Raw genomic sequence first — 47011 nt, 5'->3', positions numbered from 1 at the left:
TCGCTGTTGCGGTGCTGCGTACCTTCGATGTTTTCGTGCAGGATAGCAGGCTCGGTTATTTCGTTACCGCCTTCATCGGCGCAAGCCTGTTGCTGTTCGTGGCTAAGCTCGTGCGGCGCTGACAAGGCTTCGTGACCGGAAGGGGCTTACGCTTTTTCTGGAATTGTTCTAAAGCATCGCACCAAAGATGTCTGGATCGCCAAGGGCGATGGAAGCAGGTTTTTATGGTCACTATTCTCGACAGGACGTCGTCTGACGAAAAGCGTATCCGCCACCCGGAAAAGGCGCACAAGCCTGATACCGAGGTAATGCGCAAGCCCGAATGGATCCGCGTCAAGGCGCCGACCTCCAAGGGTTACCACGAGACGCGCGAACTGGTGCGCAGCCACAAGCTGGTGACCGTGTGCGAGGAAGCCGGCTGTCCAAATATCGGCGAGTGCTGGGACAAGAAGCACGCGACCTTCATGATCATGGGTGAAATATGCACCCGTGCCTGCGCCTTCTGCAACGTCGCGACCGGCAAGCCCAATCCGCTCGACATGAATGAGCCGGAAAATGTCGCCAAGGCCGTCAAGCAGATGGGACTTTCCCACGTCGTCATCACCTCCGTCGACCGTGATGATCTCGCCGATGGCGGTGCTGAACATTTCGAAAAGGTGATCTGGGCGATCCGCGCAGCCTCTCCGACGACCACAATCGAAATCCTCACGCCCGACTTCCTGAAGAAGCCCGGCGCGCTGGAACGTGTCGTTGCCGCAAAGCCCGACGTCTTCAACCATAATCTGGAAACGGTTCCGGGCAACTACCTCACGGTCCGCCCGGGTGCGCGCTATTTCCACTCGGTGCGCCTTCTGCAACGGGTGAAGGAACTCGATCCCACCATGTTCACCAAGTCGGGCATCATGGTTGGCCTCGGTGAAGAGCGCAATGAAGTGCTGCAGCTGATGGACGATCTGCGCAGCGCTGACGTCGACTTCCTGACCATCGGCCAGTACCTGCAGCCCACCCGCAAGCACCACAAGGTCGAGGCTTTCGTGACGCCGGAGGAATTCAAGTCCTACGAGACGGTGGCTTACACCAAGGGCTTCCTGATGGTTTCGTCAAGCCCGCTGACCCGTTCTTCCCACCACGCCGGTGACGATTTCGAACGCCTGCGTGCGGCACGCGAAAAGAAGCTGCTGGCGGCTGCGGAATAAGCGACGCAAGGTTCGCCAATACGGCGTTGAGATTTGAAGTCTTCATGTTATCACCATCGTCATGCTCGGGCCTGCCCCGAGCATCTGCAACCTATGGAAATGACAATGGGTGACTAGATCCTTGGGAAAGGCCCGAGGATGATGGTGCGTGAGACGCGGCGCCTGCGGATCAATGCAATCGTCTGTTTTTGGCCTTCAGGCCGATCACGCCGCAACCTTTTCAGGCCTGTGCGCCCGCATGCAGAGCACGACGCTCAGCACGACCGAGCAGATCGCCAGGACCTCGACCAGCGTCGGGCCACGCCCTTCCCAGAGAAAACCGTAAAGCAGCGCAAACAGCGTTTCAAACAGGATCATCTGCCCAACCATGGTAAGCGGCAGCATGCGGCTCATACGGTTCCAGAAGGCATTGCCGAGGATGGACGCGGTGAAGCCGAGCCCGGCGGCGATGGCGGCGAAATACAGCCAGTCGCCCGTGCTGTGGCTTTCTCCACCCAGTGCGAAGGCGGGGATGGCGAGCGCCAGCGCAAGCCCGCCGGTCACTACACCCGTCATCATGTTCCAGTCATCGGCGCTCACATCGTGAAGGCGCGACAGCCAGCGGGCATTGCCTACGGCGAAAGCCGTCCATGAAGCCAGCGCCCCGAGCGCGCAGGCGAGGCCGATGACACGAGAAATATCCAGACCCGCATCGTTTTCCGTCAGCGACTGCCATGAGATGCCGAGAATGCCTATCGCGCCGAAGGCAAGCGACGGCCACAGCCGCTTCAGCGATACGGCGCCGTGGTCGCGACTGCCGATGATGGTAACGGCAACAGGCAGGAAGCCGATGATGATTGAGGTGAAGGCGACGCCGCTCAATTTCACCGCGGTCGAGATGAAAACATAGTAGGCGATGTTGCCGATCATGCTCAGCCAGCCGAGCGCCAACCATTCGCGCGCGCCAAACCGCGCCGACACTTGTTTGAGGCGTGGCCCGATGATGACCAGCGAAATCAGCCCATAGGTCAGGTAGCGCGCCGTGGAAAGCTGCAGGGCGGAAAAATCCGGCACGAGTTTCGGAGCGAGAAATATCCCGCCCCAGAGCGCACCCGCCATTATGCCGTAAAAAACACCGAGACCAGTCCTGTTCATGTCCATCACATCCGCATTCACATTTGTCAGCGATGTGCCACAGGCGGTTGCGGCTGTCTTGACAAAAACTCCTGACGAATGTGAGCGGTTCTAATGAATGCCGTGGCGGCGGCGATACGCGGCGGGGGTCTCTCCCACCGCGAGGCGCATGGCCCGTGTCAGCGCCGTCTGGTCGGAAAAACCGGCGCTGAGCGCGATTTCGGAAATCGGCATGACGGAGTTGCTGAGCAGGGCGCACACCTTCTCCATGCGCAACCCGGAAAGCCACCGATGCGGGGGAAGACCGAATTCTTCGAGAAACAGCGCATGCAGGCGGCTGTCGCTGAGCGTCATGCAAGAGGTCAGCATCTCGATCGTCCACGGAAAGAAGGGCTCGGCCCTCACGACTTCGCTCAGCTTTCGCAGGCGCCGGCGCATATCGCGCTTGTTGTTGGCAAGGCTGTCAACCAGCAGCGGCGCCCAAATGGCGGCAATATCGTCGCGGCGTCCATCCGTTCGAACCAAGCTGCGCATATAGGCTATCAATTGACGTGTCTCAGGCCCAATATCGAGGAAGGGCGCGTGAGCGAATTTTTCAAGCGTCTGTTCGGGAATCACGCATTCATCGATATCCACCACCAGCGAATGATTGATGGCCGTGGCTTCCTGGGTATGCGGAAGATCGCGGTGGATAAAGACGCCGCGCCCGATGGACAACTCATCTTGCCGTCCTGCCACATCGATACGCAGGCAGCCGGAGACCGGCAGAACGATCTGAACGAATGCGTGTCGCTCCTTCGGTCTTTCCTGTCTGTAGGTTCTGATGTCGGCTGATGCGGCTGTCATGACGCTGTCGTTTCCATTGGGCAAAGAAACGGCCGCCTGGAAAAGCGGCCGGTTTCATTGGTGATTATGACATTGTCTTGAAGATTGGGCCAGCCGGCTTTATCGGTCGGCCAGACGCCGGCAATTAACAGTCTTCCTTGGCGGTCGATTCGCCGCGCTTGCGCTTGCGCAGAACCGGCTTGTTTTCTCTCGCCTCGCATTTGGCGACGTCGATCAGATAGGCGAGCACAGGCATGCCGTTCATCGATGCAAGCTGTTTGGCGGATTCGAGAAGGTTGATGATGTTGGAAAAATCGTCCATCGGCTCACTCAGTGGCTCAAAGCGGTTATGTATCGGGTCTGAACCCAAGGATGAATAGGCTGGGCGAAATAGGGAGCTTCCAGCGCCGTTGCATCCAATGGGTGTAATATTAGTCGCAAATAAATAGCAATCCCCCGCAAGGGGTTGCAATAGTCAATTTTCCGTAACTGCCATGCGCCACCCGGATATCGATTGAAAGCAATCGCCAGATGGGAGAGGGGCGCGCAGCGCTCGAATGGGGCTCAGAATATGCCGAACTACCTCGAAAAGGCGGATGATGCGGCCGCCATCATCGCTGGCGCGCGCCGCATCATGATCGTCGGCTGTTCCGGCGGTGGCAAGTCCACGCTCTCGCGCAAGCTCGTGCGGCGCTTTGGACTGGAATATATCTCGATGGACCGGGAGATCTTCTGGCTGCCGGGCTGGCAACTGCGCCCGCGTGCGGAACAGCGTGAAAGGATCGCGGACTTCGTTGCCGGCGAGCGGTGGTTGATGGATGGCAGCAATCCCTCGTCGTTTGATCTGCGTCTGCCGAGAACCGATATCGTGATCTGGGTTCGCATGCCGCGCTGGCTCTGTCTCTGGGGTGCCACCAGCCGAATCGTGAAAGGCTACGGCAAGGCGCGACCGGAAATGGCGCAGGGCTGCCCTGAGCGACTGGACCGCGAATTCCTGCGTTACATCTGGAATTTCGAGCGGCGACACGCACCACTTTTCGAGCAGAATTTCGACCTCTATGGGCCGGATGTGCCGGTATGGCAGCTGAAAAGCCGAAAACAACTCCGCCGCCTTCTTGATCTTCTGCACATCGAGGATTAACTGCCGCTCATGCCCAAGTTCGAAACGCATCGTTTTGTAAAACACTCGCCGGACCGCATGTACGACCTCGTCGCCGATGTGGAGAAGTATCCGCAGTTCCTGCCCTTATGCGAAGCACTTACCGTGCGCTCCCGCAAGGAGCGCGATGGCAAGACGCTGCTGGTGGCGGATATGACCGTGGGTTACAAGGCCATTCGCGAGACCTTCACCACGCAGGTTCTGCTCAATCCCGCGGAACGGGCCATCGACGTCAAATATATCGACGGGCCGTTCAAATATCTCGACAATCGCTGGCGTTTCGATGCTGCCGAGGGCGGCTCCAACGTGCATTTCTTCATCGAATACGAGTTCAAGAACCGCCTCTTGGGCGCAGTCATGGGGTCCATGTTCGACCGTGCCTTCCGCATGTTCGCAGAAGCTTTCGAGACCCGCGCCGACAAGATCTACACCAATCCCGCCTGACGGAGGGCGATCAGCATCTCGAGCGCCGTCCTGACCGTTGCAAGACGGATGTCCGTGCGGCCGATCTCGCCATAATGCATTTCCTGATGCAGGCTCCGGCCGTGACGGGCCTTGGCGGCCAGATGAACGAGACCCACCGGCTTTTCAGCGGATCCACCCCCCGGACCGGCAATGCCGGTAACGGCAACCGCGAAATCGGCGCGTGACCGGAACAGGGCGCCGTGCGCCATCTGCAGTGCGGTTTGCCGCGAGACCGCGCCAAAGCCCGTCAGCGTTTCAGCGCCAACGCCAAGCATGTCCATCTTGGCCTCGTTCGTATAGGTGACAAAACCGCGGTCGACCACCGCCGAGGAGCCCGAAATCTCCGTCAACGCACCCGCGATCAGGCCGCCCGTGCAGCTTTCCGCGGTCGAGACCATGAGACCGTCTGCTGCAAAATCAGCAATGATCTGCCGTGCGAGCCCTTCAATATCCGCTGGAAACAGGCTCATAGCGGTCTGCCCCTGTAAACGACCGTGGCGGTGGCGATTGCTGCAATCCCCTCCCTGCGACCAACGAAGCCGATGGTTTCATTGGTCGTCGCCTTCACCGAGCAACGCTCCAGCGAGATGCCGAGCATGTCGGAGAGCGCTTCCCGCATGGCCTGCCGATGCGGCCCGATGCGCGGCGCTTCGGCGATCAGCGAGACATCGGCATTCATGATCGTGCCGCCATTGTCGCGCACCACTTTCGCCGCGTGCTCCAGAAATATGCGGGAAGGAGCTCCTTTCCATTGCGGATCGGAAGGAGGGAAATGGTCACCGATGTCGCCAGCGCCGCAGGTCGCCAGCAAGGCATCCGTCAGCGCATGCAGCGCAACATCCGCATCCGAATGACCTTTGAGCTTCTGATCATGCTCGATGAATATGCCGCACAGCGTCACGCCTTCGCCGGCCTCCAGCTGGTGTACGTCGTAGCCGTTCCCGGTGCGCACATCCGGCATTGCATGAGAGAGCTTTTCATCGGCCATGGCGATATCCCGCTTGAGAGTGAGTTTCACATTATCGACCGAACCTTCGGTCAATGTTACTGCCAGACCCGCCCATTCGGCAATCGACGCGTCATCGGTAAAATCCGATTTTCCCGAGGCGGCAGCAGCGCGATGCGCGGCGAGGATGTCGTCATAGTCGAAACTCTGTGGGGTCTGTGCGGCATAAAGGCCCTGTCTCGAAACCGTGTCGGTGACACGATTGCCCGCGCCGCGTTTCAGCGTGTCAGTGACGGGCAGGGCGGGTAGAACACCGCCCGCACCCTCCCGGTGCAGGGCGACAATACGTTCAAGCATATCGACGGAAACGAAAGGCCGCACCGCGTCGTGGATCATTGCATGGCTCAGGCCATGGCGGGAAAGCGCCTCCAGCCCGGCAAGAACAGACTGCTGCCGTGTCACGCCGCCAATAACCGTGGTGACGCGCTCCCCGGCATCAAGTCGCTGGAGAACCGGAGTGAGCAGCGCCGTATCGTCCGCATGGCGCACGACGACGATATGGGAAGCGTTCTTCCACTGGAGGAACGTCGACAGAGTGTGCTCGATCACAGCCTTGCCGCCGATCGGACGATATTGTTTCGGACCCTCCTCGGGAGAGCCGGCTCTTTCCCCGCGTCCCGCGGCCACGATGACGATGCCGAGTTTCATAGTACGTTCCTGCATTGGTCGTATGCTTTGCGTGCAACCCTTCGTGGTTGACAGTCATGCTCTACCGTTTCAAAACCCGGATGGCCAGCCCGATAAGGCGGGCATCAGCCCCGCAAAGCGCAGGAGATGACGTTGCTGCGCCTTCGAAGCTGCACAATTTGCCGCCGACAGCAAAACAGGCAGGCAGCCGCTCAGCAAATAAAAGGTGCAACCTTCTAAAAGTGCTTGGCAACTGCGCAAACACTGTCTAAAAATAATGCAAATAACCCTTCTGCATGAAAGATCATCATTTGGCCCTTCCGGAGTTGTCAGAACCGTTCAGCATCGGCTCAGTCACGATCCGTAATCGGGCTGTGCTGGCGCCCATGTCGGGCGTGACGGATCTGCCTTTCCGACAGCTCGCCTGGCGTTACGGAGCGGGCCTCGTGGTGACGGAAATGGTGGCAAGCCGGGAGCTTGTCGCCAATCGCGGGGAATCCTGGGCGCGGCTGAAAAATGCAGGCATGGTTCCGCACATGGTGCAGCTTGCGGGGCGCGAGGCGCATTTCATGGCCGAGGCGGCGAAGATCGCTGCTGGCAATGGCGCCGGTATCATCGATATCAATATGGGCTGTCCTGCCAAGAAGGTGACGGGCGGTTATTCAGGCTCGGCGCTGATGCGCGATCCCGATCACGCGCTTTCGCTGATCGAGGCGACTGTCAATGCGGTCGATGTGCCGGTGACCTTGAAGATGCGGCTCGGCTGGGATGAAAACAGCATTAACGCACCTGATATAGCTCGGCGCGCCGAAGCAGCAGGCGTTCGCCTTATTACCATTCACGGTCGCACCCGCATGCAGTTTTACGAGGGGCGGGCGGATTGGGATGCCATCCGCGCCGTGCGTGAGGTGATCTCCGTGCCGCTGATCGCCAATGGTGACGTCGAGACGGCGGAAGATGCTCGCGAAATCCTGCGGCGGTCGGGTGCGGACGCCGTCATGGTCGGTCGCGGCGCGCAGGGGCAGCCGTGGTTGCCGGCGGTGCTCGCGGGGCATGCAGCGCCGCATCGAGAGGATATCCCCGCCATCGCCGTCGAACATTATGAGATGATGCTGGAATTTTACGGAAGGGAGGCCGGCCTCCGGCATGCCCGCAAACATCTCGGCTGGTATCTCGACCGTTTCGCGCCAGGTATCGCCACGACCGACAAGGCAAAAATCATGACATCGCGCGAGACGGGGGAGGTGGCAGACCTGCTGCGTTCCGCCCTTTGCGAAAATGCGGGCGAAGATGCCGCAAGGAAGGCCGCATGAGCGCTGATAAACACAGCCCTGCAGATGCGAACCCGCTCGCCATGGCGGTTCTGAACGCGGTGCAGAATCCCGTCATTCTGGTGGATGCCGAAGGTTTTATCGCCTTCGCCAACTGGGAAGCCGAAGCCTTTTTCGGCGCCAGCGCCTCCCACCTCGCGCGCTATAGGGTTTCCACTTTCATCCCCTTCGGCAGCCCGCTGCTTGCCCTGATCGATCAGGTGCGGGAGCGCCGCGCGCCGGTCAATGAATATCGCGTTGATCTGAGCTCGCCGCGTCTCGGCCAAGACAAGCTGGTCGATCTTTATGTCGCGCCCGTCGTCAGCGAGCCTGGATCGGTCGTCGTCGTCTTTCAGGAACGGTCTATGGCCGACAAGATCGACCGGCAGCTGACCCATCGCGCTGCTGCCCGTTCCGTCACCGGTCTTGCGTCCATGCTCGCGCATGAGATCAAGAACCCTCTGTCGGGCATTCGCGGCGCGGCCCAGCTTCTGGAGACCTCGGTTGCGGATGAGGACCGGGCGCTGACCCGGCTGATCTGCGACGAGACGGATCGCATCGTTTCGCTGGTCGACCGCATGGAGGTGTTTTCCGACGAGCGGCCGGTGGATCGCGTGCCAGTCAACATCCATTCGGTTCTCGATCATGTAAAGGCGATCGCCAAGGCCGGTTTCGCCCGTAACATCAAGATATCGGAGAATTACGACCCGTCGCTGCCGCCGGTCTACGCAAACCGCGACCAGCTGGTGCAGGTCTTCCTCAACCTGGTCAAGAATGCGGCCGAAGCGGTGGCCAATCAGTCGGATGGCGAGATCGTGCTGACGACCGCCTATCGTCCCGGGATCCGACTATCGGTTGCCGGCAGCCGGGAGCGCATCTCGCTTCCGCTGGAATTCTGCGTGCATGACAATGGCCCGGGCGTACCCGCCGATCTCTTGCCGCATCTTTTCGATCCGTTCATCACCACCAAGACGAATGGTTCTGGCCTCGGTCTGGCGCTTGTCGCCAAGCTGATCGGCGCCCATGGCGGCATTGTCGAATGCGACAGCCAGAACCACCGCACGACTTTCCGCGTATTGATGCCCGTCTCGCCGGAAGTGGCGCTCGACGACAGCACTTTGCCGAACACGACAGGGAATGACCAATGACAGCTACGATCCTCGTCGCCGATGATGATGCCGCAATCCGCACGGTGCTCAACCAGGCGCTGAGCCGCGCCGGTTACGACGTGCGCATCACCTCCAATGCTGCAACGCTCTGGCGCTGGGTTTCGGCAGGTGAGGGCGATCTTGTCGTCACCGATGTCGTCATGCCCGATGAGAACGCCTTCGACCTTCTGCCGCGCATCAAGAAAGCCCGTCCGGACCTTCCCGTTCTCGTCATGAGCGCTCAGAACACCTTCATGACCGCCATCAAGGCCTCGGAAAAGGGCGCCTACGATTACCTGCCCAAGCCCTTCGACCTGACAGAACTGATCGCCATCATCGGCCGCGCACTCTCCGAGCCGAAGCGCAAGCCGGCCAAGCTCGATGACGACATGCAGGACGGTATGCCGCTTGTGGGTCGTTCGGCGGCGATGCAGGAAATCTACCGTGTTCTTGCCCGCCTCATGCAGACCGACCTGACGCTGATGATCACGGGTGAATCCGGTACGGGTAAGGAACTGGTGGCGCGCGCGCTGCATGATTATGGCAAGCGTCGCAACGGTCCCTTCGTCGCCATCAACATGGCGGCAATCCCGCGTGACCTCATCGAATCCGAACTCTTCGGCCATGAGAAAGGCGCCTTCACGGGGGCCCAGAACCGCTCGACCGGCCGTTTCGAACAAGCTGAGGGCGGCACGCTCTTCCTCGATGAAATCGGTGACATGCCGATGGACGCCCAGACGCGCCTGCTGCGCGTATTGCAGCAGGGTGAATATACGACGGTCGGCGGACGCACGCCGATCCGTACCGATGTCCGTATCGTCGCGGCAACCAACAAGGATCTGAAGCAGTCGATCAATCAGGGCCTGTTCCGCGAGGACCTCTATTATCGCCTGAACGTGGTGCCGTTGCGCCTGCCACCTCTGCGGGACCGCGCCGAGGATATTCCCGATCTGGTTCGCCATTTCATCCAGACGGGCGAGAAGGAAGGCCTGGAAGGCAAGCGTTTCGAGACCGAAGCTCTTGAAGTCATGAAGGCCTATGCCTGGCCGGGCAACGTGCGCGAGCTGGAAAACCTGATCCGCCGCCTGATGGCGCTTTATCCGCAGGAAGTCATCACCCGCGAGATCATCGAGCAGGAACTGCAATCGGATGTTCCCGACAGCCCGCTTGACAAGATGGCGGTCCGCACCGGTTCACTCACCATCTCGCAGGCGGTCGAGGAGAACATGCGGGACTATTTCGCCAGCTTCGGCGATGGCCTTCCGCCGCCCGGCCTTTATGACCGCGTGCTGCGCGAACTGGAGTATCCGCTGATTCTGGCTGCGTTGACTGCCACGCGCGGCAACCAGATCAAGGCTGCCGATCTTCTCGGTCTGAACCGAAATACCCTGCGCAAGAAAATCCGCGAGCTGGGTGTTTCCGTTTATCGCAGCTCCCGCCCCAGCTGAGAATGTTGACAAGGCCGCATTTGTCGTTGCATTTTCGCCACATTGTGTTGCTTGGAAAACACTAGGAAGGACAGAGATTCGCGGGACACGCGCGAACCTCGCCTGACTTCATGGCTGTGGCGCTGGCTGGCCAGCGATTGGGAGTAGTGCATGCGGAAACCCGCCGCCGAAAACGCCGTTGCCGACGAAGCAGCGGGCATGGTGGTCGCCGATCGCAGGATGTCTTTCGCTCTGCCGGGGCTGGTGCTCGCCGGCGTGGCCCTCGTGTGCGCCATCATCACGCTTTTCGTGCTGCTGGGCGTCACGCCAATCGCGCCGACATCGAACGTGGTCATCGCTTCCGTCGTCATCAACTCGATCTTCGTGATCGGCCTGATCTTCCTGATCGGTCGCGAAATCAACCGGCTGCTGAAAGCGCGCAAAAAGGGCAGGGCGGCGGCGCGTCTGCACGTGCGCATTGTCGTCCTTTTCTCCATCGTGGCGATCACGCCCGCAGTGCTCGTCGCCATCTTCGCCAGCCTGACGCTGAATGTCGGTCTCGATCGCTGGTTTTCGCTGCGCACCCAGTCGATCGTCGATTCATCAAGTAATATCGCCCAGGCATACATGATGGAGAATGCCGGTTACCTCCAGGGGCAGACCCTGTCGATGGCGACCGACCTCGACCGCAACCGCGCTCTCTTTTATCTCGACCGCACCGGATTCGTTGATCTTATGACCCGCCAGGCGAAGGGGCGCGGCCTTCTTGGTGCGTTTCTCGTGCAGGAGGATGGCGACGCCGTCGCCCAGGCCGACATCAAGACGGAAAAGCCGCTTCCCGCGATACCGCATGACGCGCTCGAAAAGGCGGCCGCCGGCCAGCCGACGCTGATCCCGCCCGGTATTACCAACCTCGTAGGCGCCATCATCAAGCTCGAAGGCATCAGCGGCACATTCCTTTATACGGTGCGTGCGGTCGATCCCAAGGTGATGGGCGCGATGCGGCTGATGGAAGAGAACCGCGCCGAATACAAGGCCATGGAGGCAGGCCGCGCCCCGCTGCAGATCGCCTTCGCAATTCTCTATCTCGGTTTTGCGTTGATCGTGCTGCTCGCGGCAATCTGGACGGCCATTGCGGTGGCCGACCGTATCGTGCGGCCGATCCGCCTTCTCATCAGCGCCGCAGACAGTGTCGCCACCGGCAACATGCATGTCCTCGTTCCCGTTCGCGCTGTCGATGGCGACGTCGGGCGCCTGTCCCGCACCTTCAACAAGATGGTGTCGGAACTGCGCAGCCAGCAGGAGCAGATCATCGAGGCCAAGGACGACATCGATGATCGCCGCCGTTTCATCGAGGCCGTGCTGTCAGGCGTGACCGCCGCGGTTATCGGCGTTGACGAAAACCGCAGGATAACCATCGTCAATCCGTCGGGCGAAGAGTTCCTCGCACAAACGTCGGAACAGCTCATTGGCGCACAACTCTCCGAGATCGCGCCTGAGATCGAACAGGTCGTCAACGAGGCCAACAGCTGGTCGCGCGGCAACTTCCGCAAGCAGATCAACATTATGCGGCGTGGCAAGGAACGAACGCTGAATGTGCAGGTGACGCGCGAAGACGCCCGCGACAGCCGTGACAGCTACGTCATCACGCTCGACGACATCACCGATCTCGTCATCGCGCAACGCTCGACGGCGTGGTCGGATGTCGCGCGGCGTATCGCGCACGAAATCAAGAACCCGCTGACGCCGATCCAGCTTTCCGCCGAGCGCATCAAGCGCCGTTTCGGCAAGCAGATCGACGAAAGCGACCGCGCCGTCTTCGACCAGTGTACGGACACCATCGTCCGGCAGGTCGGCGATATCGGCCGCATGGTAGATGAATTCTCCGCTTTTGCGCGTATGCCGAAGCCAACGAAGGAAAAGTCGGACCTGCGGGCGATCCTGAAGGACGCAGCGTTTCTCCGGGAAATCAGCGCCGCGGACACCAAGTTCACGACGGAGCTGGGTGACACCCCGCTGGAGGGCATGTTCGATGCCCGCATGCTGGGGCAGGCCTTTGGCAACCTCATCAAGAATGCGACGGAAGCCATCGAAGCGGTGGAAGGCGAAAAGCGGCCGGGCAAGATCCTCGTTCGCGCGTCCTTCGACGAGACCAACTCGCGTTTTGTGGCCGATATCATCGACAATGGCCGCGGTCTGCCGGTGGAAAATCGCCACCGCATTCTCGAACCCTATATGACGATGCGGGATAAGGGCACAGGCCTTGGCCTCGCCATCGTCAAGAAGATCATCGAAGAGCATGGCGGGTATCTGGAACTCCATGATGCCCCGCCGGAGTTCGATCATGGCCACGGCGCCATGATCAGAGTGCTGCTGCCCTATATCGAGGCGGTCGGCGGCGAAAATAACAAGGAAGCAGCATATGGCGTCTGATATTCTGGTCGTGGATGACGAGGCGGACATTCGCGAAATCGTGGCGGGCATTCTCTCCGATGAGGGGCACGAAACGCGTATGGCGTTCGACAGCGACAGCGCGCTGGCCGCCATTTCGGAACGCGTGCCGCGCCTGATCTTCCTCGACATCTGGATGCAGGGTTCGAAGCTCGATGGTCTGGCGCTGCTCGATGAGATCAAGAGCCGCCATCCCGAAATTCCGGTCGTCATGATTTCCGGTCACGGCAATATCGAAACCGCCGTCAACGCCATCAAGCGTGGCGCCTTCGACTTCATCGAAAAGCCGTTCAAGGCTGACCGCCTTATTCTCATTGCCGAACGCGCGCTGGAAAACTCCAAGCTGAAGCGCGAGGTTCAGGAGCTCAAGAAGCGCACGGGGGATGCGGTTGAACTTGTCGGTGCGTCACTTGCGGTATCGCAGCTGCGCCAGACCATCGACCGGGTCGCGCCCACCAACAGCCGAATCATGATTCTCGGCCCGTCAGGTTCCGGCAAGGAACTGGTGGCGCGGATGATCCACAAAAAGTCGTCTCGGGCGACGGGTCCCTTTGTTGCCCTTAACGCCGCGACGATCACGCCGGATCGCATGGAGATTGCACTCTTCGGCACCGAAGGCCTGCCTGGACAGCCCCGGAAGGTGGGCGCACTGGAAGAAGCCCATCGTGGCGTTCTTTATCTCGACGAAGTGGGCGAGATGCCCCGCGAGACCCAGAACAAGATCCTCCGCGTGCTTGTCGACCAGCAATTCGAGCGTGTGGGCGGCGGCAAGCGGGTGAAGGTGGATGTGCGCATCATTTCGTCGACGGCTCATCACCTCGAAAGCCTGATCGCCGAGGGCCAGTTCCGTGAGGATCTCTACCACCGGCTCGCCGTCGTGCCGGTGAAGGTACCGGCGCTGTCCGAGCGACGTGAGGATATTCCCTTCCTCGTCGACATGTTCATGCGGCAGATTTCCGAACAGGCTGGCATCCGCCCGCGCAAGATCGGCGACGACGCAATGGCCGTTCTTCAGACCCATGACTGGCCGGGCAACATCCGACAGCTTCGCAACAATATCGAGCGGTTGATGATACTGGCGCGTCCCGAAGGCGGTGAAGCCCCGATCTCTGCTGACATGCTGCCGTCCGATATCGGCGACATGCTGCCGAAGATATCGGCCCAGGGCGATCAGCACATCATGACGCTGCCGTTGCGCGAAGCTCGCGAAATGTTCGAGCGAGACTATCTGGTGGCGCAGATCAACCGGTTCGGGGGCAATATTTCGCGAACGGCGGAATTTGTCGGCATGGAACGCTCTGCACTGCATCGCAAACTGAAATCTCTCGGCGTATAAGGGGGCCGGGGCCAGGTCGCCGTAACCGATTATCCGTCAGAGAGACAGCATGAGAGTCATCATTTGCGGCGCAGGGCAGGTGGGTTACGGCATCGCCGAGCAATTGTCGCGCGAGGACAACGAAGTATCCGTCATCGATACTGCCGCGTCCTTGATAACCGCCATCACAGAGACGCTTGATGTCCGCGGTTACGTCGGCCATGGCGCGCATCCGGACATGCTGGCCAAGGCCGGAGCGGACCAGGCGGACATGATCATCGCCGTGACGCTGCATGACGAAATCAACATCGTCGCCTGCGAGGTTGCGCATGCCTTGTTCAGCGTGCCGACCAAGATCGCCCGCATCCGCGACCAGAGCTATCTTAAGCCTGAATATGCCGATCTCTTCAGCCGCGAAAACATGTCCATCGACGTGACGATCTCGCCGGAAGTTGAAGTCGGCAAGATGGTGCTGCGGCGCATCGCCTTTCCGGGCGCGACCGACGTGGTGCGTTTCGCGGACGACACGGTCTACATGCTGGCCATCGAATGTATGGAGGATTGCCCGGTCATCAACACGCCGTTGCAGCAACTCTCCAGCCTCTTTCCAGACCTCATCGCGACGGTTGCGGGTGTCTACCGGGATGGTTTCCTCAAGGTGGCGCATTCTTCCGAACAATTGCGGGTCGGCGACCTTGCCTACGTCATCTGCCAGCGGCAACACGCCCGCCGCACGCTCAGCCTGTTCGGTCACGAAGAGCAGGAGGCGCAGCGCATCGTTATTGCGGGCGCGGGCAATATCGGCCACTTCGTTGCCAGCAAGATCGAGGAGTTGCAGCCAAAGACGCGGGTGAAAATTATCGAAGCGGATCGCGACAGGGCAGTTGCCGCATCGGAACAGCTCAGCCACACCATCGTCATGCATGGTTCAGCGCTGGACCAGAAAATTCTCATGCAGGCCGACATTCAGGACGCGGACCTGATCGTCACCCTGACCAATAACGACCAGACCAATATCCTGGCTGCGGTCATGGCCAAGCAACTCGGCTGCAAGTCGAACCTCGCGCTTTTGAACAGTTCCTCCTTTCACGAGGTTGCCGACTCGCTCGGACTTGACGCCTATATCAATCCGAGGGCGGTCACCATCTCCCGCGTTCTCCAGCATGTGCGCAAGGGTCGTATTCGCTCCGTCTATGCCGTGCAGCGCGGTTCGGCAGAGGTGATCGAGGCGGAGGCGCTGGAAACGTCACCGCTCGTCGGTCAGTCCTTTCGTGACGTTGAAATGCCCGAAGGCGTCCGTATCGGCGCGATATATCGCGATGGCGTGGTCATCCGGCCGGACGGGAGCACCAAGATCAAGGCGAAAGACCGTGTCGTACTGTTCGCCTCCGCCGACGCGGTGCGGGACGTGGAACAGCTTTTCCGCGTTTCGATACAATATTTCTGACTGTTTCGACGGCAGAAAACGGGTCAATACTCGTACCCATTCGGCTGTTTTCGCCGTTGCCGAACAAGACACGATTTGATACCAGAGTTTGAGGTCGGCGAAACGGGGGACGAGATTTGGCCGGCTTATTATTGATTGATTATTTTCCGGTATCCCTGCCGGCAAAAAAGAAAGAAGCGGCGCCATGGCGGAACGTTCTCAAAACCTTCAAGATCTTTTCCTCAACACCGTACGCAAGAAAAAGATTTCACTGACGATCTTCCTGATCAACGGTGTGAAGCTCACGGGCGTGATAACGTCCTTCGATAATTTCTGCGTTCTGCTGCGCCGGGACGGTCATTCGCAGCTGGTTTACAAGCATGCGATCTCGACCATCATGCCCGGACAGCCGCTGGAACTCGAAATCGAAGAAGGTCCGGACCGCTCGCAGAACCTTCAGGACCTGTTCCTCAGCACGGTTCGCAAGAAGAACATTGCGCTGACGATCTTCCTGATCAACGGTGTCAAGCTCACGGGCGTGGTCACGGCTTTCGACAATTTCTGCGAGCTTCTGCGTCGCGACGATCACGCACAGCTTGTCTACAAGCACGCTATTTCGACCATCATGCCGGGTCAGCCGATGCAGATGTTCGAAAACGAAGAAGGCGCTGCACGCGAGGCGTCGTGACCTTCTCGTCTTAATGGAACCAACCGCACCGGGAACTTATTTGCCGCTGGGCGGTTGCTTCCTATTGACGTCCGCGCCGGCGCGGACGAATTCCAACCGTCTTTCCCGATGAGGACTGCCATTTCGACCCGCGACACCTCGAACGAATCGATCATTCCCGAGCAGGAAAAACACCGCGACGACATGCGCGCCGTGGTTCTTGTGCCGGTCCTGAAGCAGCGCGACACCCGCGACACGGCTGCTACGCCCGCCGCTGCTGGCCGCTCGGTCGAGGCGAAGCTTGAGGAAGCGAAGGGGCTGGCGCTCGCCATCGATCTCGAGGTGACCCAGGGGCTAATCGTCGCGGTCAACCAGCCACGCCCGGCGACATTGTTCGGCACCGGCAAGATCGAGGAAATCGGTCATCTTCTGGATGAAACCAATTCCGGCCTCGTCATTGTCGACCATCCGCTGACGCCGGTACAGCAGCGCAATCTCGAAAAGCATTGGAATGCCAAGGTTATCGACCGAACGGGCCTGATCCTGGAGATCTTCGGGCGCCGAGCCTCTACCAAGGAGGGTACGCTGCAGGTCGATCTTGCGCATCTGAACTATCAGAAGGGTCGCCTCGTTCGAAGCTGGACCCACCTTGAACGCCAGCGCGGTGGCGCGGGCTTCATGGGCGGCCCCGGTGAAACGCAGATCGAGGCTGACCGGCGCCTGCTTCAGGAACGCATCGTCAAGCTCGAGCGGGAACTGGAGCAGGTGGTGCGAACCCGCCAGCTTCATCGCGCCAAGCGCCGCAAGGTGCCGCATCCGATCGTGGCGCTGGTCGGGTATACAAATGCCGGCAAGTCGACGCTGTTCAACCGCATTACCGGTGCGGGCGTTCTGGCCGAGGACATGCTGTTCGCCACACTCGATCCGACATTGCGGCGCATGAAACTGCCGCACGGCCGCACGGTGATCCTGTCCGATACGGTCGGTTTCATTTCGGATCTGCCGACACATCTGGTCGCGGCTTTCCGTGCGACGCTGGAAGAAGTGCTGGAAGCCGATCTCATCCTGCATGTCCGCGATATGTCCGATCCGGACAATGCCGCGCAGTCGGCGGATGTGCTGCGTATTCTCGGCGATCTCGGCATTGACGAAAAGGAAGCCGAGCACCGTATCATCGAGGTCTGGAACAAGGTTGACCGCCTCGATCCGGAAGCCCACGACGCCATCATGCAAAGAGCCGAAGGCAGCGCCAATATTCGTGCTGTCTCTGCGATCACCGGCGAGGGCGTCGATGCCCTGATGGACGAGATTTCGAAACGCCTCTCCGGTGTCCTGACGGAGACGACCGTTGTCCTGTCCGTTGAACAATTGCCGCTGATTTCCTGGGTTTACAGCAATTCCATCGTCGACGGGCGGGAAGATCACGAGGATGGTTCGGTTGCCCTCGATGTTCGCCTTTCCGAAGCGCAGGCCGCAGAGCTGGAACGCAAGCTCGGGAAGACGACCACACGCGAGCGGGAGGACTGGGAACGCTGAGCGCTCCCGGCCGCCCCTTATTTAAAGTCATTCTTCCGCGCAAAGCCGAGAGTTGACGTTTGCCGAAACGTCTTACGCCGCAGACCAGACCGCCAGTTCATATCCATCGGGATCGGTAAAATGGAACCGGCGTCCGCCGGGAAAGGCGAAGATTGCGACGGTTATCTCGCCACCCGCCGCCACCACCTGCCGCTGGGCATCGTCGATATCAGCTGCATAGAGAATAACCAGCGGTCCACCCTTCGCGGAGACCGGCGCCGTGGTGGTAAAACCGCCGGTCAGGCGGCCGTCGGAAAATTCGCAATATTGCGGACCGTAATCCTTGAAAGACCAGCCGAAAGCGCCGCCGTAAAAGGCTTTGCTGCGCTCAATATCGCTCACGTTGAATTCGACATAGTCGATTCGCCGGTCGTTTCCATTTTCCGTCATCATTTACTCCATCACGTCTCTTCGAGCAGCGCCTTCAAGGCTTCGAGATCGGCTGTGACAGCCCTCGCATCCCCGTTGAAATCCTCGTCCGTCATCCCCTCAAGACGAAGCAGCGTGAAACTGACCTCGGCGCCACCGCCGTTCGGGGTCACCCTGAGCGCGTTATAGACCTTCAGGCCATCGGGCAAGGTGACGACGTGATCCACGACCCCGAATTCGTTTGCTGGCGCAAAATTCACCCTGACCTCGCCGAGTGGTCCGCCTTCGGCGATCCAGTCTTCGCCATCCGGCCTGAGGCCACCTGCCAGTCCGGCAGCCCAGCGAGCCATGTTGTTCGGATCGGAAACGAAGTCATAGACGTGACTCCACGGCTTCTCGATAGACAGATGAATGATTCTCGACTGCATGACAGACATTTCATCCTCCTCTTGCGGCACGCTCCGCTTGCTGCGCCAGTTTGTCGTCACTTGATGCAAGTCAAGGATGTTTCACCGCAGAGATGGGAGAAAGCAAGGAGATAAAAACCGGACTCCTATCATGAACATCTATCGCGCCGGACAGGAACGCCAGCAGCAGCCCGTTGAAAGGCTGGACGCGGAGGCCGTCAATTCCGCAAAAACGCGCAAACCGCTTTACGAAGCACGCAGGAAGATTTTTCCCAAGCGCGCGGAAGGTCGGTTCCGGCGGTTCAAATGGCTTGTCATGCTCGTCACGCTCGGCATTTATTATCTCACGCCGTTCCTGCGTTGGGACCGTGGCCCCTATGCGCCCGATCAGGCGGTATTGATCGATATCGCCAATCGACGCTTTTATTTCTTTTTCATCGAAATCTGGCCGCAGGAATTTTTCTTCGTCGCGGGATTGCTGGTCATGGCGGGGTTGGGGCTGTTTCTCGTCACCTCCGCCGTGGGACGTGCATGGTGCGGTTATACCTGTCCCCAGACAGTGTGGGTGGACCTGTTTCTCGTCGTCGAACGGGCGATCGAGGGTGACCGAAATGCGCGCATGAAGCTGGACGCCGCGCCCCTTACAGTCGGCAAATTCCGCAAGCGAGTGTTGAAGCACGCGATCTGGCTGGTGATTGGCGCCCTGACCGGCGGCGCCTGGATTTTCTACTTCGCCGATGCGCCGACGCTGGCGCGGGAATTCGTCACCGGCCAGGCGCCCATGATTGCCTATTCGACCGTCGCCATCCTCACCGCCACGACCTATGTCTTTGGCGGGTTGATGCGGGAACAGGTCTGCACCTACATGTGCCCTTGGCCACGCATTCAGGCGGCGATGCTGGATGAGAATTCGCTTGTCGTCACCTATAACGACTGGCGCGGCGAGCCACGCTCACGGCACGCCAAAAAGGCCGCCGCGGCGGGGGAGAGCGTCGGCGATTGCGTCGATTGCAACGCTTGCGTGGCGGTCTGTCCCATGGGCATCGACATCAGGGACGGGCAGCAGCTGGAATGCATCACCTGCGCGCTCTGCATCGATGCCTGCGACGGGGTGATGGACAAGATCGGCAAGCCGCGTGGCCTGATCGCCTATGCCACGCTTGCCGAGTATCAATCCAACATGGCGCTCGCGACCGGCAACGGTCAGCACGCAATCCGCCCAGCCAACGTGCGTGAGGAAGGCGGCAAGTTCAGCAAGCGCGTGCGCCACTTCAACTGGCGCATCATCTTCCGTCCGCGCACGCTGCTTTATACTGCCATCTGGGCGGCTGTCGGCATCGGCATGCTGTTTGCGCTGGTAACGCGCGAGCGGCTGGCGCTCAATGTTCTGCACGACCGTAATCCGCAATACGTGCTGGAATCGAACGGATCCATCCGCAACGGCTACACCGTGCGCATCCTCAACATGGTGCCGCAGCCGCGCACGATGAGCCTGACCATCAATGGCCTTCCTGATGCCGTGATGAAGATAAACGGTATGCCCGATGCGGCCGCGCGTGCCTTTGAGGTGACGGTGGAGCCGGATGAAGCGACGACGCTGAAGGTCTTCGTCACCCGGCCGGGCGGGCGCGTCGCTCGGGCCGCGGAAAATTTCGAGTTTATCGTCAGCGATACGGGCGGCCATGAGACGGCCCACTATGACGCTGTTTTCAACGCTCCGGGAGCGACAAAATGACCGTGAACAATCGTCACACGTCCGGTTTCACTTTTACCGGCTGGCATATGCTGGGCGTCATGCTGCTGTTTTTCGGCACCGTCATCACCGTCAACATGGTGATGGCCTGGAACGCGGTCAACAGCTGGAGCGGGCTTGTCGTGCCGAATACCTATGTGGCCAGCCAGCAGTTCAACGCGAAGGCGGAAGCAGCCAAGGCGAGAGCGGCGACCGGCATAAAGGGTAAACTTGCGGTGGACGAAAGGACGGTCCGCTACGAGGTCTTTCATCCCGATACCGGCCCGGTCGATACCGATCAGTTGATCGCGCATTTTCGCCGGCCCGTTGGGGAACGCCAGAATTTCGACATGGAGCTGACCCCGGTTGCCAAAGGGGTCTTTACCGGCCCGCATGACATGCTGCCGGGTCAGTGGATCGTAGAAATTACAGCCGTCAAGAACGGCCGGATCATCGTGCACGAGGGCACGCGGATCGCCGTTGTCAGGGGGCGCCAATGAGCTGTTGTGCACCGGGGACAGAAGGATCGCTGCAGCTTGCCGATCCGGTCAATCCACCGTCGTCAGAGGAGCTGATGCTGGCAAGCCGTGATCTGGGGCAGGGTCTCCGCCAGACCGATCTCAGCGTGCCGGATGTTTATTGCGGCGCCTGCATCACCACCGTGGAGCGCGCGCTCGGCCGCTTGCCGCAGGTGGAGCGGGCGCGGTTGAACCTTTCGTCCAAGCGTGTTGCGATTGTCTGGAGAGAAGAGGTCGAGGGTGTCAGGACCGATCCCGCCGACCTTGCCCGCGCCATTCTGGCGACGGGATACCGCACGCATCTTTTCGCCAGTGGTCAGGACGCTTCCGACGCGTTGCGTTCGCAGCTGATCAGGGCGGTTGCGCTATGCGGCTTTGCCTCGGCCAATATCATGCTTTTGTCCGTTTCCGTCTGGTCAGGCGCGGATGCGGCGACGCGCGACATGTTTCACTGGATTTCGGCGATGATCGCCGCCCCGGCGCTGATCTACGGTGGGCGTTTCTTTTATCAGTCGGCCTGGAGCGCGCTGAAACACGGCCGCACCAACATGGACGTGCCGATCGCACTGGCCATCACGCTGTCCTATGCCGTTTCGCTGTGGGAGACGATCCACCACGGTGAACATGCCTGGTTCGATGCGACGGTGTCGCTGCTGTTCTTCTTGCTGATCGGCCGCACGCTCGATCATATCATGCGGGACAAGGCTCGTTCGGCGATTGCCGGGCTCGCCCGGCTCTCGCCATGGGGCGCGACCGTCCTCGGTGAGAACGGAACACGCGAATACCGCCCGCTTGCCGATATCGAGCCGGGAATGTCGATTGCGATAGCGGCAGGAGACCGTGTGGCGGTCGACGCGGTGGTCGAGAGTGGCAGCAGCGATCTCGACATGTCGATCGTCAATGGTGAAAGCGCGCCACGGCGTGTTGCGGTGGGTGACAGCCTGCAGGCGGGTACGCTGAACCTTACCGGTTCGCTGGTGGCCCGGGTGACCGCCTCGGCCAGGGATTCATTCCTGTCGGAGGTCATCAGTCTGATGGAGGCGGCCGAAGGTGGGCGAGCGCGTTACCGCCGTATTGCCGACCGGGCCGCAAGCTATTATTCGCCCGTCGTCCATCTTCTGGCGCTTGTGTCGTTTCTCGGATGGGGTTTCTTCGGTGGCGACTGGAAGCAGGCGATGCTGATCGCCATCGCGGTTCTCATCATCACCTGCCCCTGCGCGCTCGGCCTTGCCGTTCCCGTCGTGCAGGTGGTGGCCGCGGGAAGGCTTTTCCGGCACGGGATCATGGTCAAGGAAGGGTCGGCCATGGAGCGACTGGCGGAGATCGATACCGTACTGTTCGACAAGACCGGCACATTGACCATCGGCAGGCCGCGACTGGTCGAGACGGGCGAGGTAAAGCCCGCCACCATGGCAATTGCGGCAGGACTTGCTGCCCATTCCCGCCACCCCCTCTCAAAAGCTCTGCATGCCGCCTACAGCGGCCCTTTGCCGGCGTATGAGACGGTGCATGAAATCCCGGGTTCGGGCGTCGAGGCGAAGACTGGTGTGGGAACCTATCGGCTCGGTAACCGCCGTTTCGCGTGCCCGGATGATGAGGGTGCCGACAACGGCAATGCGCGGTCGGAGGTGGTGTTGTCACTCGATGGCCGCCTTCTGGCGAGCTTCGGTTTCGATGACAATCCGCGCGCAGGTGCGGCTGCGGCATTGCGCAGCCTGTCGGTGCGGGGTTTGGCTCAGGAAATCGTTTCGGGTGACCGGGCAGCAGCTGTCAGCGCCATGGCCGACCGGCTGGGGATCGCCAACTGGAGCGCGGACCTGTCGCCGAAGGACAAGGCGGCGCGTTGCGCCTCGCTTGCCGGGGAAGGGCACAAAGTCCTGATGGTGGGAGACGGTATCAACGATGCGCCGGCGCTCGCCGCCGCACATGTTTCGATGGCGCCCGCCACCGCGGCCGATATCGGCCGGCAGGCCGCCGATTTTGTTTTCATGCAGGAGGACCTCGATGCCGTGCCTTTCGCGATCGAGACATCGCAGCAGGCCGGAAAGCTCATCCGGCAGAACTTCGCGCTTGCCATCGGCTATAATATCATTGCCGTGCCGATCGCGATTGCCGGTTATGCGACGCCGATGATCGCGGCCATCGCCATGTCGACATCGTCGCTGATCGTCGTCGCCAACGCATTGCGCCTCGCCGGATCGGTTGAATCCGCCGGTCGTCGGAATGAACCAGAGACCGGGTTTGCGGGCGAGGGGGCGCAACTGGCATGAACATGCTGATCTATCTCATTCCCGTTGCGCTGCTATTAGGCGCACTCGGACTTTTTGCCTTCCTCTGGTCCGTGCGTTCGGGCCAGTATGAGGACATGGATGGGGCCGCCTGGCGGGCGCTGGACGATGGTGATAACCGGCCGCGATCCTCGATTTCGAATGGGCCATGACCTGCCGCAAATATGCAAAGCTGATTTGCGTCATCAAAATTTAATCGTTTCAGTCACGCCCAGCCTTGCCGTTTGGTGATTACAGTGCCACAACACGACCACCAAAAAGCAAGATGGAGGCACATCCGTGGAACAGGCAGAAATCGGTTTGATCGGTCTCGGCGTCATGGGCTCTAACCTGGCGCTCAACATCGCCGAAAAGGGCAACAAGATCGCCGTATTCAACCGAACCCCTGAAGCGACGAGAAAATTCTACGCTGAAGCCGGTGAGTTGCAGGGACAATTGATCCCTTGCGAAACCATCGAGGAATTCGTTGCCGCCATTCGTCCTCCGCGCCCGATCATCATCATGATCAAGGCTGGCGATCCGGTCGACCAGCAGATGGAAATCCTGAAGCCGCATCTTTCGAACGGCGACATCATGATCGACGCCGGCAATGCGAATTTCCGCGACACGATCCGCCGTTTCGACAATCTGAAGGACAGCGGCCTCACCTTTATCGGCATGGGCGTTTCGGGTGGCGAAGAGGGCGCGCGTCATGGACCGTCCATCATGGTTGGCGGCACCGAGGACAGCTGGAAGCGCGTCGAGAAAGTGCTCACCTCCATCTCCGCCAAATATAATGACGATCCGTGCGTGGCATGGCTCGGCAATGATGGTGCTGGCCACTTCGTCAAGACCATCCATAACGGTATCGAATATGCCGACATGCAGATGATCGCGGAAATCTACGGCATCCTGCGTGACGGTCTGAAGATGAGCGCTGCCGAAATCGCCGATGTGTTCGGTGAATGGAACAAGGGCCGTCTTAATTCCTACCTGATCGAAATCACCGAAAAGGTTCTGCGTGCCGCCGATCCGATCACCGGCAAACCGATGGTCGATCTGATCCTCGACAAGGCCGGCCAGAAGGGCACGGGCAAGTGGTCCGTCATCGAGGCGCAGAACATGGGCGTCGCCGCAACCGCCATCGAAGCGGCCGTGGCTGCCCGTATTCTCTCATCGCAGAAGGATGAGCGCGAAGCTGCCGAGAAAATCTTCGGCCTTCCGGCCCTTGCAGCCGCACCGGCCGACAGGAAGGCCTTCATCGCCGATCTGGAAAGCGCGCTTCTGGCCGCCAAGGTTGGTGCCTATGCGCAGGGCTTCGCCATCATGTCGGCCGCTTCGAAGGAGTTCAACTGGAACCTGCCGATGCCGACGATTGCCCGCATCTGGCGCGCCGGCTGCATCATCCGCTCGGAGTTCCTCGATGAGATCACCTCGGCCTTTACCAAGGATCCGCATGTGGCCAACCTCATCGTGACGCCGGCTTTCTCCGCCATCGTCAAGGAAACCGATGCGCCGCTGCGCCGCGTCGTTTCTTACGCTGCCCTGTCGGGCCTGCCGGTTTCGGCGCTGGCTTCCGCCCTCGGCTATTTCGACGCCTATCGTCGCGGCCGCGGCAGCGCCAACCTCATCCAGGCGCAGCGCGACTTCTTCGGCGCGCATGGTTTCGAACGCACCGACGGCGTGGACAAGCCGCATGGCCCGTGGGGCAGCGGCGCCGATATTTTCTGATCCGCCATTGGATAAAGATAAAGGCCCGCGCAAGCGGGCCTTTTTCATTTCACCGGTGCTTGGAATTAGCGAGCGGCGGCAAGGCCGACGATCAGGCCGCTGACGGCATTGATGAGCAGGAACTGGTTGTCAACGCGCACCCAGCGCTGGTCGCGGCGCGGTTCGGCCAGGCGGTAACGGCGATAATCGCGACGATCGACGAAATGACGACGCTCTGCTGGCGAGAGGCGCTGACCACGATCCCAACGGTGCTTCTTGACGATGACCTTTTTCGTGACATGACGCTCGACGGTGACGCCGCGGTGGCGATCATCGTGACGGCCCTGCGCCTGAGCCATCGGGGCCGCGAGAACGGTTGCGGCCAGAAGAATGGTGACGAACTTTTTCATGGAAGTTTCCTCTTATGTTTCAATGAGGAGAACTTACGAATAAACGAATGAACGGAAACTGAATTTAAAATTACAATTATGTAATGGTTGTTAAGGCTTAGAGGCAGGAGTTAATCTTTTGTTTTGAAGTTTCTTGACGCGGTGGGACCGCCCGGAATAACCGGGCGGTCTCTCCTCGGTCAGACGCGTTCGGCAGATTTTGCCCAGAGGTTGATATCAGCGTCCTTGGCGTAGCGGTCGATTTCAGCGAGTTCTTCGGTCGTGAAATCCGGTTTGTCCAGCGCTTTCACACAGTCTTCAACCTGCTCGACGCGGCTGGCGCCGATCAGCGCCGAGGTGATGCGACCGCCGCGCAGCACCCAGGCGATGGCCATCTGCGCCAGTGTCTGGCCGCGGCGTTCGGCGATGCCGTTCAGCGCACGGATGTTCTCGACATTACGTTCGTTGAGGAAAGCCGGGTTCAGCGACTTGCTCTGCGATGCGCGGCTGCCATCGGGCACGCCGCCGAGATATTTCGTCGTCAGCATGCCCTGCGCCAGCGGCGAGAAGACGATGGAGCCAATGCCTAGTTCCTCCAATGTATCAACGAGACCATCTTCTTCAATCCAGCGGTTGATCATCGAATAGCTCGGCTGGTGGATGATGCAGGGCGTGCCGAGGTCCTTCAGGATGGCAGCTGCCTCGCGGGTGCGCTTCGAATTGTAGGAAGAGATGCCGACATAAAGCGCCTTGCCCGAACGCACGATCTGATCGAGCGCACCACAGGTTTCCTCAAGCGGCGTGTTGGGATCGAAACGGTGAGAATAGAAGATATCGACGTAATCCAGCCCCATGCGTTTCAGGCTCTGGTCGCAGGAGGCGATAAGATATTTGCGGCTGCCCCATTCGCCGTAAGGGCCTGGCCACATGTTGTAACCCGCCTTGGAGGAGATGATCATCTCGTCACGATAACCCCGGAAATCCGTCCTCAGGATTTCGCCGAAGGCGGTCTCGGCGCTGCCGGGCGGCGGGCCATAATTGTTGGCGAGGTCGAAATGGGTAATGCCGAGATCGAAGGCACGATGGCAGATGGCCTGTTTCGTCTGATGCGGCGTATCGTTGCCGAAATTATGCCAGAGTCCCAGCGAGATCGCCGGCAGTTTCAGTCCGGTTTTGCCGCAATAATTGTATTTCATGGACGTGTAACGGTTTTCGGCCGGTTGCCAAACCATGGGTCTTCCTCCACTTGCTGATGATCGGCTGCCGAAGAACCCGGCAACCATTTGAACTGATGAGGGCAGGCCGCGACGCCTGTCTTCCCGAACAGGATGGTTATGCCTTTCTCCGCGTCGTTTCAATGCGGGGACTGGCAGCCATGAAGATCGAAGACACGGAAGTGCGGCTGTCCGCCGCCCGCTTTCGGGGTGAAGATGATACGCCGCGTTTCGCCGGCGGCGAGATCGAAAAGGTTGTCGGAATAACGCCCAGGCTGATCTGCCTCCAGCATGACGAAGAGCGCAAGCCCGCTTGCGGTGACATCTATTTCGAACTGCCCGTTTTTCAGTGAGCTGGCGGTGAATCTCAGACCGGCGGGCAGAAGTTCCAGCGCTTTATAGGTGTCGCGCACATGGTGGCCTTCCCCGGTCATGCCGTTCGAGGCGATGAAGCTCCAGGCAAGGATGGTGCCGTCAGGCAGGCTGCTCATGTCGATGTCGGTCAGCGTAGCGGCCTTGTCGGTCGTGCAGGTGCCGTTGGCGGATTTCAACGGCACTCGGTTGCCGTCCATGGTCAGGGCAACGATATTCATGTCGATCTCGACGTCTTCCGCCGTGTCGTTCACCATGGAGAAGTTTATTCGGCGTCCATCCTCCGCAGGGATAGCCGAAACCGTTACTGGCTGGAAGAAGCGGCGGGCGGCATAATGCAGCGCCTTCCAGCCGCCGCCATAATCGAGGCTTGACCACGAGGCGACCGGCCAGGTGTCGTTCAGCTGCCAGTATAGCGTTCCCATGCAATGCGGCTTCAGCGAGCGCCAGTAATCGACGGCCGTGCGGATAGCCAATGCCTGCTGGACCTGGCTCAGATAAACGAAATTCTCGAAGTCCTTTGGGAAGCGGAAGTAGCGGAACATCGTACCGGCGATCCGCTCGTTGCCGCCGGCATTTTTCTGGTGCAGTTCGATGACGGGGGAGGCGATGTTCATGTCCTTGTCTTCCGCATAGGTGCGGATGACCGGCATGGAGGTGTAGGACTGGAAACCGAATTCCGAGCAGAAACGCGGCTTCACCGAACGGTAATTGTCGAATGACTTGTTCTCGTGCCACACGGACCAGTAATGCATGTCGCCGGAACCATCCGCGTGCCAGGCATCGCCATAATCGAGATAACCGGAGGCGGGGCTTGATGGCCACCACAGGGCTTCGGGAGCGGCCTTTTTCAGGGCCTTTTCAATGGTGCGGTTCAGTCGGTCATAAGCCACAAGGTATCGGTCGCGATTGTTGCGGGACTCATCGAACCAGGTCAGTGCACCCACCAGCTCGTTATCGCCGCACCAGAGCGCGATGGAAGGATGCGAGGAGAGGCGTTTCACCTGATAATCAACCTCGTGTTCGACATTATCGAGAAAGTCCTCGCTGCAGGGATAAAGATTGCAGGCGAACATGAAGTCCTGCCACACCAGCAGGCCAAGATGGTCGCAGAGATCGTAGAACCAGTCTTCCTCATAAAATCCGCCGCCCCAGACCCGGATCATGTTCATGTTAGCCTCGACCGCGGAGCAGAGGAGGTCTTCGGTCTTTTCCCGGCTGGTGAGCGAATAGAGCGCATCTGCGGGAATCCAGTTGGCACCGCGGCAGAAGATTTCCCGGCCGTTGATGCGGAACGCGAAGCGGCTGCCAGCCTCATCCTTATCGGTCAGAAGCTCGATGGTCCTGAAGCCGATCTGCCGGGTCACAGTCTCATCGGGCAGCTCAACCATCAGCGTGTAGAGCGTCTGCTCGCCACTGCCGGCCGGCCACCAGAGCTCCGGATTTTCCACGAAGAAGACGTGACGCACCACGGTTTCGCCTGCGCCGACGCCGCAATCGAGCCTCAGCCTTTCATCGTTGAGAGACAGATAAACCGGCAGGCTTGCCGGTCCCTCGACAAAGAGGGTGACGGCGACATGCAGCTCGACGCCGCCGTCGATATGGCGCTGTGAGGTAACGACATGCTCGATCCGGGCCGTATCGAGCCGTTTCAGCAGGATTTTGCCGTAAAGCCCGAGTGGCGCGATCGCGATGTTCCAGTCCCAGCCGAAATGGCATTGCGGCTTGCGCAGCATATTGCCATTGGCGATGGGCGAATTCCCCGGGTGATAGGGTATATAAAACGGCTGGCGCGCCTGCCGCTCCGCCCCGGCGGTTATATTGGAGTGAAAATGGATGCGAATGGTGTTTTCACCGGGGCGCACTGCACGGGAAATGTCAGGGCGGTAGCGACGAAAGCAATTGTCCGCGCTGAGCACCGGAACGTCGTTCACGAAGACAATCGCGACGGTGTCGAGATAGTCGATGTCGAGATACCAGCTTGCGTCCGCCTCATCGAGGATGAACGTTCGCTCAAGAACCCAGTCCTGTTGGGCCACCCATTGCACAGCCTTTTCATTGGCTCCGTGGTAGGGTTCTGGAATGATGCCCGCATCTTTGAGTGCCGTATGGATATCCCCAGGGACGGTAAGCTCGGTCGTATGATCTCTGTCCACTGATGTCAGGCGCCAGAGCCCTGCCAGATCGATGACGGTTTCGGGCGTGGAGGAAGAAATCATGACGGGACCCTGCATTTATGAATTCAAATAAGGAAGCCGGCATTGTGATGCAGGCTTGTGTCAGAATCTGGGGAGGATGGACGCCGCAAGTGGCTAAACGCCCGCTTGCTCGGTCTCATGATACCCTCCCTTCGGCAACGTTACCGTAAAACCTCCATTCCGTCATGTCTTTCAGGTACAACATATGTCAGGAAAAATTTCTGGAACGACGCATCAACTGCGGCCGGATGGATCGTTCTAAATGTTATTTTATTTTTCTATTTTATATCAATAAGTTATTATTATTTTTAAATGTTTATGATTAAATCATATATTGGCTACGCAGCCATCACGGGCGGGCGAGAGAAAAGCGCAGTAAGAACCGGACATTTTTTCGAGCTACATCGTTATAGCCCAAACAGGGGCTCCCGCGCGGAAAGCGGATCCCGGTTGAGGACCTTTGCCTTTGCAACGACGTAAAAGCTATCTATGATCACCGTTCGGTCAAGCATGGCGAAATGACATGAACGATACTGGTAAATCCGGCGGGAGCGAAGCGCCCGTGACGACGGGCGAGCGCCCGACCCTGAAGACCATCGCTTACATGACGGGCCTCGGCATCACCACCGTTTCGCGCGCGCTCAAGGATGCGCCTGATATCGGCGCGGAGACCAAGGAGCGCGTGCGGCTGATTGCCCGCCAGATCGGCTATCAGCCAAACCGCGCCGGCGTGCGCCTTCGCACCGGCAAGACCAATGTGATTGCCCTCGTTCTCAGCGTCGATGAAGAGCTGATGGGTTTTACCAGCCAGATGGTGTTCGGCATCACCGAGGTTCTGTCCTCGACCCAATATCATCTGGTCGTAACGCCCCATATCCACGCCAAGGATTCCATGGTGCCGATCCGCTACATTCTCGAAACGGGATCGGCGGATGGCGTCATCATTTCTAAGATCGAACCCAACGACCCGCGAGTCCGTTTTATGACGGAGCGCAAGATGCCCTTCGTCACCCATGGACGTTCGGACATGGGCATCGACCATGCCTTTCATGATTTTGACAATGAGGCCTATGCCTACGAAGCGGTCGAGCGATTGGCTCAATGCGGACGCAGGAAGATCGCCGTCATCGTGCCGCCGTCACGTTTTTCGTTTCACGACCACGCTCGCAAGGGGTTTAATCGGGCAATCAGGGATTTCGGCCTTACCGAATTTCCGTTGGACACCGTTACAATCGAAACGCCGCTGGAAAAAATCCGCGATTTCGGTCAGAGGCTCATGCAGTCCGACGATCGTCCCGATGGCATCGTTTCGATCAGTGGCAGCAGCACCATAGCGCTGGTGGCCGGGTTCGAGGCCGCGGGCGTGAAAATCGGAAAGGACATCGACATCGTCTCGAAACAGTCCGCCGAATTCCTGAACTGGATCAAGCCGCAGATCCATACCGTCAATGAAGATATCAAACTGGCGGGCAGGGAGCTTGCGAAAGCCCTTTTGGCCCGCATCAACGGCGCGCCCGCGGAAACTCTGCAGAGTATCAGCCGCCCGGTCTGGTCCTCCATGGCGCCGAAGCCTTAAGGCACACGCAAGACCGAGCCGGCATGGCGCATTGGCCATGCCGGGCTTGATAAGTGCCCATCAGGACAAACAATTCTCCAGCGACCCGGCGATACCGCGCATCAGCTTGAAGTAAAGCTCCGGGCCTGGCTCCAGCGTTGCCGCTTCCGGATCAAGCGTAGCCGATTTCGCTGCCGTGCCTTCGGTGATGACCGAGACCAGCTTAGGCTCGAATTGCGGTTCGGCAAAAACGCAGGTCGCGCCGAGCTGGCGAACCTTTTCTTGCATCTGTTTGACGCGATCCGCGCCCGGCAGGGTTTCGGGGCTGACGGTGATCGACCCCGCCGTCTTCACGCCATAGCGATGTTCGAAATATTGGTAGGCGTCGTGGAAGACAATGAACGGCTTGTCCTTCACCGGCTGAACCGTTTTGGCCAGTTCGGCGTCAAGTGTATCGAGATCATCGATCAGCTTCTTTGTGTTGGACTGATAGATCGCGGCATTGCCGGGATCAGCCGCGATCAGCGCGGTTTCGATTGCCTGGGCCATGGCCTTGGCATTGGCGGGGTCAAGCCAGAGATGTGTGTCATAGGTGCCATGCTCATGGTCATCGTGGCTCTCACCGTCGTGACCGGCGTGACCGCCTCCGTCATGCTCGTGACCATGCTCGTGCGCGTCCGGCTTTTCGGCATGACCGTCATTCGCCTCATGGCCTTCTTCGCCATGATCATGCGCTTCAAAGGGCCCCCCTTCACGGAAGGGCAGCTTTTCCAGCCCCTTGGCATCTTCCAGTTCCACAACAGTCGCCTTGGCGGCCAGCGCTTCCAGCGGCTTCTCCAGAAATGCTTCCAGTCCGGGACCCACCCAGAAAACCACATCCGCCGTTTCGAGCTTGCGTGCATTCGACGGACGGAGATTATAGGTATGCGGCGAGGCCGCGCCATCGACGATGAGCTGCGGTTCCCCGACACCTTGCATGATGGCCGCAACGAGGGAGTGGACGGGCTTGATCGACACCACGACCTCGGGTGCAGCGGTGGCGCCCGAAGCGGCGACCGCGATTGCCATGGACGCCGCGAGCGGGATCAGGATCGATTTCATGAAATGCACTCCACTTGAAGAACGTTAGTTATGTTATTACATTTATTGCGTAACTCTATAACGTATGCGATAGCGGTAAGCAACATCGCCAAACGGACAATCCCATGCTTCATTCCGCCCATCCGGGTAACGAGATACTGGTCTCCCTCGCCAATGCCGGCGTCCAGCGCAACGGCCGCTGGCTGGTGCGCGGCGTGGAATTTTCCGTCAGCAAGGGCGAGATCGTCACACTGATCGGGCCGAACGGATCAGGCAAGTCCACGAGCGCGAAAATGGCGATTGGTGTCGTCAAACCAACCGAGGGGGTGGTTACCCGCAAGGCTGGTCTGAAAGTGGGTTATGTGCCGCAGAAGCTTTCGGTCGACTGGACAATGCCGCTTTCGGTGCGCCGACTGATGACACTGACAGGACCGCTCGCCGCCCGCGAAATCGACGCCGCGCTGAATGCGACCGGTATCGCGCATCTTGCCAATGCCGAGGTGCAGCATCTGTCCGGTGGCGAGTTCCAACGCGCGCTTCTTGCCCGCGCCATTGCCCGCAAGCCAGACCTTCTGGTTCTTGACGAACCCGTGCAGGGGGTGGACTTCTCCGGCGAGATCGCGCTTTATGATCTGATAAAAAATATCAGGAATTCAAATAATTGCGGAATTCTGTTAATCTCGCATGATCTGCATGTAGTGATGGCGGAAACCGATACGGTGATATGCCTCAACGGCCATGTCTGCTGCCGCGGCACACCGCAGGCGGTGAGCCAGAGTCCGGAATATATGCGCCTGTTCGGCGGCGCGGCGGCGAAGGGGCTGGCGGTCTACAGTCACCATCATGATCACACCCATTTGCCGGACGGCCGGGTGCAACATGCGGATGGTACGGTGACGGACCATTGCCACCCCGAGGATGGTCACCATCACGGACATGATCTTCATCATGACCACGGGCATGACCATCATGACCACGGCCACCGCCACGATGATCATGGAGAATGCGGCTGCGGCCATGAACATGACGACGACGCCAACCTGAACCAGCGGCAGGGAGAACGCCATGTTTGACGATTTCTTCGTCCGCGCCATGGTCGCCGGCATTGGGGTTGCATTGACAGCCGGTCCGCTTGGCTGCTTTGTCGTCTGGCGGCGCATGGCCTATTTTGGCGATACCATGGCCCATTCGGCGCTTTTGGGTGTTGCCCTGTCTCTTCTGCTGCGGCTGAACCTCATTGTCAGCGTGTTTCTGGTCGCGTCGGCCGTGTCGCTCCTCTTGATTTTCCTGCAACGGCGGCAGGCGCTTTCCGCCGATGCGCTGCTGGGCATCCTGTCCCACTCCGCATTGGCGATCGGCCTTGTCATCGTTGCCTTCATGAGCTGGGTCCGCATCGATCTCGTCTCGTTCCTGTTCGGCGACATTCTCGCCGTCACCCGCAGCGATATTGCACTGATCTGGGGCGGCGGACTGGTTGTCATCGTCTCCATGGTGTTCCTGTGGCGATCGCTGCTTGCCTCCACCGTCAATACGGAGCTGGCGGAAGCCGAGGGGCTGAAACCGGAACGGGCGAAATTGATCTTCACGTTGCTGATGGCGCTGGTGATCGCCATCGCGATGAAGGTGGTCGGTATCATGCTCATCACATCGCTGCTCATCATACCGGCTGCGACCGCCAGACGTTTCTCCGCTACACCGGAGGTAATGGCGGTGGTGGCTTCGCTGATCGGTGCGGTTGCCGTTGTTGGCGGCCTCTTCGGATCGCTCACCTATGATACACCGTCCGGTCCATCCATCGTGGTTGCCGCGGTGATCCTCTTCGTTATAAGCCTGTTGCCGGCGCCGGGTTTGTCCCGCTCCGCGGATGAAGGAGGCAAGTCATGAATGCGCAGACCCAGCAGAACCTCACCAAGAACCAGTCGCTGGTCATGAACGCCCTTTCAAACGCGCATCAGCCGCTCAGCGCCTATATGATCCTCGACAAGTTGCGCGATGATGGTTTCCGCGCGCCGCTGCAGGTCTATCGGGCGCTGGAAAAACTGGTGGAATATGGCCTTGTGCACCGGCTGGAGAGCCTTAACGCCTTCGTCGCCTGCACCCATACCCAGGCGGAGTGCTGCTCCAGTCACCATGGCACCGTCGCCTTCGCCATCTGCGAGTCCTGCGGGCAGGTCACGGAATTCCACGATCACGAGATCGATCACCGGCTGGAGCGCTGGGTGAAGGACAGCAAGTTCAAAGCGGAAAAGACCACCATCGAAATCCGCGGTCTTTGCGCCGCCTGCTCGGCCTGACGGACGATGGATGGAATGGGTATTGTTGCCCGCTCCCGATCACCTTTCGATGATCGCCAGATCCTTCGAGAAACGCTTCCAGTTTTCGACGTATTTTTCCGCTGAGCGGCGAATCCCCGCCACGGCGTCGTCATCAAGCGTGCGGATAGCGCGCGCGGGCGAGCCGACGATCAGGGAATTATCCGGAAATTCCTTCCCCTCCGTCACCAGAGCATTGGCGCCGACAAGGCAGTTTCGGCCGATCTTTGCGCCGTTCAGGATCGTCGCGCCCATGCCGATCAACGAATTATCGCCGATGGTACAGCCATGCACGATAGCGTGGTGGCCAATGGTGCACATTTCGCCGATCGTTGCGGCAAAGCCGGGATCGCTGTGAACCATCACACCTTCCTGAATATTGGTGCCGCGCCCGACGATGATTGGCTCATTGTCTCCACGCAGCGTTGCACCGAACCAGATGCCGACGTCTTCGCCGAGCGTGACTGAGCCAATGACATTGGCGTCGGGAGCGATCCAGTAGCGATCCGCTGCAGGCGTTTGCGGCACACGGTCGGCAAGGCGGTAAAGCGGCATGTCGATGTCCTCCCTTATGTTCGTGCGTCAGACGACCGTCACCGACAGTGTGCCGACACCCTCGACGCCGCATTCTATGCGGTCACCGCGAACGATTGGACCAACGCCAGCCGGCGTGCCGGTCATGATGATGTCGCCAGCGGCAAGGGTGAACAGCTTGGAGAGCTCGGCAATCACTTCCGGCACCTTCCAGATCATCTGGGCGAGATCGCCCGTCTGCTTGCGTTCGCCATTGACGTCGAGCCAGATCGCGCCGGTTGCGGGATGCCCCATCCTGTCCGCTGGGACGATGGGGGACACCGGCGCGGAATATTCGAAGGCCTTCGCTCCCTCCCATGAACGTCCCATCTTCTTCAGCCCGTCCTGCAGGTCGCGGCGCGTCATGTCGATACCAACGGCGTAACCCCAGACATGGTTCAGCGCTTCCGACGCCGGAATATCCGCTCCGCCGCTTTTCAGCACCACGACGCACTCAACTTCGTAATGCACATTCGATGAAAGCGACGGATAGGGAAAATCCTGTCCTGCGGGCAGCAGGTTGTCCGGGTTCTTCTGAAAATAGAAGGGCGGCTCGCGCGAGGGGTCGTGGCCCATCTCAATGGCGTGATCGGCATAATTGCGGCCGACACAATAGACCCGCCGTACAGGGAACAGATCGCTCGTGCCTTCGACGGGCAGGAGAACGGGCTTCGGGGCGGGGATGACGGTGGCGGCCATGTGGATTTCCTGTCGTCTTTTAGGGTGCAATTCTTGTCCCGCGATTCCGGCGCGATTTCCAGTTCAAAATTGCCTCGCCTGCAAAACTGGCTTTTTACGGTCCTTTGCTGTAGAAGCCGGCGCAAAGAGGTTAATCCATGTACAGACAAGCGCTTGCAAGCGGCGAAAAAATCTTCGCCGTGGCCCCCATGATCGACTGGACCGATACGAGGTGCAGGTTTCTGCACCGGCAATTGTCGAAGCGTGCGCTGCTTTACACCGAAATGATCGTTGCCGACGCCATCATCCATGGCCAGCGTGACAGGCTGCTCGGTTATCACCCTCAGGAACACCCCGTCGCGTTGCAGCTCGGCGGGTCTGATCCGGCCAAGCTTGCCGAAGCGGTGCGGATCGCCGGGGACTACGGTTATGATGAAATCAATCTGAATGTTGGCTGTCCCTCGGATCGGGTGCAATCCGGCACCTTCGGCGCTTGCCTGATGCGCGAGCCTGATGTGGTGGCGCAATGTGTGGCCGCAATGAAGGCTGCCGCCAGTGTGCCGGTTACCGTGAAATGCCGGATCGGGGTGGATGAGCAGGAGCCGGAAGCGGTTCTGCCTGATTTTCTGAAGAGGGTTGTTGCGGCGGGCGCGGACGCGGTCTGGGTTCACGCGCGCAAAGCCTGGCTGCAGGGGCTTTCGCCAAAGGAAAACCGCGAAGTGCCGCCGCTCGATTATGACCTCGTCTATCGCATGAAGCGGGAAAATCCTGACGTCTTTATCGGCATCAACGGCGGCATCGCCGATCTCGATCAGGCGAGCGGACATCTCCAGCATATGGATGGCGTGATGCTCGGCCGGGCCGCCTATCACAACACCTCCATCCTTGCCGACGTCGACCATCGCATCTATGGCGAGGAGGCCCGCCACCCGGACTGGATGGCGCTGCGTGACGCGATGATGGCCTATGCCGCCGATTATATCGCCGCGGGCGGACGTCTCAACCACGTCACCCGCCATATGGTCGGACTGTTTCAGGGCATGCCCGGCGCGCGCCGTTTCCGGCAAATCCTCTCCAGCGATGCCACGAGGCCCGGGGCAGGGCCGGAGGTCATCGAGGCCGCTTTCGCCAGCATCGATGTCAGCACCACGAAAGACATGGCGGGCTGAAAGCGCTCAGACCGCCTTTTGCAGTTCCTGCGCACCATTAGGCGCGTTGACCTTGCCGCCGGTAATGAAGAAAGCGAAAACGTCGCGTGGGGTCTTCTCAACCTTCCGATCCGGCGCGATCAGCGGCAGATCGTCCGGCACACCGCCACTGGCATAGGTCTTTACCCGCTCAGCCCAGTGCGTGATCTCTTTTTTCGGATAGCAGGTCTCGATGTCGTCCTCGCCCTTCTGCAGGCGGCAATAAACGAAATCGGCCGTTACGTCAGGCAGCATCGGATAATCGTGATGGTCAGCGCAGACGACGGCGACCTTGTGCCTGGCAAGAAGTTCGATGAATTCCGGAACCTGGAATGTCGGGTTGCGCACCTCCACGACATGGCGAAGAGTGAGCCCGTCCTGCTTTTCGGGCAGCAGCGCCAGAAATGCACCGAAATCCTCCGCATCGAATTTTTTCGTGGGCGCAAACTGCCAGAGGATGGGACCGAGATGGGACCCGAGTTCCGTCAACCCCTGCGTCAGGAACTTCGTGATCGACTCACCTGCCTCGGCCAGAACCCTGCGGTTGGTGACAAAGCGGCTTGCCTTTAGCGAAAACACGAAATCCTCGGGCACTTCGGATGCCCATTTCGCAAAGGTCTCCGGTTTCTGGCTGCTGTAATAGGTGCCGTTCACCTCGATTGCCGTGAGCTGCCGGCTGGCGTGTTCCAGCTGGCGTTTTTTCGGCAGTTTTTCGGGATAAAAAGTGCCTTCCCAGGGCCCGAAGGTCCAGCCGCCGATACCGGTGCGGATCGTGCCTGATGTCGACATATCTAGTTCCTCCTCCGGCCTTCGGCCTTTCGAACCTTTGCGACGAAAGCTGCGGCTTACTCCGCAGCCTCCCGTTTTCCGGCCGGCCGGCGCTCCAGAAGCTCCTTCAGGAAGTGGCCGGTATAGGAACGCTCCACCTTGACGATGTCTTCCGGCGTGCCCGTGGCCACCACTTCGCCGCCGCCCGTGCCGCCTTCAGGCCCGATATCGATGATCCAGTCCGCCGTCTTGATGACTTCGAGATTATGCTCGATCACCACCACGGAATTGCCCTGTTCCACCAGCGCATGCAGCATTTCGAGCAGCTTGTTGACGTCGTGGAAATGCAGGCCCGTCGTCGGCTCGTCGAGAATATAGAGCGTGCGGCCCGTCGAGCGCTTCGACAGTTCCTTGGCGAGCTTGACGCGCTGCGCCTCGCCGCCTGAAAGCGTATTGGCCTGCTGTCCGACCTTGATGTAACCGAGGCCGACATCGAAGAGCGATTGCAGCTTGTCGCGCACGGCGGGAACGGCGGCGAAAAATTCGACGCCCTCCTCAACCGTCATATCCAGCACGTCGGCGATGGATTTGCCCTTGAAGGTGACGTCCAGCGTCTCGCGGTTATAACGCTTGCCGTGGCAGACGTCGCAGGTGACGTAGACGTCAGGCAGGAAGTGCATCTCGATCTTGATCACCCCGTCGCCCTGACAGGCCTCGCAGCGGCCACCCTTGACGTTGAAGGAGAAACGGCCGGGCGCGTAACCACGAGCCTTGGCTTCCGGCAGGCCGGCGAACCAGTCACGGATCGGCGTAAAGGCGCCGGTATAGGTGGCCGGGTTGGAGCGCGGCGTGCGTCCGATCGGCGACTGGTCGATATCGATCACCTTGTCGATGAATTCGAAACCATCGATGCGGTCGTGTTCGGCCGGGATTTCACGCGCGCCCATGACCCTGCGCGCCGCCGATTTATAGAGCGTCTCGATCAGGAAGGTGGATTTGCCGCCACCCGAAACCCCGGTTACGGCCGTGAAAACACCGAGCGGCACAGCGGCCGTGACATTCTTCAGGTTGTTGCCGCGTGCGCCGAAAACCTTGATCTCGCGGCCCTTCTTCGGTTTGCGGCGCTCAGCCGGCACGGCAACGCCGAGTTCACCGGAGAGATATTTGCCGGTCAGCGATTTCGGATTGGCCATCACTTCCTGCGGGGATCCTTCGGCAATCACCTGGCCGCCGTGAATACCGGCCGCCGGGCCGATATCGACCACATAATCCGCCGTCAGAATGGCGTCCTCATCATGTTCGACCACGATGACGGTGTTGCCGATATCGCGCAGATGTTTGAGCGTATCCAGCAGGCGCGCATTGTCGCGCTGGTGCAGGCCGATTGAGGGCTCATCGAGAACGTAGAGAACGCCGGTGAGGCCAGAGCCGATCTGCGAGGCCAGACGGATACGCTGGCTCTCCCCGCCCGACAGCGTGCCCGAATTGCGCGACAGGCTGAGATAATCCAGCCCCACATCGTTGAGGAATCGCAGGCGTTCGCGGATTTCCTTGAGAATACGGACGGCAATTTCATTCTGCTTCGCGTTCAGGCTTTCCGGCAGCACCTCGAACCAGTCGCGCGCCGTCCGGATCGACATTTCGGTGACTTCACCGATATGCAGCTTGTTGATCTTGACCGCTAGCGCCTCCGGCTTCAGGCGGTAACCGGCGCAGGCCGGGCAGGGGGCTGCCGACATGTAGCGCTCGATTTCCTCGCGCGCCCAGGCGCTGTCTGTCTCTTTCCAGCGCCGCTCCAGATTGGGCACGATGCCTTCGAAGTTCTTGACTGTCTTGTAGGAGCGGGCGCCGTCCTGGTAATTGAACTCGATCTTGTCGTCAGTGCCCTGAAGAATGGCGTGCTGCGCCTCCTTCGAAAGATCGGACCACTTGCTCGAGAGCTTGAATCCGAAGGCCTTGCCCAGTGCCTCAAGCGTCTGGTTGTAATAGGGCGACGATGATTTTGCCCAGGGAGCAATGGCCCCGTCCCGCAGGGTGCGGGCTGGCTCCGGTACGATCAGGTTCTCATCCACCTTCTGCTGCGAGCCAAGGCCATCGCAGCTGGGGCAGGCGCCGAAGGGGTTGTTGAAGGAGAAGAGACGCGGTTCAATTTCCGGAATGGTGAAACCGGAAACGGGGCAGGCGAATTTTTCCGAAAACAGCACCCGCTCATGGGTCTCGTTGAGAGACTTGTTGGCGGAACCACCGGCGGCTGTCTCTTCGGGCGGCAGGGGCCTGTCGGCAAATTCTGCAATTGCCAGCCCGTCGGCAAGCTTGAGGCAGGTCTCGAGACTGTCGGCAAGACGCGCGGCCATATCCGGGCGCACGACGGCGCGGTCAACCACCACGTCAATGTCGTGTTTGTACTTCTTGTCGAGAGCAGGAACGTCGGCGATCTCGTAGAACTGGCCGTCCACTTTTACACGCTGGAAGCCCTTCTTCATCAGCTCGGCAAGTTCTTTCTTGTACTCGCCTTTGCGGCCGCGCACGATCGGCGCGAGGATGTAAAGACGCGTGCCTTCCTCGAAAGCGAGGATGCGGTCGACCATCTGGCTGACCGTCTGGCTTTCAATCGGCAGGCCCGTGGCCGGCGAATAGGGGACACCGACACGCGCGAAGAGCAGGCGCATATAGTCGTAGATCTCGGTGACCGTGCCGACCGTGGAGCGCGGGTTGCGCGAGGTGGTCTTCTGTTCGATGGAGATTGCCGGCGACAGGCCCTCGATCTGGTCGACATCCGGCTTCTGCATCATTTCCAGGAACTGGCGCGCATAGGCCGAGAGGCTTTCGACATAACGGCGTTGGCCTTCGGCGTAGATCGTATCGAAGGCGAGCGACGACTTGCCTGAACCGGAAAGCCCGGTCATGACGATCAGCTTGTTACGTGGCAGATCGAGATCGATACCCTTGAGATTGTGTTCACGGGCACCACGGATGGAAATCGTCTTCAGTTCACTCATGACAAGGCTCGGACAAAAATAACAGGCTGGATGGCGGCGCGTCCTTATGTAGTGACGCAGCCGGACGTGTCGAGGTCTATTCCCTATCGGTCGCAGCTTTTCACGATGCTTGACTCGAAATCTGCAATTCAATAGAACAAAAAAGGAACGAATTGCAAGCGCGAATGTCTGCCCCCACAGCTTAAGATTATTCTTTGTGGATAGTTCCATGCTTGCGGTGCCCTTTGCGGGCGGCGGCAGCTATTGTGTGCCGAATTTTTTGAAATGCAATTGCCGGTCATGATGGCCGGCGGACAGGATGACGAGATGGCTGGTAGCGTAAACAAGGTAATTCTGATCGGAAACGTGGGCGCTGATCCCGAAATCCGCCGGACGCAGGATGGCCGACCCATTGCCAACCTGCGCATCGCCACCTCGGAGACCTGGCGGGACCGCAACAGCGGCGAGCGCAAGGAGAAGACCGAGTGGCACACGGTCGTCGTCTTTAACGAAGGCCTGTGCAAGGTCGTCGAGCAATATGTGAAGAAGGGCGCCAAGCTCTATATCGAAGGCCAGTTGCAGACCCGCAAATGGCAGGACCAGACCGGTAACGACCGTTACTCCACCGAAATCGTGCTGCAGGGCTTCAACTCCACGCTGACCATGCTCGATGGTCGCGGTGAGGGCGGCGGCCGTAGCGGCGGCGGCGACTTCGGCGGCGGTAATGATTATGGCAGTGGCGGCGGCTCCAGCTATGGCGGCGGTTACGACCAGCAGTCCTCCTCGCGCGGCGGTTCTTCCCGTGGTGGCAACCAGCCTTCGGGCGGATTCTCCAACGACATGGATGACGATATCCCGTTCTGATCGGACCGGGGACGAAGAAACGTGTGACAGGAGGTGAGCTTGACTGACGAAACCCTGCAGCCAAAACAGCCCGCCACCTGGCGCATCATCCTCGCTTTTTTTCTCGACTTCTGGACGGCGTTTTTCGCCGCCGGATTTCTGGTCGCGACGGTAGCGGGAGGGCGAACGCCCGAAGGTTTTGCCCTCAACGGTGCGCCCGCCTTTATCGCCTTCGTGCTGATCATTGCCTATTTTGTGGTGCTCGGGCGGTTCTTCGGTGGCACACTGTGGCAGCGCCTTTTAAAGGCGAGACGCTGACATCGGGCCTTGCCGTTTTTTTAAGAGAAGAACACTTCGACGCCCGGGGCAATTTATGCCGCGACTTTGTCGGCCAGCATCGCCACCATGACATCGGATTGCGACACGATGCCGACCATCTTACCCCTAGCGTCGATGACAGGCAGATAATGCAATCCTTCCTCCGCAAAGCGGATGATTGCTTCCTCGATTGGGGTTTCCGGCCGCACGGTTTTAACTGGCGATGTCATGATGTCCTTGACCGTATCGTTGGGGGCACTTGCGCCTGACAGGATGAGGCGAAGACGCTGCAGGAAACCGATCGAGGGACGACCGTTTCTCCAGCTCGCCTTTTCCAGAAAGTCTGTCTGGGTGACGATGCCGACGATTTCGGCGCTGTCATTGGTGACGGGCAACGCCTTGAAATGATGGCTTTGCATCAGGGCATGCGCGTGGCGCAGGCTGTCATCAGGGGCGACGCCGACCACATCCCGGGACATGACACTTTCGCAATCGAGATGCAGCGCGCGACGCCGGTAGGAGCGCAACTCTGTCTTCCGCAGGATGGTTTCCAGCGCGTCGCGGTCGATATCGATGAACTCGTCATATTCCTTCAGCACGTCGTCGAGATCGGTGGAGGAAAAGCCGATTTTCTGAATGGGTGTCGGATCGGCTGTCCCGTGCGCGGCCTTGCCAAGCTTCAGACCGTGTGGATAGGCGCGGCCAGTGGCATTGTTGTAAGCGAAGGCCAGGGCAAGAAGGATCAGCGAATTTCCGGCGACCGGCCATAGCAGGAAACCATAGCCGAGGCCATGTATGGCAGGGCCGCCCAGAACGGCCGTCAGCGCCACCGCACCGCTCGGCGGATGCAGGCAGCGCAGCGCCATCATGGCGGCGATGGCCAGGCTGATGGCGAGCGCGCTTGCGAGAAACGGATCCGGAACCAGCAGCGCCACCGTCACCCCGATAAAAGCCGAGACGAAATTCCCGCACAGGATCGACCAGGGCTGCGCCAGCGGGCTGGAGGGTACGGCGAACAACAGGACGGCCGAAGCCCCCATTGGCGCGATCATGGCGGGCAGCGTGGGATCGAAACGAAGAGCGAAACTGGCGAGAATGCCAGTCAGCAGTATGCCGACGAAGGCGCCTGTGGCGGAGCGGAGCCTTTCCCTGTTGCTGACGGGTGCGGCATCGGGAATGATGCGGCGCAGCGTGGAACGCATGGAGATAACTTTCGAATCCGAAATGACACGCGTCTTTTAGCCGAAGCGCCAGCTGAATTTAAGGGAGGATTTTCCGGCATTTCAGCGGTGGCAGGAATTTATTGCGTTGGTGTCGCGCAGGGACGGCTCAGAAAGCGAATGCGGATTTGATCCCGTCGACCACGAATTGCACCGACAGTGCAGCCAGCAGCACGCCGAGAAGCCGGGTAAGGATGGCGCGGCCGGTATTGCCGAGAAAGCGGTCCATCCGTTCCGAGACGATCAAGGCCGCGTAAACGAGAGCCATCGCGAAAGCGAGGATAAGGATGAGCACCACCATCTCGACCGTGGTCTTCATTGAGCCGGCAAGCAGAACGGTGGCGGAAATAGCACCCGGCCCGGCAATCAACGGCAGGGCCAGCGGGAAGACCGCGAGATTGTGGAGATGGTCCTTGGTAATGGCGATTTCCGAGGTCTTTTCCTTGCGCTCCTGGCGCTTTTCGAAAATCATTTCAAAGGCGATCCAGAACAGGAGAAGGCCGCCGGCGATGCGGAAGGCGCCCAGCGAAATTCCGAGCAGATTGAGGATTGCGAGGCCGAAGAGGGCAAAGACGGCAAGGATACCGAAAGCGATGATGGAGCCGCGCAACGCCACCTGGCTGCGCTGGTCACGGGTCATTCCGGCAGTCAGCGCCAGAAAGACGGGCGCAAGCCCAGGCGGATCGAGTGTGACCAGAAGTGTGGTAAGCGCATTGATGAGCGTTTCGCTGCTGGCCATTCTTTCCCCGTTGGTTTTGTTTTTAGGCCGGAGCCTACGCAAGTCGCGGGCACTTTGAAAGAGAGCGCCACGCATTTGGGCGGCTAAATCGTGAAAAGCGGCGTTCGTCTTGCAAATGACGCAAAAGCCTGTTCAAAACTCGCCGGGAAATTGGCTTAACGTGGCTGTTTCCGCTATAAAAATCCATCCGATTCTTAACAGAGAATGTGATCCGTTTTGACTGACCAGAGCCCCCCCGGCGGCGGAAAGCTTCCGCCAGGCATTGAACCGATTTCCATCATGGAGGAAATGCAGCGGTCGTATCTCGATTACGCCATGAGCGTTATCGTGTCCCGCGCGCTTCCCGATGTGCGAGACGGCCTGAAGCCGGTTCATCGCCGTATTCTGTACGGCATGTCCGAACTCGGCATCGACTGGAACAAGAAATACGTCAAATGCGCCCGCGTCACCGGGGACGTGATGGGTAAATTCCATCCGCACGGCAACTCGGCAATCTATGACGCGCTGGCGCGTATGGCGCAGGACTGGTCGCTCCGCCTGCCGCTGATCGACGGCCAGGGCAACTTCGGCTCCATCGACGGTGATCCGCCGGCCGCTGAACGTTATACTGAATGCCGTCTGGATAAGGCCGCGCATTCGCTGCTTGACGATCTCGACAAGGAAACGGTCGATTTCCGTGACAACTATGACGGCACCTTGCAGGAGCCGGTCGTCATTCCGGCCAAGTTCCCGAACCTGCTGGTCAACGGGGCAGGCGGCATCGCGGTCGGCATGGCCACGAACATCCCGCCGCATAACCTGTCAGAGGTTATCGATGGCTGTATCGCCCTGATCGACAATCCGGCGATCGAGCTGCCGGAACTGATGCAGATCATTCCGGGCCCTGATTTCCCGACCGGTGCGCTGATCATGGGCCGTTCCGGCATCCGCTCGGCTTACGAAACGGGCCGCGGATCGGTCATCATGCGTGGCCGCGCGACGATCGAGCCGATGCGTGGAGACCGCGAGCAGATCATCATCACCGAAGTTCCCTACCAGGTGAACAAGGCGTCGATGATCGAAAAAATGGCTGAACTGGTCAAGGAAAAGCGCATCGAGGGCATTTCCGACCTGCGCGACGAATCGGACCGCCAGGGTTACCGCGTCGTCATCGAATTGAAGCGCGACGCCAATGCAGACGTCATCCTGAACCAGCTTTACCGCTACACACCGCTGCAGACCTCGTTTGGCTGCAACATGGTGGCGCTGAACGGTGGCAAGCCCGAGCAGATGACGCTGCTTGACATGTTGCGTGCTTTCGTGTCCTTCCGCGAAGATGTCGTCAGCCGTCGCACGAAATATCTGCTGCGCAAGGCGCGCGAGCGGGCGCATGTGTTGGTCGGTCTGGCGATTTCCGTCGCCAATATCGATGAGGTCATCCGCGTCATTCGGCATGCTCCCGATCCGGCTTCGGCCCGAGAAGAACTGATGACGCGTCGCTGGCCTGCACAGGATGTGGAAAGCCTGATCCGCCTCATCGATGATCCGCGCCACCGCATCAACGAAGACGGGACTTACAACCTTTCCGAGGAACAGGCCCGCGCCATTCTCGAATTGCGTCTTGCGCGCCTTACGGCGCTCGGCCGCGATGAAATTGGCGACGAGCTGAACAAGATCGGCGCTGAGATCAGCGAGTATCTGGAAATCCTGTCATCGCGCCTGCGCATCATGCAGATCGTCAAGGACGAGCTTTCCGCCGTCCGCGACGAATTCGGCACGCCACGCCGATCCGAGATCGTCGAGGGCGGCCCCGATATGGACGATGAAGACCTCATCGCCCGCGAAGACATGGTCGTGACCGTTTCGCATCTCGGTTACATCAAGCGCGTGCCGCTGACGACGTATCGTGCACAGCGTCGCGGCGGCAAGGGTCGCTCCGGCATGGCAACGCGCGATGAAGATTTCGTCAACCGTCTGTTCGTTGCCAACACCCATACGCCGGTCCTGTTCTTCTCCTCGCGTGGCATCGTCTACAAGGAAAAGGTCTGGCGTCTGCCGATCGGCACGCCGCAGTCCAAGGGCAAGGCCCTTATCAACATGTTGCCGCTGGAACCAGGCGAGCGCATCACCACCATCATGCCGTTGCCCGAGGACGAAACGACCTGGGAAACGCTTGACGTGATGTTCTCGACGACGCGCGGCACGGTTCGCCGCAACAAGCTCGGCGATTTCGTACAGGTCAACCGCAACGGCAAGATCGCCATGAAGCTGGACGAGGAGGGCGATGAAATCCTCTCCGTCGAAACCTGTACGGACCGCGACGATGTGCTGCTGACGACCGCGCTCGGCCAGTGCATCCGCTTCCCCGTGGACGATGTACGCGTCTTTGCCGGCCGCAATTCCGTCGGCGTGCGCGGCATCAACCTGGCCGAAGGCGACCGCATCATCTCCATGACCATTGTGGGCCATGTGGAAGCGGAGCCGTGGGAGCGTGCGGCTTACCTCAAGCGCTCGGCTGCCGAACGGCGTGCCGCAGGCGTGGATGAGGACGATATCGCGCTCGTCGGTGAGGAAGTAACGGAAGAGGGCGAACTCAGTGAGGAGCGCTACCAGGAACTGAAGGCGCGCGAAGAATTCGTGCTGACGGTTTCCGTGAAGGGCTTCGGCAAGCGTTCCTCGTCTTACGATTTCCGCACTTCAGGCCGCGGCGGCAAGGGCATCCGCGCCACCGATACCGCGAAGACGTCGGAGATCGGTGAACTTGTCGCGGCCTTCCCGGTGGAAGAAGGCGACCAGATCATGCTGGTTTCCGATGGCGGACAGCTCATCCGTGTGCCTGTGAACGGCATCCGCATCGCCAGCCGCGCGACCAAGGGTGTGACAATCTTCTCGACCGCCAAGGATGAGAAGGTGGTTTCCGTGGAGCGCATCAACGAGCCTGAAGGCGACGACGAGGCTGAAAATGGCAATGGCGAGGAGGCGGATGACAATCTGCAGACCACGCCGGAGGCACCGGAAAGCGAGGCGTAAGCCGCCTCGTTTTTCACATCAGGATCAACAAAAACCCCGCGGTGCCTGTGCGCCGCGGGGTTTTTCTTTGGGTTTCCGTCTGGTGCGGTCTGTCAGCGAATACGTATATGAACCGGTGAGCGCCCCGACCGACGGGCGACGTGCAGGTGAATGCTGGCTTCCGGCTGGTTGGCGCGCCAGGCACGGGCGCCATGCGAGAGCAGCAACGCCACGAGATCACGCGTTTTTGCCTTGGAACGGTTGAGACCGAGATCGGCGATACGCATCGCCGCCTCATGAATGGGATGCAGAACCGACAGGCTGCCATGCCCGTTGCCAGACGCAATGTCCGAATAATTCTCGTTGACTGCCATCTTGGAAAGCCTCGCTACTCATTACACAATTCGAGGAGACAGGCGATGTTCGAAACAGAGAGCACCGCCTGCGGGAACGTCTTCACTGAAGGGATGCCCAGCAGCTGACGCCTTTCTTTTTCAATGCATTGCATGCATTCACCGCGGCATTCTGGCCGTCGAAGCCGCCGAAACGGGCGCGGTATATCTGGGAGCCGTCCTTGCTGTAGGCCACCGTGAAGGGCTTGGCGGAACGCAGTGCCGCACCGCCTTTTTCCTGGGCGCTCTGCAGCAGGCCGCGCGCGGAATTTTCGTCCGGCGATGCGCCAATCTGGATGACCCAGCCGCCCTGCGGCGCGTCAGACCTTGCCGCAACGGAAGGTACGGAGGCTGCGGAAGCCGAGGTGGAAGCCGTGACGATATTATCGACCTTGGTGGAATTGGTTATCAGCTTGCGATCGGGCGCGGAGGGCGCCTGACGGATGGGATCCTTGCCCTTCTGCCAAGTAGCCGCTTCCATTGCCTTGACGGCT

General features: G+C 59.7%; 44 protein-coding genes and 1 pseudogene (1 of these 45 running past the window's edge). 26 read left to right on the top strand and 19 right to left on the bottom strand.

All coding sequences use genetic code 11. From position 1 onward, the window contains the following. Positions 1–11 precede the first annotated feature (11 nt). Positions 12–122 carry a GlsB/YeaQ/YmgE family stress response membrane protein gene (locus WA845_RS19415; protein WP_443111972.1) on the top strand — a complete coding sequence of 37 codons (111 nt, stop codon included), beginning with the start codon at positions 12–14 and terminating at the stop codon, positions 120–122. A 102-nt stretch (positions 123–224) separates the two neighbouring features. After that, positions 225–1196, top strand: a complete 972-nt coding sequence (gene lipA, locus WA845_RS19410; protein WP_004441621.1) for a lipoyl synthase — start codon at positions 225–227, stop codon at positions 1194–1196. Between the two features lie 204 nt (positions 1197–1400). On the opposite strand, the gene WA845_RS19405 is transcribed toward lipA, so the two are convergent. The 3 genes from WA845_RS19405 to WA845_RS19395 all read right to left on the bottom strand — a co-directional run bounded on the left by WA845_RS19405 (position 1401) and on the right by WA845_RS19395 (position 3456). Next, the gene (locus tag WA845_RS19405) at positions 1401–2330 is read right to left on the bottom strand and encodes a DMT family transporter (protein ID WP_022556104.1); all 930 of its coding nucleotides are present in this window, start codon (positions 2328–2330) and stop codon (positions 1401–1403) included. 90 nt (positions 2331–2420) lie between these two features. Beyond that, positions 2421–3155 carry a helix-turn-helix domain-containing protein gene (locus tag WA845_RS19400; protein ID WP_112554880.1) on the bottom strand — a complete coding sequence of 245 codons (735 nt, stop codon included), beginning with the start codon at positions 3153–3155 and terminating at the stop codon, positions 2421–2423. A 124-nt stretch (positions 3156–3279) separates the two neighbouring features. After that, the gene (locus WA845_RS19395) at positions 3280–3456 is read right to left on the bottom strand and encodes a hypothetical protein (protein WP_003496171.1); all 177 of its coding nucleotides are present in this window, start codon (positions 3454–3456) and stop codon (positions 3280–3282) included. 249 nt (positions 3457–3705) lie between these two features. Between WA845_RS19395 and WA845_RS19390 the strand changes: the two genes are divergently transcribed. Then, on the top strand, positions 3706–4275 hold the full coding sequence (locus WA845_RS19390) for an ATPase AAA (protein ID WP_006697547.1): 570 nt from the start codon (positions 3706–3708) through the stop codon (positions 4273–4275). Between the two features lie 9 nt (positions 4276–4284). Further along, a complete protein-coding gene (locus WA845_RS19385) occupies positions 4285–4737 on the top strand; it encodes a type II toxin-antitoxin system RatA family toxin (RefSeq protein WP_004441633.1) in 453 nt (150 codons plus the stop codon). Here the strand turns inward: WA845_RS19385 and WA845_RS19380 are convergent. Both WA845_RS19380 and WA845_RS19375 read right to left on the bottom strand, forming a co-directional pair. Beyond that, a complete protein-coding gene (locus tag WA845_RS19380; RefSeq protein WP_004441636.1) occupies positions 4719–5228 on the bottom strand; it encodes a CinA family protein in 510 nt (169 codons plus the stop codon). The two genes, WA845_RS19385 and WA845_RS19380, sit on opposite strands and share 19 nt — an antisense overlap. Continuing rightward, the gene (locus WA845_RS19375; RefSeq protein WP_112554876.1) at positions 5225–6412 is read right to left on the bottom strand and encodes a bifunctional 2-C-methyl-D-erythritol 4-phosphate cytidylyltransferase/2-C-methyl-D-erythritol 2,4-cyclodiphosphate synthase; all 1188 of its coding nucleotides are present in this window, start codon (positions 6410–6412) and stop codon (positions 5225–5227) included. The genes WA845_RS19380 and WA845_RS19375 overlap by 4 nt, the downstream gene beginning before the upstream one ends. Positions 6413–6687: 275 nt before the next feature. On the opposite strand from WA845_RS19375, the gene dusB reads away from it, so the two are divergent. From dusB to hflX, 9 genes and pseudogenes are all read left to right on the top strand, one after another. Beyond that, positions 6688–7704 carry a tRNA dihydrouridine synthase DusB gene (gene dusB / locus WA845_RS19370; RefSeq protein ID WP_045534824.1) on the top strand — a complete coding sequence of 339 codons (1017 nt, stop codon included), beginning with the start codon at positions 6688–6690 and terminating at the stop codon, positions 7702–7704. Then, on the top strand, positions 7701–8849 hold the full coding sequence (locus WA845_RS19365) for a two-component system sensor histidine kinase NtrB (RefSeq protein WP_004441645.1): 1149 nt from the start codon (positions 7701–7703) through the stop codon (positions 8847–8849). The genes dusB and WA845_RS19365 overlap by 4 nt, the downstream gene beginning before the upstream one ends. Further along, positions 8846–10297 (top strand): nitrogen regulation protein NR(I), encoded by a 1452-nt coding sequence (ntrC, locus tag WA845_RS19360; protein WP_004441656.1) that lies wholly within the window; start codon positions 8846–8848, stop codon positions 10295–10297. The genes WA845_RS19365 and ntrC overlap by 4 nt, the downstream gene beginning before the upstream one ends. A gap of 150 nt (positions 10298–10447) precedes the next feature. After that, a complete protein-coding gene (locus tag WA845_RS19355) occupies positions 10448–12709 on the top strand; it encodes a sensor histidine kinase NtrY-like (RefSeq protein WP_035208859.1) in 2262 nt (753 codons plus the stop codon). Next, complete coding sequence (ntrX, locus tag WA845_RS19350) at positions 12699–14063, top strand: nitrogen assimilation response regulator NtrX (RefSeq protein ID WP_004441661.1); 1365 nt, start codon at positions 12699–12701, stop codon at positions 14061–14063. Before WA845_RS19355 ends, ntrX begins: the two co-directional genes overlap by 11 nt. Positions 14064–14112: 49 nt before the next feature. Next, a complete protein-coding gene (gene trkA, locus WA845_RS19345; RefSeq protein ID WP_112554874.1) occupies positions 14113–15489 on the top strand; it encodes a Trk system potassium transporter TrkA in 1377 nt (458 codons plus the stop codon). Between the two features lie 184 nt (positions 15490–15673). Then, positions 15674–15889: pseudogene (hfq, locus tag WA845_RS19340) on the top strand (RNA chaperone Hfq); the annotation flags it as partial. After that, the gene (gene hfq / locus WA845_RS19335; protein WP_197483846.1) at positions 15866–16156 is read left to right on the top strand and encodes an RNA chaperone Hfq; all 291 of its coding nucleotides are present in this window, start codon (positions 15866–15868) and stop codon (positions 16154–16156) included. The pseudogene hfq (WA845_RS19340) and the gene hfq (WA845_RS19335), both read left to right, overlap by 24 nt. A gap of 108 nt (positions 16157–16264) precedes the next feature. Beyond that, a complete protein-coding gene (gene hflX / locus WA845_RS19330; RefSeq protein WP_173614611.1) occupies positions 16265–17671 on the top strand; it encodes a GTPase HflX in 1407 nt (468 codons plus the stop codon). Between the two features lie 72 nt (positions 17672–17743). Here the strand turns inward: hflX and WA845_RS19325 are convergent, their stop codons facing one another. Together WA845_RS19325 and WA845_RS19320 are read right to left on the bottom strand one after the other, a co-directional pair. Further along, the gene (locus tag WA845_RS19325) at positions 17744–18100 is read right to left on the bottom strand and encodes a VOC family protein (protein ID WP_112555114.1); all 357 of its coding nucleotides are present in this window, start codon (positions 18098–18100) and stop codon (positions 17744–17746) included. A gap of 11 nt (positions 18101–18111) precedes the next feature. Further along, positions 18112–18516 carry an SRPBCC family protein gene (locus tag WA845_RS19320; RefSeq protein ID WP_112554872.1) on the bottom strand — a complete coding sequence of 135 codons (405 nt, stop codon included), beginning with the start codon at positions 18514–18516 and terminating at the stop codon, positions 18112–18114. A gap of 121 nt (positions 18517–18637) precedes the next feature. Between WA845_RS19320 and ccoG the strand changes: the two genes are divergently transcribed. The 5 genes from ccoG to gndA all read left to right on the top strand — a co-directional run bounded on the left by ccoG (position 18638) and on the right by gndA (position 24734). After that, a complete protein-coding gene (ccoG, locus tag WA845_RS19315) occupies positions 18638–20221 on the top strand; it encodes a cytochrome c oxidase accessory protein CcoG (RefSeq protein WP_112554870.1) in 1584 nt (527 codons plus the stop codon). Continuing rightward, a complete protein-coding gene (locus WA845_RS19310; RefSeq protein ID WP_112554868.1) occupies positions 20218–20718 on the top strand; it encodes a FixH family protein in 501 nt (166 codons plus the stop codon). Before ccoG ends, WA845_RS19310 begins: the two co-directional genes overlap by 4 nt. Continuing rightward, on the top strand, positions 20715–23006 hold the full coding sequence (locus WA845_RS19305; protein WP_112554866.1) for a copper-translocating P-type ATPase: 2292 nt from the start codon (positions 20715–20717) through the stop codon (positions 23004–23006). Before WA845_RS19310 ends, WA845_RS19305 begins: the two co-directional genes overlap by 4 nt. Further along, positions 23003–23176: a cbb3-type cytochrome oxidase assembly protein CcoS gene (ccoS, locus tag WA845_RS19300; protein ID WP_004441684.1), complete on the top strand. Its 174-nt coding sequence runs from the start codon at positions 23003–23005 to the stop codon at positions 23174–23176. The genes WA845_RS19305 and ccoS overlap by 4 nt, the downstream gene beginning before the upstream one ends. Before the next feature lie 127 nt (positions 23177–23303). Further along, positions 23304–24734 carry an NADP-dependent phosphogluconate dehydrogenase gene (gene gndA, locus WA845_RS19295; RefSeq protein WP_006697538.1) on the top strand — a complete coding sequence of 477 codons (1431 nt, stop codon included), beginning with the start codon at positions 23304–23306 and terminating at the stop codon, positions 24732–24734. Positions 24735–24799: 65 nt separating this feature from the next. Here the strand turns inward: gndA and WA845_RS19290 are convergent, their stop codons facing one another. The 3 genes from WA845_RS19290 to WA845_RS19280 form a co-directional block, all read right to left on the bottom strand. Next, a complete protein-coding gene (locus tag WA845_RS19290; protein WP_004441687.1) occupies positions 24800–25123 on the bottom strand; it encodes an RcnB family protein in 324 nt (107 codons plus the stop codon). Between the two features lie 179 nt (positions 25124–25302). After that, entirely contained in the window at positions 25303–26334 is a 1032-nt protein-coding gene (gene mgrA / locus WA845_RS19285) for an L-glyceraldehyde 3-phosphate reductase (RefSeq protein ID WP_112554864.1), read from the bottom strand. 122 nt (positions 26335–26456) lie between these two features. Beyond that, entirely contained in the window at positions 26457–28922 is a 2466-nt protein-coding gene (locus tag WA845_RS19280) for a glycosyl hydrolase 2 galactose-binding domain-containing protein (protein ID WP_162719195.1), read from the bottom strand. A gap of 487 nt (positions 28923–29409) precedes the next feature. Here WA845_RS19280 and WA845_RS19275 point away from each other — a divergent pair, with 487 nt between their 5' ends. Further along, positions 29410–30462, top strand: a complete 1053-nt coding sequence (locus tag WA845_RS19275; protein WP_034495714.1) for a LacI family transcriptional regulator — start codon at positions 29410–29412, stop codon at positions 30460–30462. Positions 30463–30522: 60 nt separating this feature from the next. Here WA845_RS19275 and znuA read toward each other — a convergent pair whose 3' ends face one another. Continuing rightward, complete coding sequence (znuA, locus tag WA845_RS19270; RefSeq protein WP_112554862.1) at positions 30523–31542, bottom strand: zinc ABC transporter substrate-binding protein ZnuA; 1020 nt, start codon at positions 31540–31542, stop codon at positions 30523–30525. 104 nt (positions 31543–31646) lie between these two features. Between znuA and znuC the strand changes: the two genes are divergently transcribed. From znuC to zur, 3 genes are read left to right on the top strand one after another with little or no spacing between them, the layout of a single operon-like run. Further along, positions 31647–32594, top strand: a complete 948-nt coding sequence (znuC, locus tag WA845_RS19265; protein ID WP_072494364.1) for a zinc ABC transporter ATP-binding protein ZnuC — start codon at positions 31647–31649, stop codon at positions 32592–32594. Continuing rightward, complete coding sequence (znuB, locus tag WA845_RS19260) at positions 32587–33405, top strand: zinc ABC transporter permease subunit ZnuB (RefSeq protein ID WP_112554860.1); 819 nt, start codon at positions 32587–32589, stop codon at positions 33403–33405. Before znuC ends, znuB begins: the two co-directional genes overlap by 8 nt. Further along, positions 33402–33815, top strand: coding sequence for a zinc uptake transcriptional repressor Zur (gene zur / locus WA845_RS19255; protein ID WP_004441705.1), 414 nt, complete (start codon positions 33402–33404; stop codon positions 33813–33815). The genes znuB and zur overlap by 4 nt, the downstream gene beginning before the upstream one ends. A 39-nt stretch (positions 33816–33854) precedes the next feature. On the opposite strand, the gene WA845_RS19250 is transcribed toward zur, so the two are convergent. Continuing rightward, positions 33855–34388: a gamma carbonic anhydrase family protein gene (locus tag WA845_RS19250; protein WP_112554858.1), complete on the bottom strand. Its 534-nt coding sequence runs from the start codon at positions 34386–34388 to the stop codon at positions 33855–33857. Between the two features lie 27 nt (positions 34389–34415). Beyond that, the gene (locus tag WA845_RS19245; RefSeq protein WP_112554856.1) at positions 34416–35105 is read right to left on the bottom strand and encodes a fumarylacetoacetate hydrolase family protein; all 690 of its coding nucleotides are present in this window, start codon (positions 35103–35105) and stop codon (positions 34416–34418) included. Between the two features lie 137 nt (positions 35106–35242). On the opposite strand from WA845_RS19245, the gene dusA reads away from it, so the two are divergent. Continuing rightward, positions 35243–36253: a tRNA dihydrouridine(20/20a) synthase DusA gene (dusA, locus tag WA845_RS19240; protein ID WP_077987106.1), complete on the top strand. Its 1011-nt coding sequence runs from the start codon at positions 35243–35245 to the stop codon at positions 36251–36253. A gap of 6 nt (positions 36254–36259) precedes the next feature. Here the strand turns inward: dusA and WA845_RS19235 are convergent, their stop codons facing one another. Both WA845_RS19235 and uvrA read right to left on the bottom strand, forming a co-directional pair. Next, entirely contained in the window at positions 36260–37060 is an 801-nt protein-coding gene (locus WA845_RS19235) for a DUF72 domain-containing protein (RefSeq protein ID WP_112554854.1), read from the bottom strand. A gap of 56 nt (positions 37061–37116) precedes the next feature. Continuing rightward, positions 37117–40038 (bottom strand): excinuclease ABC subunit UvrA, encoded by a 2922-nt coding sequence (gene uvrA / locus WA845_RS19230; protein WP_004441722.1) that lies wholly within the window; start codon positions 40036–40038, stop codon positions 37117–37119. A gap of 264 nt (positions 40039–40302) precedes the next feature. On the opposite strand from uvrA, the gene WA845_RS19225 reads away from it, so the two are divergent. Both WA845_RS19225 and WA845_RS19220 read left to right on the top strand, forming a co-directional pair. Next, positions 40303–40881 carry a single-stranded DNA-binding protein gene (locus tag WA845_RS19225; RefSeq protein ID WP_048902810.1) on the top strand — a complete coding sequence of 193 codons (579 nt, stop codon included), beginning with the start codon at positions 40303–40305 and terminating at the stop codon, positions 40879–40881. 33 nt (positions 40882–40914) lie between these two features. Beyond that, a complete protein-coding gene (locus WA845_RS19220; RefSeq protein ID WP_234882499.1) occupies positions 40915–41178 on the top strand; it encodes a hypothetical protein in 264 nt (87 codons plus the stop codon). 53 nt (positions 41179–41231) lie between these two features. Here the strand turns inward: WA845_RS19220 and WA845_RS19215 are convergent, their stop codons facing one another. Both WA845_RS19215 and WA845_RS19210 read right to left on the bottom strand, forming a co-directional pair. Continuing rightward, positions 41232–42380 (bottom strand): CBS domain-containing protein, encoded by a 1149-nt coding sequence (locus tag WA845_RS19215; protein ID WP_045534849.1) that lies wholly within the window; start codon positions 42378–42380, stop codon positions 41232–41234. 127 nt (positions 42381–42507) lie between these two features. Further along, positions 42508–43137, bottom strand: a complete 630-nt coding sequence (locus WA845_RS19210; protein ID WP_035208833.1) for a MarC family protein — start codon at positions 43135–43137, stop codon at positions 42508–42510. A 216-nt stretch (positions 43138–43353) separates the two neighbouring features. Between WA845_RS19210 and gyrA the strand changes: the two genes are divergently transcribed. Further along, positions 43354–46146: a DNA gyrase subunit A gene (gene gyrA, locus WA845_RS19205; RefSeq protein WP_035208830.1), complete on the top strand. Its 2793-nt coding sequence runs from the start codon at positions 43354–43356 to the stop codon at positions 46144–46146. 92 nt (positions 46147–46238) lie between these two features. On the opposite strand, the gene WA845_RS19200 is transcribed toward gyrA, so the two are convergent. Beyond that, positions 46239–46499 (bottom strand): hypothetical protein, encoded by a 261-nt coding sequence (locus WA845_RS19200; RefSeq protein WP_004441743.1) that lies wholly within the window; start codon positions 46497–46499, stop codon positions 46239–46241. An 82-nt stretch (positions 46500–46581) separates the two neighbouring features. Next, positions 46582–47011, bottom strand: partial view of a D-alanyl-D-alanine carboxypeptidase gene (locus tag WA845_RS19195; protein WP_077987111.1) — the final stretch only. It continues 1064 nt past the right edge of the window; 430 of the gene's 1494 nt are visible here — the last part of the coding sequence; its start codon lies off the right edge, out of view; its stop codon occupies positions 46582–46584.

Origin of the sequence: Agrobacterium sp. CMT1, from assembly GCF_037203725.1 — a bacterium.
GTDB classification, from domain to species: Bacteria; Pseudomonadota; Alphaproteobacteria; order Rhizobiales; family Rhizobiaceae; genus Agrobacterium; species Agrobacterium pusense.
The sequence above is the reverse complement of the archived record's forward strand: the minus strand, read 5'-3'. Positions and strand labels throughout refer to the sequence as shown.

What these genes read in the sequence shown, in the direction of transcription:
- lipA (WP_004441621.1), top strand. Translation starts at nt 225, where the DNA reads ATGGTCACTATTCTCGACAGGACGTCGTCTGACGAAAAGCGTATCCGC.
- WA845_RS19405 (WP_022556104.1), bottom strand. Translation starts at nt 2,330, where the DNA reads ATGAACAGGACTGGTCTCGGTGTTTTTTACGGCATAATGGCGGGTGCG.
- WA845_RS19400 (WP_112554880.1), bottom strand. Translation starts at nt 3,155, where the DNA reads ATGACAGCCGCATCAGCCGACATCAGAACCTACAGACAGGAAAGACCG.
- WA845_RS19395 (WP_003496171.1), bottom strand. Translation starts at nt 3,456, where the DNA reads ATGGACGATTTTTCCAACATCATCAACCTTCTCGAATCCGCCAAACAG.
- WA845_RS19390 (WP_006697547.1), top strand. Translation starts at nt 3,706, where the DNA reads ATGCCGAACTACCTCGAAAAGGCGGATGATGCGGCCGCCATCATCGCT.
- WA845_RS19385 (WP_004441633.1), top strand. Translation starts at nt 4,285, where the DNA reads ATGCCCAAGTTCGAAACGCATCGTTTTGTAAAACACTCGCCGGACCGC.
- WA845_RS19380 (WP_004441636.1), bottom strand. Translation starts at nt 5,228, where the DNA reads ATGAGCCTGTTTCCAGCGGATATTGAAGGGCTCGCACGGCAGATCATT.
- WA845_RS19375 (WP_112554876.1), bottom strand. Translation starts at nt 6,412, where the DNA reads ATGAAACTCGGCATCGTCATCGTGGCCGCGGGACGCGGGGAAAGAGCC.
- dusB (WP_045534824.1), top strand. Translation starts at nt 6,688, where the DNA reads ATGAAAGATCATCATTTGGCCCTTCCGGAGTTGTCAGAACCGTTCAGC.
- WA845_RS19365 (WP_004441645.1), top strand. Translation starts at nt 7,701, where the DNA reads ATGAGCGCTGATAAACACAGCCCTGCAGATGCGAACCCGCTCGCCATG.
- ntrC (WP_004441656.1), top strand. Translation starts at nt 8,846, where the DNA reads ATGACAGCTACGATCCTCGTCGCCGATGATGATGCCGCAATCCGCACG.
- WA845_RS19355 (WP_035208859.1), top strand. Translation starts at nt 10,448, where the DNA reads ATGCGGAAACCCGCCGCCGAAAACGCCGTTGCCGACGAAGCAGCGGGC.
- ntrX (WP_004441661.1), top strand. Translation starts at nt 12,699, where the DNA reads ATGGCGTCTGATATTCTGGTCGTGGATGACGAGGCGGACATTCGCGAA.
- trkA (WP_112554874.1), top strand. Translation starts at nt 14,113, where the DNA reads ATGAGAGTCATCATTTGCGGCGCAGGGCAGGTGGGTTACGGCATCGCC.
- hfq (WP_197483846.1), top strand. Translation starts at nt 15,866, where the DNA reads ATGCCCGGACAGCCGCTGGAACTCGAAATCGAAGAAGGTCCGGACCGC.
- hflX (WP_173614611.1), top strand. Translation starts at nt 16,265, where the DNA reads ATGAGGACTGCCATTTCGACCCGCGACACCTCGAACGAATCGATCATT.
- WA845_RS19325 (WP_112555114.1), bottom strand. Translation starts at nt 18,100, where the DNA reads ATGACGGAAAATGGAAACGACCGGCGAATCGACTATGTCGAATTCAAC.
- WA845_RS19320 (WP_112554872.1), bottom strand. Translation starts at nt 18,516, where the DNA reads ATGTCTGTCATGCAGTCGAGAATCATTCATCTGTCTATCGAGAAGCCG.
- ccoG (WP_112554870.1), top strand. Translation starts at nt 18,638, where the DNA reads ATGAACATCTATCGCGCCGGACAGGAACGCCAGCAGCAGCCCGTTGAA.
- WA845_RS19310 (WP_112554868.1), top strand. Translation starts at nt 20,218, where the DNA reads ATGACCGTGAACAATCGTCACACGTCCGGTTTCACTTTTACCGGCTGG.
- WA845_RS19305 (WP_112554866.1), top strand. Translation starts at nt 20,715, where the DNA reads ATGAGCTGTTGTGCACCGGGGACAGAAGGATCGCTGCAGCTTGCCGAT.
- ccoS (WP_004441684.1), top strand. Translation starts at nt 23,003, where the DNA reads ATGAACATGCTGATCTATCTCATTCCCGTTGCGCTGCTATTAGGCGCA.
- WA845_RS19290 (WP_004441687.1), bottom strand. Translation starts at nt 25,123, where the DNA reads ATGAAAAAGTTCGTCACCATTCTTCTGGCCGCAACCGTTCTCGCGGCC.
- mgrA (WP_112554864.1), bottom strand. Translation starts at nt 26,334, where the DNA reads ATGGTTTGGCAACCGGCCGAAAACCGTTACACGTCCATGAAATACAAT.
- WA845_RS19280 (WP_162719195.1), bottom strand. Translation starts at nt 28,922, where the DNA reads ATGCAGGGTCCCGTCATGATTTCTTCCTCCACGCCCGAAACCGTCATC.
- WA845_RS19275 (WP_034495714.1), top strand. Translation starts at nt 29,410, where the DNA reads ATGAACGATACTGGTAAATCCGGCGGGAGCGAAGCGCCCGTGACGACG.
- znuA (WP_112554862.1), bottom strand. Translation starts at nt 31,542, where the DNA reads ATGAAATCGATCCTGATCCCGCTCGCGGCGTCCATGGCAATCGCGGTC.
- znuC (WP_072494364.1), top strand. Translation starts at nt 31,647, where the DNA reads ATGCTTCATTCCGCCCATCCGGGTAACGAGATACTGGTCTCCCTCGCC.
- znuB (WP_112554860.1), top strand. Translation starts at nt 32,587, where the DNA reads ATGTTTGACGATTTCTTCGTCCGCGCCATGGTCGCCGGCATTGGGGTT.
- zur (WP_004441705.1), top strand. Translation starts at nt 33,402, where the DNA reads ATGAATGCGCAGACCCAGCAGAACCTCACCAAGAACCAGTCGCTGGTC.
- WA845_RS19250 (WP_112554858.1), bottom strand. Translation starts at nt 34,388, where the DNA reads ATGCCGCTTTACCGCCTTGCCGACCGTGTGCCGCAAACGCCTGCAGCG.
- WA845_RS19245 (WP_112554856.1), bottom strand. Translation starts at nt 35,105, where the DNA reads ATGGCCGCCACCGTCATCCCCGCCCCGAAGCCCGTTCTCCTGCCCGTC.
- dusA (WP_077987106.1), top strand. Translation starts at nt 35,243, where the DNA reads ATGTACAGACAAGCGCTTGCAAGCGGCGAAAAAATCTTCGCCGTGGCC.
- WA845_RS19235 (WP_112554854.1), bottom strand. Translation starts at nt 37,060, where the DNA reads ATGTCGACATCAGGCACGATCCGCACCGGTATCGGCGGCTGGACCTTC.
- uvrA (WP_004441722.1), bottom strand. Translation starts at nt 40,038, where the DNA reads ATGAGTGAACTGAAGACGATTTCCATCCGTGGTGCCCGTGAACACAAT.
- WA845_RS19225 (WP_048902810.1), top strand. Translation starts at nt 40,303, where the DNA reads ATGCAATTGCCGGTCATGATGGCCGGCGGACAGGATGACGAGATGGCT.
- WA845_RS19215 (WP_045534849.1), bottom strand. Translation starts at nt 42,380, where the DNA reads ATGCGTTCCACGCTGCGCCGCATCATTCCCGATGCCGCACCCGTCAGC.
- WA845_RS19210 (WP_035208833.1), bottom strand. Translation starts at nt 43,137, where the DNA reads ATGGCCAGCAGCGAAACGCTCATCAATGCGCTTACCACACTTCTGGTC.
- WA845_RS19200 (WP_004441743.1), bottom strand. Translation starts at nt 46,499, where the DNA reads ATGGCAGTCAACGAGAATTATTCGGACATTGCGTCTGGCAACGGGCAT.